The sequence below is a fragment of the Rhizobium sullae genome (assembly GCF_900169785.1).
Classification (GTDB): Bacteria; Pseudomonadota; Alphaproteobacteria; order Rhizobiales; family Rhizobiaceae; genus Rhizobium; species Rhizobium sullae.
Genome location: NZ_FWER01000017.1, coordinates 172,388 through 227,204 on the forward strand (window position 1 = coordinate 172,388; position 54,817 = coordinate 227,204).

The following is a 54,817-nucleotide window of genomic DNA, read 5'->3' on the forward strand; positions in this document are numbered from 1 at the left end:
GTTTTCCACCGCTACGAAAGGATAGTTCCTTTTCAAGTTTGTCACGCAAAAGCGTACGATTGGGCAAACCAGTCAACGGATCGTGACCAGCCATATGTTTTATCTGCTCTTCTGCACGCACGGGTTCGGTGACGTCTTCATGGGTCGCGACGTAGCCGCCGTTGTCCATTGGATTATGCGTGATCTTTATCACCCTGCCATCCATCAGGACTACATTTTCGCTGGCGGCGGAACCCTTTAGCGCGGCTTCGACGACGACATCGAAATATGCCTCCCGCTGAGCAGGCGCGTTTCCGGCCGTTTGCCGATAGTCGAGGATTTGCCAAAGAGGCGTCCCGGGCCGCGTCAACGATTCGGGCAGCTCGTACAAGCGGCAATAGGCTGCGTTGCAAAGTAATAGTTTTTTCTCGGCATCGAACATGCACAGTCCGTGCGGCATGTTTGCCAGCGCCGAATCGAAGCGCCGGTTCTGATCGGCCAGATCCTTTTTTATGCTGGCAAGCGCGGATATGTCATCACAGCCGATCAACCATCCCCCGTCATCCACTGGCGTGGAGGTCAGTGAAACGATCCGGCCACTGACTGAGATCTCCTGACGCAACAAAGTCGAACGCGTGAGGAGGTGCGTCAGCCAGCTCTCTTGATTGTTGTCGGCTTGCTGCGACTGACCTAGGATCGGAATCTGCGCAGCCATCCTTGTCGCACTGACACCGAATTCGATAGCGCCTTTGGGGGCCTGCAAGAGTTTCCCCATCTGATCGTTGAATATCACAACGCGCAAGTCTGCATCCAGCAGCATGACGCCCTGCTGCATGTTCTCCAGAATACGGAAGGAACTGAGCATATTCCACCTTTGCTAGGCGACGATACACGCAACTGTAGAGTGCGCTCGAGGCGATCACAATACTTTCATTCCAGGTTCCTCAACCAGATCACATCGCGGTCGCCTCTGCGCGGGAATGGCCGACGGCGAAACGGTGGGCGCGGGAGCGCCCGGACCGTTAGTGCCGTCTCGCCGGGTGCCGATCAGTGCGTCCGTTTCCAAGTCAGGCCTCGTTACGCAACAACTGACACAAGCGTTAGGCGAGGCCATCATCCGCACACCGCCACGGTTCCAAAGACAACGCTTGAAAGGCCGGCTATTGGCCGTCGATTGTCGCCAGGAGAATAATGATGGTCACCGGACATCGTTCGGGAGCGGCGTAGTGACGCTTGATCGACACTACCGCACTCCGTGCGGGGCAGGATGCGCGCAAAAACAGGGCGCCGCCGTTTGTGCTGGTGTCCGGCGTTGAACCCTGCGGTCTGATCTCGCTTCCGTAGGCATCAGCGCTCGGGGACGCGCCAAATGTTGTTTTTAATCATGCGCAGTGATAGTATTCGCCAGCGGTGCCGCACTTTTTCAGCGCGGGCTGCGTGATTTGTCTGTGAGTTGCTTCTGATCAAGCAGAAGAATCTCTCGCGCTTGAGGGACATACTCAGAAGCATATTTTCGTCCGACGCCAACTCAATGGCGCCTCCGCCGGTCTATCTTGAACGTGAACGGAAATACTTGGAGGAAAAAATGACCAAGTGCACGATAAGTCTTACTCTCTTAGGCTGCCTTGCGTTGTCTGGCTGCCAGTCTGCTGCAACGTCGCAAGGAGGACGCGGTAGCGAGTTCGGCTGCATCGCCGGTACGGTCGGCGGCGCGGTCGTCGGCGGTCTGCTCGGCGCGACCATTGGCTCGGGAACCGGGCAATTGTGGGCTGTTGGCGGCGGAGCCACGCTGGGCGCTGCGGGCGGCAGTGCCTTGACCTGCTATTGATGCGAAGGGCCGGGATGATGAAAAGAGTAGTCCTACTGACAGGATCCGTTTTTTTCACCGCCATTGCGGCGGTGGCGCAGAACCAGCCGACGGCCCTGAACCAGGGTCAAATGGATCGGCTGGATCGCGACAGGAACGGAGCGGTCGACCGATCCGAATATCAGGCCTTCATGACGACGGCTTTCGTGAGCCTCGACAAGAACAAGGACGGAAGCCTGAACTCCGACGAAGTTGCCCGAGTTCTGAATGTCCAGCAATTCGCCGCCATCGACGTCAACGGCGACGGCAAGGCCAGCCAGAACGAGTTCCTGAATAGGGTGATGGCGGACTTCAAGACCGCCGACCGCGGCGGTGACGGACGCCTGCAGTAGTGCAAGACGCAGCAGCGATCCGAGCCGCCTTGGCGGCGCGCTTCCGCTCGTCTCTTCTCTACTTGTTGGCGATGCCAGGTCAGTTCGTCCCGCTGAAGTGCCGGCAGGCTTCCCTCAGGGTAAGCAATGTTCTCAGGCCACGGTTACGGCGTCGCGCTTTGGCGCATAGGCCCACGGCAATAGGTCATCGATCTCGCTGTTCGGATGGCCGTTGACGATTCTGCTGAGGACGTCGGCCAGGTAGGCGAGTGGCTCGACGTCATTGAGCTTGGCGGTTTCGATCAGCGAAGCAATCGTCGCCCAGTGTTCTGCCCCGGCGTCCGAACCTGCAAAGAGGGCGTTCTTGCGATTGAGAGCAATTGGGCGGATCGACCGCTCAACGGTGTTGGAGTCGATCTCGATGCGACCATCATCGATGAACCGCGTCAATCCCTCCCAGCGTGAGAGCGTATATCGGATCGCTTCGGCGAGTTTGGTCTTCTGGCTGATGAGGCCGAGCTGTTCGGTGAGCCAGGGTGCAAGGCTGTCGATGATCGGGCGGCTCTTATTTTGTCGGAATGCTCGACGCTCGTCCTGCGACATTCCGCGTATTTCGTCTTCGTTTCTGTAAAGTTCGGCGATGCGTTTGAGTGCCTCGGTGGCGATGGGTGCGGGACCGGCTGCAGCCAGCTCGTAAAATCGGCGACGGACATGTGACCAGCAGAAGGCCAGCGACACTGCATTCTTGGCGGCAAGCGGGCGATAGCCGCTGTAACCGTCCACTTGTAGGACACCGACGAAGCCGTCGAGATGGGTCATCGGGCGTTCGCCTTTGCGATCCGGCGCATAGACATATGCGACACCAGGCGGATCGACCCCCTGCCACGGTCGATCATCCCGCGCATAGGCCCAAAGCTGCCCGGTCTTGGTTCGCCCGCGCCCCGGATCGAGCACCGGAGCGGTGGTCTCGTCGGCAAAGAGCTTCGATGACGTCTTCAGAACGTCGAGCAGCCGTTGATGAACGGGCCGCAGATGCCAGGCCGCGCGGCCGACCCAGTCGGCAAGTGTCGAGCGGTCGAGGTCAATGCCCTGGCGCTTGTAGATTTGTGCCTGCCGATAGAGCGGCAGGTGGTCGGCATATTTGGAGACCAGAATCTGAGCGACGGTTGCCTCGGTCGGAATGCCACCTTCGATCAGCCGCGCGGGAGCGGCGGCTTGGACGACGACGCCCTCGCAGCCTCGGCAGGCATACTTCGGGCGGCGAACAACCAGCACACGGAACTGGGCGGGAATGATATCGAGCTTCTCGCTGACGTCTTCGCCGATCCGGTGCAAATCATTCCGGCAGCATGGGCAGGCGTGATCATCGACATCGACGATCATCTCGATGCGTGGCAGGTGGGCTGGAAGCGAGCCTCGGTTCGTCCGCCGTTTGGCGACCCGCGATTGGCGCAGGGCGGCTGATGTCTCTTCCTTCGCTTCCAGACCATCCGCCTCGACCTGTTCGGCTTCTTCGAGCCCAAGGAGAAGCTGGTCCTCGGGAAGCGCTTCAGCGCGGCGACCAAATCGATGACGCTGCAATTCCTTGATGATCTGACGGAGGCGGGCATTCTCTGCCTCGCGCGAAAGCACCATCGCTTTCAGCGCGTTCAGGTCATCCGGAAGCTCGTCCGCCGTTATCATCATGGGGCAAGAACAGCATATTTTGCCTCCCAAAACGAGAGGTCGGATGGGGGCTGATTCAATTGGTCGCGGCCCGTCATCCGGCCTTTGCCGGCGTGCGCGTTTCGCTCGGCGCATGCACGCGTTTCCAGTCCAGCCCCTCGAACAAGGCCGAGAACTGGGCGGATGTCAGATGCATTGCGCCGTTCTGCATTCGGGGCCAATGGAACTCACCATCTTCCAGCCGCTTGGCGACCAGGCATACGCCGCTGCCGTCCCAGAAGATCAGCTTGATGCGGTCTGTGCGCTTGGCTCGGAACACATAGATTGTCCCGGAGAACGGGTCGGCTCCCATCTCTGCTTTCACAAGCGCAGTCAGCCCCTCTGCACCTTTGCGGAAGTCAACAGGCTTGGTAGCGATCATGACCTTTACCGCGCCGGATGGGCCAATCACCGTTGCACCCTCAATGCCTGAATGACGGCGGCAATTGTCGCTGCATCAGCGCCGGATGCTATCCGCACCGTCGCCCCGTCTATCTCCAGCACAATCGCCGCATCACCGGTGGCCATCCTCGGAGCACTCGATCCCTGCATCTTGCTCGCCCCTGCGTTCTTCGGCGGCACGACAACTGCAGGCGCGAACATCGGCAATTTGTCGAGCTCCGGCAATGTATCGAGCGTTTTGCGGGCAAGTCGACGCCAAGTGAACAACTGTTGCGACGTCAGGCCATGAAGTCGCGCAACCGCGGAAACCGTCACTCCTGGCTCATAGCTTTCCGCGACAATCTGAGCCTTTTGCTCGTCGCTCCAGTCACGCCGACGGCCACTGCCGGTAAAGACTTCGAACCGGCGCACAGGCTCATCGTCCTTGGATTTAAGCGTAAGCTCTGAAATCGACATATGTCCAAGCCCTCTTTCCAGGCCCTAACATCGTCAATCACACGCTGATCCGAAAGGTGGGGTCAAAACGCCGCTTACCCCTCAGGCGACCCTCACATAGCTTATTATGGTGGTCTCCTGAGGCTCAAGCATGTGGCAATGGGGCCGTCTAGTTGCCCGGATTGTCGGCGACGAAGGCGATGCAGGCGCTGGCGTTCGGGAACAGCATCGCCTCGCGCGCATCGATATGGCTCAGCGTGGACGTTCAGCGTCGCGTGAACTGCGGCTTGGCACCACCCCAATATGGCGAGATATAGGTTCATGAGCCGAGACACTCTTTGCAGATCGTCTCGACAAGCTGCTGCAGGTCCTTCACGCGCGCGACGAGCCATTGCAACTCCTCATCGCTGATTGCGTATTTCGACGAGCATCGCGCCTCGACATAAGTTCGCGACAACAGTTCGAAGCAGCGGCGGCCAAAGCGTGTGTCGCGTGGCCAGGTGGCGACCAGCCGCCCTCGGCACGTTCGGCTCGCCAGCGCAGCACCTTGGTACGGTGCGACTTCGGGGTCAAGTCGGCCGCATGAAAGTGCGGTCATTCGCTCTTGAGCAATTCACGTCCGACCAGGACGTGCCGGCAAAGATGCCTGGCAGCGACAGATTGTTAGGCGGCGCGGATCAAACCGGCTGGTTCATTGCGTCCCGCAGGGTATCGTTGATGCGATCCTGCCAACCCGGACCATCTGCCTGGAAATATGCCAGAACGTCACTATCGATCTTGATCGAAACCTGTTCTTTTGTGTTCGGGATCGCGGGCCGCTCGATTGCTGGCGCTGCTACCTTCTTGGCCGGCTTGAAAAGCGCTTCTGCCGCGTCAAGAGGATTGACGGATCGACGAGGTGGGCGGTTCATGTTCATCTCCATTGTTCGGACGAGGGGTATATCCTCCGCCGGTCTTCCGGTCTTCGTTGGTCGGGTTGCCGGTCGCACTCTCGTTCTCACCCGGTGATCTGTCTCGTTTGCCTCGAAGCAGGTGACATATCAAGCGGTTTGACCTTCGCCACTTGAAAGCGCCCCTCAAGCGCCACATTTGTCGTCCACTACCCCTATTAATGGAGCCTTGTTATTGGGGTTGAAAGGCCGCTCTCCGAAAAGATCAAGTGCGCTTTCAAATTTCGCGGCTATCGCCAATGCCGTGCTGCAATTGCAATTGCCCTATTGAATACCCATATTTTTGAAGTGTTCCCAATTTCAACCAAAAGCTTTGGTTTCGTCTGGCGTCTTTTTCAGCCGTGCGCGAGTTGGCGACCGCCTGCCCTCCGGGTATCCCGTGACGGGCAACCCCGCAACAACTGATGATGCCTACCCATTGGGTCGGCAAAGGAAATCTATTGGACAATACACATACCGCCGCCGCGCCCGTGGTGGTGAAGCTGCGTGAGCGTGGTGAGACCGTAGTGCGGCCCGACAAGAGCTGGAAGCCGTATCCCTGCCTCCTCACACGCCGTGAACTGCAGGAATTGATCGCCGATCAGCTCGGCTGAGCAGCAACGCCTCCAATAAAAGAACAAGGAGAACAGAATGCAGGTACTCGTCAGAGACAATAGTGTCGACCAGGCCCTAAGGGTTCTGAAGAAGAAAATGCAGCGCGAAGGTCTGTTTCGGGAAATGAAGGAGCGGCGCGCCTATGAGAAGCCATCCGAGCGCCGCGTTCGTGAAAAGGCGCAGGCCATCAGCCGCCATCGAAAGGCCGCTCGCAAGCAGCTTCAGCGTGAAGGATTGATCGCGGGGCCAAAGCGCACGGCCCCCGCTCGATAGCCCTGAATGCCGCCGGTACGCCGCGCGTGGCCGATCGGATTCCTACGAAAAGGATGGACGAATGGAAGAGCTAGACAGCATAACGATTTCCGAAGAGCGCCTCGAGGATTGCCGTGACGTCATAGAGCCGGAGTTGCAGGATCTGATTCAGAGCGCGCTTAAATCAGGCTTCTCGCGTGAAGAGATCCTGATCGCCGTTAGCGAACTGGTCGCCGAAGACTTCGCGACGGTGATGAAAACTCCCAGCGTCCATTGAGGCTATCGGAGGGGTCAATTCCTCGCCTCGCTTGACAGGCGACGACCGGCCGAGCTTTTCGATCCCTTCCGTCTACCACTCTCTGTAAGGGGATGACATTACAGGCACCGGTCAAGATCCAGCCAGTCTGGGAGGGTTGCTTTAACCCATGTAACCTCCTGCGCTTTCACGGCGCACTGTAGGAGCCGGCAAAGGATGACCCTGAGAACCTTGCCGGGCGCCTTCTTTCCGGACAGCCTGGTGGCACGGAACAGCTCGACCTCGAAAAACAGGATCTGCAGAACACGGGCAAGCTCTCGGCGCTTCTTGTCGGCAGATTGGTCGAGATGGTCTGTCGGGGTCACTGCCGCGTCAAAGCCTTCGGTGGGAATCGTATCCATCGTAGCGGCTCGTCGGTTGTTGCGCATATAAACTCATTACGCGCACATTTCTGGACTGCAACCAGTTTTAGCTGGACAGAAAGAGCGCCAAACGAAGGGAGGTCGAGCCAGCGGGCTGTTCTAAAATTGGAGTTCCGCTGGCGGATTCGTGTCCCCGAGCTAATGCAAAAGGCTGAATTGCAATCAGGTGCGATCGGTCGCCTCATTGAGATGGGGAATCTTGAACTTCATCGCCAAGGCGGGTCTGCTTACGGTCCGCTTCCGCGGCTTTGTGGCGGTTTCAGACATGCGCCTGATTGTTGTGAATGACGTTTCCGTTGTCCGGGGTGGTGCCACGAAAGTAGCGATCCAGTGTCTGCAGGCCTGTGTCCGGGCCGTCGTCGATTGCACTTTCTTCGTTGGCGATGACGGGGCCGGCCTGAAGGAGTACGGACTGCACATCCCCACTGTCGCGCTTGGCGAGAAGCCGCTTCGAGATGGGCCAGACATCACCAATATCTTCGACCGTCACTTTAACAAGAGGGCCTATGAGGCGCTGTCGAAGCTGCTGTGGGAATCGTCTGAGGAAACGGTCGTCCATGTGCACGGCTGGAATCAGATCCTCTCGCCATCCATCTTCCATGCGTTGGCACAGAGCCGGGCGCGGGTGATCATCACGGCCCACGACTTTTTTCTGAACTGCCCGAATGGCGGCCGGCTCAACTACAAGAGCGGCGAAATCTGCCCCGTAAAACCGATGTCATTCGAGTGCCTGGCAACCAACTGCGATAAGCGCAACTATCTGCACAAGCTCTGGCGCTTCCGGCGTATGCTCGGGCAGATCGGCGTGGGCAACGCCTTCTGGGAGCGCATCGAGGTGATCCTCGTGCATGAGAAAATGGAGGCCTATCTGACCCCGGGGCCAATCGGGAACTTCCAGACCTTGCGCACACCCACCGAGCCTCTTACGTGGCGGCCAACCGAACCTTGGCGGCGCGAGCGCATCATGTTCCTCGGCCGCATGACCTGGGAAAAGGGCGTGCGTACGCTGGGCGAAGCGCTACGCATGACCGGCGAGCCGGCAACCCTGATCGGCCGCGGGCCGCTTCTCGAAGAAATGCAGGTGACGCTTCCCCATTGCTGGGTACCCGGCTGGCTCGATGATGCAACCGTCTCCGAGCTTGCCGACCAGGCACGAATATTCGTGATGCCGTCTCGGATGCCCGAGCCTTACGGGCTGGTGGCCGCCGAGGCGATCATGAGCGGAATCCCGGTAATCATAAGCAGCAATGCCCTCATTGCTGAGGAGATTGAGGAAAACGGCGCAGGGCTCGTGTTCAAAAGCGGCGATGCCGCCTCACTGGCGGAAGCGCTATTGAAGGTCAAAAACGACGGGCTTGTGCAAAAGCTTGCCGAAGGCGCCCGCGCCTTCGCCGACAAGATTGCGCCCAGCCGCCCAGAATGGGAACGCCGGATGATCGCGATCTATGCAGGGAAGACTGCATTTCTCGCTGCTTAGGAGGGATCATGACCCGTGCACTCGTGACTGACGGATGCGGCTTTGTCGGCCGGCCACTCCGCGACCGGCTTTTGGCCGAGGGCTTCGATGTGGTCTGCGTCGATTTGATGAAACCGGGAACAGGTGCAAGGCCACCTGTTTCAAGCCAGCGCTTGCATCGGCAGTTCACCTTGAATCAGCAGGACTGTCGGGCTTTCTTTGAAAGCTCCATAGTGCACTTCACCTATATGTTTCACCTCACGGCGCGCTTCGGCGGGCGCATGACGCTCGAGAACCAGAGGCCGCTTGTTGCCGAAGATCTCGCCGTCGACGCAGCGCTCTGGCGATGGGCAGGCGAACGCAGCCCCGGAATCGTCGTCTATTTCAGCTCCAGCGCGGCCCATCGCGTGTCACTTCAAACTGAGGCGACGCAGACGAGGTTCTCCGAAGACGTGATTTCTTTCGAGCGCCCGATCGGCGTGCCCGACCTCGGTTACGGCTGGACCAAGCTCACCGGCGAATATCTGATGAAGGTCTACGTCGAGCGCTATGGCGGCCGGGCCGTTGCTACCGGCCGTTCAGCGGTACGGCGAGGACCAGGACCTGGCTTATCCCTTCCCGGCCATCTGCAGCAGACTTCTCAAGGAGCGCGGCGCGCCGGAAGTCTCCGTCTGGGGGTAGCGGACACCAATGCCGCGACTTCATTAACATTTCCGATTGCGTCGATTTCATCGCGGAAACGATCGACGCATTGCGCATCTTCGCGAGCCCCAACCTCTCGATGGGCAAGGCAACCGCTTTCATTGCGCTTGCCGAGCTTGTCAGGTGCGAGCTCGGCTGGACACCGCAGGTGCGAGGAACGGAAAGCCGTCCCGAGGGGGGTATCCTTCCGCTGCGGCGACGTCACGCTTCAAAAGGCGTTCAGGCTCACGCCGAAGATCAGCCTGCAGGACGGCGTGCGGCGTTCGCTGGAGTATCATTACCGGAGGTGCGATATCGATTACTACCAGTACCATCTATTTCAAGGTCGCGGCCATGGCGATAACCGGCTTCGGCGAAATCGTTCTTCCGGGCACGGTGGGTAAGCTGATGTCGGTCGTGACGGGATGATCGCAGGCATTTCTCTTTTCGTGCGGCTTGCCTAGATCGTCGTCCGTCCCGACAAAAATCACTTTTCCGCGTATGCAAGCGGGCTGCAGCGCCACGAGACCGACGTCATCGACTGCAGCTGGTTGCCCGCTTTCAACATGGAGTTCTTCTGCATGCTCAGCCGGCTAACCAGTCTCTTCGCCGCTGCTCCGCTTGTTGCGTTGCAAGCCCTCAGCAATCCCGCCGTCGCTCAAGAGCGGTGGTTGGCTGGTTTTTATCCGGGCTGGGAATATGAATTTTATCCACCAGAACTCATTGATTTTTCGTCCCTCACTCACGTGGTGATGTTCTCAGTGGTTCCGGAAAATGACGGATCGCTTGATACAAGTTTCTTCATGGACTCGATGACTGGTCCTCGGATCGCGCAGGAGGTTGCTATGCGGGCGCGCGCAGCGGGTCGAAAGGCGCTCCTCGCAGTTGGCGGGGGCGGACTGGTCGACCGAATGCGCCAAGCCTCAAACGACGCCAACAGGCAACGCTTCGTGGCCAATCTCGTGGATTTGGTGAGGCGGTGGAATTACGACGGTCTCGACATCGATTGGGAACCTATAGAGCCAACGGACCAGGCAAATCTGGCGGCCTTGGCCAAGGCGCTTCGCGACCAGATGCCCGACAAATTATTAACGATCGACCTGAGCTGGAAGAATTCGAATTCTTCCATTGAAAATCAGGAAGCTCGATTCTTGATGCAAATCGAGCCAATCTTCGATCGGCTGAACGTGATGACGTACGATATGGCTGATAACTGGGAGGATTGGCTGTCGTGGCACAATTCTCCGCTTTACGGTGACTCCAACAGCACTCCTGCTTCGGTCGCCAGCAGCATCAAGGCTTATATTGGAGTGGGCATCCCCGCCGGGAAGCTTGGTCTTGGCGTGGCATTCTACGGGAGCTGCTGGAACGCGCCGGTTTCGGCTCCGCGGCAGGCTGCTGGAACCGCCCAAGTGATCGCCGGCGATCAAGACATGAGCTATAGGAATATCATGACGTACTATTACGACCCTAGCTACGCCGAGTACGACACAACCGCTCAGGCGCCGTATCTGTCTCCATCGAAGGAGATCGGCCCGTTCGGATGTACGTTCGTTTCATACGAGGACGAGCGTTCTATCGCGGCCAAGGGGGAATTCGCCCGGCAGAATGGCCTGGGTGGGGCAATCATCTGGTCTCTGGGTGAGGGATACATGCCGACGGCGACAAACCCGAGCGGCCTTCTGCAGGCCGCTCGTAAGGCGATTCTCGATTGAGCTGAAGGACAATCGCGGTGCTGGCGGTTCCCCACTTGCGAGGAGTGAGACCGGTTGAGAAGACCGGGCGAAGCGCTCGGGGGTGCTTCGATCGCCTCAACAGGTTCTCAACCATTTCGGCAGGACGCGCCAGCGCGGCGGCAGCGCTTGCAGAGTGCTGGCGACAAGCCCGGGAAAGAACACGGCGACGATCCCGATGTACAGTGCAAGCGATGTCGCGAACGAGGTCACGCTGAACCAGTCGGAGACGAGCGCGCGCCGAAACAGAAAGAGCACTGCAAGCGACACTTCCACCATGGCCACAAGGGCGATCGCCTCGCGGATCAGCTGTGCGTCGACGCGAGCGGATCGGGCAAGAGAGCGCGACCAAAGCATGCCGGCCCCCAGGCATATAGAGAGCACGAAGCCGAAGGATGCCAGCGCGACATCCCACAATGCCCCGATTGCAACCAAGGCTATGCCCGCCAGCAACTGGACCGCAGAACACTGGAGCAGCGTTCCGGCTTGCTGGGTGGCGATCATGAAGGAAGGCACGGAAGCTACGAGGGCCAGGACGGGCAAGGCCAGCGCGAAAATCATCATGATGTCGGCCACCTGGATCCAAGCAGACCCCAACGCAATCCCGACGATCTGGGCTGAGAAAATGGAAAATCCGAACGCCGGGACGCAGAACAGCACGAGGCTTGCAAGCGAGATATTCAGTATAAAGCTCTCGAGCTTTTGGGGGTCGCCGGACATTCGGGCGAATATCGGAAGGAGGCCTGCCGAAATCGGATAGAACAGCACGCTCGTCACCAGATCGAGGAGCGCCTTCGCGGAGCGGAACATGCCCGCAGCAGCCGGTCCTGCAAGGAGCCCTAGCGTGACTTCCGGCAGGCGTTGGCCTGCCGCATCGAGCACGAGCCGACCCATCAGCTTGGCGACGCTTGAGGAAGCGCTCTGCCAGTCCGACTTGGAAAAGCGGGATCTCGGAAAGGCCGGCAGGGCGGCCAAGCACACGAGGGACCCCGTCGCCGCCGCGAGAATGGTCTGCGCAATGATGCTCCAGGCTCCGCCGCCGAAATAGGCAAGGGCGATCGACAGCGCACCTCCCGTGAGGATCGCCAAGGGACGCCGGATCGCCAGCACCGAAAAGGCGAATTTTCTAGCAAGCAGCCCTTCTGAGACCAGTCCGATCCCGGTCAGTGCTGGAGCGAGCGCCGAAGCCCGCATCAGATCGTCGATCAAGGGATCGCCGACGGCGGATGATAGGATCGGTGCGGCTGCGACGATGAGCATCGCCATCAGCAGGCTGCTACCGATCGCGCAGACAAAACACGCGCTCAGATAACCCGGCCCAGCATCCTCCCGCTGTATTACGGTCTGCGTGACCCCCTGCAATGCATGGTTCGCAATCAGCGCTGGAGCAACGGCCATGGCTGCCATGCCCAAGTCGGTCGGGCCGAGCAGTCTCGCCGTAATCAAGAAGACGCTGGCTTGAGTGGCCCGCTCAGCGCAGATTTGCACCAAAGACCACGCAGCACCCCGTATAGCGGTGGCGCGCATCTTATTGCTTGCAAGTTCTTGCGTGGCCGTTGATGCCTGCAGGTTTTGGATTTCGACGCCGGACTCGTTTCGGTTTTCGGGGCTCATTGGTAACCCGTTACCGCCGGGGCGCCGCTGAGGGTCCGGTCCGAAAGCGAGCCTGTCGTGTGGCGTGAGACCTTGATCACGTCTCCCGGTCTGACCGGGCTCGTTTCGGCCGTTACCTCCTCGACCAACTGTCCATCTCGCTCCCTGAGGATCGAATATGTAATCTCGATCTCTTCGTCGCGACCTGCAGCAGGCGCTCCGTCTATCTGCAATTGCTGGATCAAGTCCTCGGCGGTGCCAAGCTTGCCTGTCACGCTCTCGAGTTCGCCGTCCACGCCGTTGAGCTCGACAAGTAACTCACTGCCGTCCGCGTCCTGCAGTCGCCTTATTGAGGCCTCAGTGCTCGCGACGCGCTCGCTAACCTTGAGCATTTCGGTCTGCACCTCTTTGCGCTTGCTGTCGACGGCCAAGGCGGTCCGCTCAAGCGCATATACACGTGCCGAAGGAACCAAGCCCTGGGATTCGAGCTTCCGCACCTGGACAAGTTCGCGGTCTACGCTGCTGCTCTGCGCGTTCTGGGTCTCGATCTGGTTCTGCAAAGTACTCATCTGCCCGCGGAGCAGTGAAAGCTGCTCGTTATAGTTACCTAACTCGCGAGCGCGTGTCTTGCGCCGCTGATCAAAAACGAGCTGCTCTCGCGTAATCACATCTTGGACATTCGGCTCGCTTGCGCGCAGTCTCAGTCTCGCGGGAAATTCGATTTTATCTTTGCCTCCGACTGTCGCTTCCAGCCGGGCACGTCGAGCCTCAAGCCTGTTCCTTTGCGCCCTCAAGACGTTCAGTTCGCCATTGGCCTGAACCATATCGCGTTCGAAACGGGTTTCTCCTAACGCCGGGGCCCTTGCCATGCCACCTGCCACACTGAGCGCATGGATCACTCTCATGCCTGGCCTGAAGGGGTACTCTCCCGGTTTCTCGACCGCACCGATGATGTAGAATGGACGATGTTGCACTATTTCGACGGCAGTGACGGGAGGATTGACCAGCCGCACCTTCGCTTGAAACTGCGATGCGATCGAGGTCGCGAATTTGGAAGCGCTCATCCCGGCCGCCTTGATGTTGCCAAGCAGCGGTATCGCAACGTCGCCTGCCGCATCCACCGTGAATTCGCCATTCAACCGAGGTCGGATCTCGCCGCTCGCCGAAGAGATTTCCGTCACGCTGATCCTGAGTTTATCCTGGGAGCCTAGCATATATTCATCCGATGCTTTGCCGGCTGTTGCTCCCGCCGAGAACAGGAGCACCAGCGCCAGTGCGCCATTTTGCGCCGCGCCTGGCACGTTAAGACGAGCCATGATCACACTCCCTCCACCGCTTCTGCCGGACCGCCTGCCCGCGCTAGCTCTTGGAAAATGCTGAGCTTGCCAGCGTTTGAACCAGAGCCCAGGCCACGTCGTGCGCACAAATACACTCTTTTCCATCATTCCATCAGCGTCATCTTCCGCCGGGCAACCTTGTTCAGCACGACTCCGAGTACCTTCAGCCGCTGCGGCTCGAGCATCTTCAATGCTAGGCCGAGAGCAGACTTGTCAGTCTTGTTCCACTCCGCCAATATCACGAGATGATCCAAGAAACTGACCATCGCCAGGGCATCTCCGCATCTGGCCAATGCCGGCATGTCCACGCAAATCCAGTCGAAATCCTTACGATGAGTTGCGATTATGCGGCCGACCCAATCCGGTCGGTTCATGAGCTTCTCGTCCACAGCTGGCCCGAGCAGAGGAGCGAATTTCAGGGCAATGCCGGGAAGGCACCGGACTTCGGAGCTCTCGGCGTCAGCGTCCGACCCGTCTGACGACAAGTACGTCAGTGGGGCAAGCGTCTGGGTAAGCTGCCGGGTCTGAAAATCGGCATCGATGAGCAGGACCTTGTCACCCGCGCGAGCGAGAAGCTGAGCGAAATTGGCGATCAGCGTCGAACGACCTTCGGATCCACACGCAGACACAACGCCGACGACGATGGCCCGGTGGCCGCTGGCTGCGACCACCAACTGGGACCTGAGTAGGCGAAGCGCCTCGCAAAACAGGGAGGTCGGGAAGTCCGCCGCATAAGACAGTGCGGAAGACGATAAGGGCTTCCTGTAGGACCTTCGCAACCATCGAGGCAAGAGCCGCGAGAACGGATTGGGCCTCAACGCGCGCACCGATGGAACGAGTCCCAAGCATCGGATGGAAAGTTCGTCCTCGAGATCGCTCCTTTCCCCGACCGTACGCTTCATCACGACACGGGCGGCGGCGGTGCAGATTCCGAACCCCAATCCGGCAAAGAGGCCGAGCACCAGCAGCACCGGCGTCCTAACGCCGGTGCGCTCCACAAGCGGACTTGCCGGCGTCAAGATGCGGGCCAGGGGCGCGCTCTCCCGCTCGGTAGCCTCCATCCTGAATTTCCACTGATGATCCGCATAGGTTCTCGCAATGGCATTCGCGACGAGCGCTGACTTCTCAGAGCTGCTTGCTGTGACTTCGATTTCGGCGACGTACGATCGCGCGGCCCGGCTGGCCCGCATCGCTGACCAAAGTTGTCTGGCGGCGATCTGCCGAAGTTCGTCATCAGGTCTCGCCTCCGCGCTTAACGTCGCGTCCTGCGTCGGCATCCGTGCCTCGAAGATCATTCGTTCAAGGCTCGACCGCCAAGCAGCCAACTTGGAGGAGAGGCCGGATTTGACGGAAACGAATTCGGGATCTTTATGAAGTGCGAGCTCATCAACCACCTCAAGGAGCACGTCATTCGACTCGATAATCTTGATCTGTGTATCGATATAGGCGGAGTCCGCAGAGTCGCTGGGGACCTGCCCGTCAGACACCGGTAAGCGGTAATCGAGAATAATGACCGCCCGCGCCCGATACGTCGGCTCGGCACGCATGGCGTAGGTTCCCGTCAGTGACATACCTATGACGGCCCAAAGTGCGAGCCAAAGCCAGTTGGCCGATAAGAACGACAGAATAGGACCAAGGAGGAGCGGGCGCGGACCATCATCTGAGGTCAATGCCGAGACCTTCGACCAACGTGCTGCTTGGTGATGTTCATAACGCATAAACTTACCCATGATACAGATGAGGACGGCCGTTACTTCTTTCGTTCGCTATTTCCTCTGAAACTATCGTGCTCAAGATCTTTGCCCCATTGTCGATCGTATAGGGGGCGATGCTGGCTTCGCCCTTTTCGCGGAGGAATGCTATTTCGGCCTGGGACAGGGAAAGAAGCCTTCTCAGGCAGTCTTCTATGTCGCGAACTCGGGGCTCGAAGACGAGACGCGGATCGATCGATCGGGCTAATTCTGCGCTGCCGCACGCTGTGCTGACCGCACATAGGCATCCGCGTTGCAGGGCCTCGTTGACGACCAGTCCCCACGGGTCTGCCAATGACGGAAGGACCATCACGTCGATCGAGCGATAGAATTCCTCCCGCAGCTCACCGTCTACGTATCCCCACCATCGAATTCGTTCTGCCGTTCCGACGGACATCTGAGCCATTCCGGCCATGTGAAGCGACACGTCGGCTTCTCCCAGTGCCGCGAATGCCTCGATGAGGGCCGTCACGTTCTTTCGATTTGAGCCCGCTCCGATATAGCCGAACGATCTGATCGGGCCGCTCCGCCGAACCAAGGGGCCGCTGGCGTCGGGCACAACACAGATCATTCGCTTGGTGGGGATCTCGGTCGGCAAGCTGCGCAGGTATGCCTTGGTCATGTCGGAAAAAACGATCGCTGTGTCGCAAATTGCACACAATATCTTTGAACAAATTCGCTGATAGAGTTGTTTGACGCGTGGCTTGAAATGATCTGGAATGTGCTTTTCCCAAAGCAATAAACGCTTTCCTTCCAATTTTAGAACGAAGGCCCAAAAGAGCATGCAGAGGTTCGTTGGATTGTTGTCCAATAGGACGACGGTCTGCGGTTCCGGTCGAAGCCAGAAGAAAACAAGTGGACCGACGGCAAAACTGGGACACCTGACGACTGTGTACGTGGTCTTATGACAGGCGCCGCCCCATCTTCGCCCCTCGTCCTCCGGGCTCTGCAGATAAAAAACTATCAGGTCCGTGCCTGAACGCGCCATTTGCTCAAAGATGGCGTGCTGGTGTGGCGAATAGTAGTTCTGCACAAAGGCAATCGTCCCACTCGCCTTATCCGGCTGTTTGCTTGCTGCCCTCTTGAAGAGGACGTTCTGAGCGTCCGTCATGGTACACCTCTGCTAATGGTGGGTTGCCCGCCTAGCGAGGTCACTCGCCAGGATGGCGATGAAACGGGAATTGGTTGTAAGATTGCGCTTCCACAGCTTCCGCGGTTCCAAGCAAAGCCGCCAGGCCCATTCGAGCCCGGCATTCTGTAAGAGGACCGGGGCCCGGGGCAGAAACCCGGCGGCGACATCGAACGCTCCGCCCACGCCCAAGACAGCCGGGATCTGCAAGGCGGAGCGCTGTTGCTCACACCAGATCTCCTTAAACGGCGCGGGCATTGCCACCAAGAGCAGATCTGCGCCGCTGTTGTTGATCTCTGTTGTGATGTCAGCGTACTCGTTCTTCGAGAAGAAGCCGTTTCGCGCGCCGGCAATTCGTATGCCTGGATATCTCGACGCGACGACTTCCATGAACCGTTGCAGTCGCTGCTGGGTCGTCCCGAGCAAATACACGCTCAACCCTTCGGTCGACCCTCTCTCTAATAGTGCTTCCATTAGATCGATACCGGTCACTCGTTCGGGAACCGGGGTGCCGAGCAACCTACTGGCCCACACCAGGGGCATTCCATCGGTCACGACGAGATCTGCCTTCCCGACAGCCGCCGAAAGCGTCGAATCGGTCCGCATCGTCACAAGAAGAGAAACATTGGCAGTGATTATGATGTGTGTTTGCCGAACAGGTTCGGCCCGCCAATGCAAGACGAGACTTACAACATCGTCAGCAGGTATGGCGTGGAAACGGGTATTCAGAAATTCCACAACTGGAATTTTGTCAAAGCTGTTCATACAATGTGCCTCCCCCTGTTCCCGGCCTGATCGAGGCTGGCTGCATAGAGGCACCATCCCCACTCATAGGGCCGTATCTCGTGATTGATGCATAGTGCCATTGAAGGGGCTGCGCTTCCGCGGTGACGTCCGGCCAGCGCGAGCAGTTTGTTGCCCAAGGATGCGATCGGGGGCTCGCTCCGTTCGATATTCCTCCAGATTGCAGTCGCCTCCTCGTCGATGAGGCTGACACCCAGCTCGTTTTCGAGAACCCAGCGTTGGCTACGTTCGATTGCTTGCGAGTAATCCCCTCCACCCGCCGCCCGCAGGATCATCAAAGCCATCGGCGCCATTGCATGCTGATGAACCGAATAGACGGGATAGCCCTCCGCAACCCTTCCCGAGGACACGTCGTAGTGCCACCACCACTGGCCCTGGCTGCCTTGTAGCTCGGTCAGCCGCCCGGCTATCCGTTCCGCCAACCGAAGGGCTCGCTCGTCGTAGAGCACGATCGCGGCAAAGGCCAAGGCCTGGACGGCGTAAATTTGGTCGGCGAAGTTCGCAAGCTGTCGACGTAGTCGATGTCGGAGCGGGGCTGCGGCACTGGCGTGGCTGACCAAACGAGCGTTCTCGTCATAGCGTGACCACAATACCGAAACAGCCGAACGAGCCAGATCGAACATGCGGGCGTTGCGCCCCCGCCCCAGTTCATGGAGCAGGCCGCTGGCAAGCCACGCGACCTCCATCGTGGTCAGCCGGTCGGCCCATTCCCGCCGGTCATTCAATGACACGCCGATACGATCGAGGAGGTCTCCCAAGGCAAGGCCGTCGAGGACTGCGTTCGCCCAGATGGCAAGGCCGGTTGCACCAAGCGCTCGCTCTCGGCCCATACGGTCGAGGGCCGCAGATAACGCCTTCTGGGATGGTAGTCCAATCTGACTGGGAGCGATGCCGGCTCTGTCGAGACCTATCAGGCAGATGAGCGTGCTCGTAATATTCTCTGTCCCTCGGGTGGGCTGACCGGATTTGCGGTCCCTGATCTGTAGGTCGAAGAGGCCTGTCTCAGGATTGGCGGCCGCTCGCAAGCCGGAGGCGCAAAGCGGCAACAGACGTGCATATGCGTCAGGAACGGCGGGTGAGAATTTCGGGCCTGTTTCGAAATTTATAATAGTTGGCATCGGAGCCCCTCCAATCGTCCCGTGGTGTGTCTGACGCCCATAAAGTCAGCAGATAATCGCCTGCACCTTCGTCGTACCTGCAACCCTTTCGCGCAGCTTCTCAAGCATTCGAGCGCTGGCCAAGCCATCGCCGTAGGGGCTTTTGTGAATGGTCATCGTGGGAAGGCTGCTGGTGCTCAGTGCGCCGATAGCCTCCTCCACAATCCGGGTCCGGTCGGTGCCGATCAGCTTGGCAACCCCTGCTTCGATGCCCTCTGGACGCTCGGTATGCTGCCGGGTGATCAGCACTGGCACACCCAGCGAGGGAGCCTCCTCTTGAATGCCGCCCGAGTCGGTAATGATGAGATGAGCCCTAGCCATCAGATAGACGAAGGAGACATAGTCGACGGGCGCTATCAGATGTATTCGTTCAAGCAACTCCGGATGTGCGCACCCGAGAATGGCGTTGACAGGCTCCTGCACGTTTGGATTCAGATGAACTGGATACAGTATCTCGACATCCGACAATTCCCCAACCAAGTCGACGAGCGCTTCACACGTCCTGCGGATAGGGTTGCCAAAGCTTTCGCGGCGATGCCCTGTGACCAAAACTAGGCGTCTGTGCGGCTTCAAAAATGAGAATCGATCGTCCAGCTGTTCTCGCAATACACTGTTCGACTTTATAAGATTGATCACCCACACCAACGCATCGATGACGCTGTTCCCGGTCACGAATACCGAATTCTCTGGATGGCCTTCCTGCAGCAAGTTGCCGCTGGCCCAAGAGGTGGGCGCGAAATGGAGGTCCGCTATGGTGCTGATGAAGCGACGGTTGGCTTCTTCAGGATAAGGAGAGTACTTGTCGGATGTGCGAAGCCCGGCTTCCACGTGCGCAATTGAGACCTTTTCGTAAAATGCGGCCAAGCTCGACGCGAACGCCGTTGTCGTATCGCCTTGGACGATAACCCACTCCGGTCGCGCCTCCCGGATTACATTCGCGACCTCTACAACAATTCGTGACGTAACCTCGGCAAGGCTCTGCGCGGGTTTCATCAAGTTCAGATCGTAGTCAGGCTTGATGCCGAATACATCGAGCACCTGGTCCAACATGAAGCGGTGCTGTCCGGTTACGCAGACCCGAATATCGAATGCCGGATCAGCAGCTGCCGCCTTGACAAGAGGAGCAAGTTTTATTGCTTCTGGCCTGGTGCCCAAGACAGCTAATATCGTTGCTCCTGAGGAATTCATTGGCTAAAGACCGCCCATCTATAAATAGTGCAATAGAAATAATGTACGATGGCTATAATAAAACAAGAGATCAAAAGGGGTATAACTCGTTGGTATTAGCTAATAAGTCTGGCCAATGACAAACAACTTGCTTGGAAAAGTGCAAGATTTGATCTGGATATGAGAGTTTTTACGATCATGAGTTGTTCGAATGGCGGAGCCTGTGGAAGGATCACATGGCCCGTGCGGTCAGATCTGGGGCGATGGGCGTCTCCAGACGACCGGGTTCACGATCAACTGCGGATCCCAACCAGCTCACGGAAAGGGCAACGGCATTGCGATGATTCCGTTAGCAGGTCCTCCTCGCGGGCGATGCGGCAGCTGAAGTCGTGGATGATACGGCCCAGATAAATTTCGGATACCTGCTGCGCAGGGCGTGCGCATTGCGCGTCTGACGTCTGATCAGCGCCACTTGCCGAGGCGCTGCACGGTTTGGTGCAGTGACGCCCGTCTTTGTCGCAAGCTTCGCTTGCTGCTTCCTGGCCGACGGTGAGCTTCGCTTCGACCGGGAACGTCACGGTTTTTGCTGGAGGGCGGTGTCCGCCCTCACTTGGCGCGTATCCTGCGGCTTCATCGCCGCGGTCTTAACCGCAATTCTGACGCCTTGCTGCATGGAAGCTTGCGTTTGCCGATGGAACTACCTGTCGGGCGAAGGAAAGAGCTCGGTTCTCATTGCGAGGTGGTAAGCCACCAGTCCGATCCATTCATGAGCAGCCAGATCGGCGAGGTACAAACCCATAGAGACGGAACGTGTCGGGCGTCCCACATCGGAGGGCCGAGCCCGATAGCCTACGGGGTATGGGATGACCGGAAAATCGGCCGCGCGAAAGCAGGCGACGGCCCTCGGCATGTGAAAGGCAGATGTGACGAGCAGCCACGACTCCCCCGGCTTGGGACTTGCAACAGCCTTGCTCTCGACCGCATTCTCGCAGGTGTTTCGCGAGCGCCCTTCAAGTTCGATCCGTTTTTCCGGAACACCGATTTCGACAAGAAGGTCGCGCGCGACTGCCGCCTCCGACTTCTCCTCGGCAGACAGTAAATTTGCCGTCCCGCCTGAAAGGAGAATTCTCGCATTGGGGTAGAGCAGGCTGAGCGCGGCCGTCTTGGTGAGCCGCTCGCCTGCATCGGTCAAGGTGATGGTCTGGCGTTCGGTCGAGATATCAGTGTCAATTTCCCCGCCGAGGACAACAATACCCGTCACATTGTCCTGGATGGCAGGTTGCGGGAACCGGTCCTCCAGTACGAGAAGTCCTGCACTTCCAACGGGGAACCACCCGACGATCAGCAAAAGTACGGTTGACACGATGAGGAGAATGCGCGCTGCTCTGAACCGACGCATAGCAAGGGCCACGATCCCTACGAATGCCATCAATCCAATCAGATTCGACAGTACTAGAAATGCTGCCAAAAGCTTCGAAAGAACGAAGAACACTTGCGGCTCCTGAGATCGCTCTGAATATACGTGGAGCAAACCATACACTGCATTTGGAAAGAAGAAGAACCATCCAACGTAGTCCTTTTTGGTCAGCTGACGGGCGGCGAGTTCGACGGCGCACACGGCGCTCGAGGATCGGCGTTGCCTCGAGATGCCCCTTCACCTGCCCGCTTGCCGTTGGCGCTGCTGGCGCCGGCGGCACAATCACGTGAGGAGGGCAGGGGGCTCGTCTGGAAGCTTATCGAGACTCTATGCAGAGCTGACCGGGCGTTAAAGCTTGAGGAGCGGATCGCAATGGTGGTGTGCGAGCTCGCCGGGGTTTGGTACGAACTATGCGCGCGTGCTGGCGCTGAAGCTCAAGGGAATCTGCGACATCGAGGCCGAAGGCAAGGCAGCGCGGGAGCTGAAGCGCGGGTCCGGCCCCTGATCACGAGACGTACCGGTCGAAGCGTCGAAGCCGTCGTTCTTCCCGACGTGCCCGAGTTGATCGCGCTGATGATCGATTTGCTACCTGTCCGGCTGCTTGCCTGCTTCACGGCAGACTTTATGCGTGTTGATATCGATTTGGCGCGCAAATCTCGCGAAATCTGCGATGACGGCATGACGCAGCGCCGGCGGTTCCAGCAAATGTTGGATCAGTTGGCGAATGCCAGAGCAGCCAGTGCCGCGCCTAGTGCGCGGCTTGCGGATGCGCTGTTTGCCGACCCGCATCAACCGTCCTGCATCAGATTCATCTTGATCCATTCTGCGCCGGTATTGGCGTCGTCGTATTCCATGCCGATCACCACCGCGTCGTTGATCAATGTAGACAATGCAACAAAGCCCTTTGCAGTTAGCCATTGGCTGGCGTTCATCGCCTCATTGAGCAGGGACACCAATGCATTAAGCTTCCGCACATGTGTGACCCGCAACGGTGTCACGATTGAATATCGCGGGAAAATGATGGCGGTGATGGCGCCCGCCTGTTCGGATGATCGAACAGGCTGGATGTATTTCACAGTTCGTCCATCCGGACGCCGATACTTAGGAAGGCGGTCCAAGTTCGGAAACCGAGTCCGAAGGAGCTCCCAACTGCCGGGCTTGGCCGCAAAGGCGAAGGCCAGTCCGCGAAGGCCCGGGGGCTGCGCGGTGACAAGAGCAACGTCGTCAGCAATGGCAGACATGCCCGACGCGCTTAGCAGCGCCGCCAGTGTGGTTTTGCCTTGACCGGAAGAGCCGGCCAACGCTATTGCGCCCGACGCGGAGGAAAGGACCGCTGCGTGGAGGGCGATCCAGTCGGGCCTAGGCCCAAGCACGGCATGGAGGACAGCCTCTTTCAGGCCGACAGCGAGAGCCGCTGGATCGCAGAAGCTCGCCCGTTCTCCAGGCTGGTGGGCAATCCAGTAGCCGTCTTCGCATGCTCCCACCGTAATTTCGGTTTCGGCAACGCCGGTATGGTCATGGCGCAGATGACCGGCAAGGTCATTCCAAGCCCGTTTTGCGTTGGAATCTGGGAAAGAGATGGCAATCATTGCGCCAGCGACGCAGTAGATTTCTCTGGCTCCGGAAATTGACTCTGGGCTTTCGTCGCTTCTAGATTTCGGTCGAATGGGTTGGATCAGCTCTTGCTTGAGAAGGGCAAGTTTTTCCCATTCGGCCAGGCAAGACGCGATGTAGTCACTCGCCTCGTCCAGACGACATCCCGTCTCATTGGCGAGGAACCGCGCGATCCTGCTTGGTGGTTCGCCTGCAGCAACGCCAAGCCAAATTGAACCAGATATGGGGCTCAACTGATAGACGCGTTGCTGGGGTTCGGAGAAAAGAGCGTAATCGTCGTCAAGAGCGCAGAGCACAACACCATCGCCCGGCCATAGTTCCATTGGTCCGGTTCTCGCCGGGTTGTCCGGGTGCAGGCGCCGGGTCATCGTTGATTCGCCGCGACAATTTTAAACGGCTTCCAGATCGCGCGTAGCAAGGAAAGCCCGAAATCGTCCAAATGCTTGTAAGCGGCGTATTCCTGCCGTGCGATTTGACGGCTAAATAGGAGGTCCGGCAGCACCCCTGCGGGGCTGCCGCCGATCTTGACGCCGGCCAGGCGTTGCAGATTCAGGAAGAACAAATCCCGTGCCAGTGCCAGTCGACCTGACGGCAACCTGGCACGGACCGCATCCCAGTCGATGTCGTATCCCAAGTCGAAGATCTCGCGGCAGTCGAGAAGATGCCGCAGCTCGACATCGCCCGTGCGCAGCCGGCGGTCCAATATCATGTCGTGAACGATTAGGTGGACCACCCACTCCACTGGCGTGGGGATACTAATCCGAACCCCCATCACTTCGAGGGGTATGCTGTGGAGCGGTTCGCTCTCTGTGTATAAAATAGCTGGGCCGGGCGGCCTCAGATGCAAGTCCAGGGAACCAACATCGGCAGGCCGATAGAATTTCCCGTATGCGTGTGGACCAGGGTCTTCTGGAAGGGGTTGGTAGCCAATGCCGAGAAGTCGCCCCACGCTTCGCTCGACATTGTTCTCGTCGATCACCAGATCCAGGTCGCTGATCATCCGGCTGCCCAGACGATGTTCTGGCATAATCATCAGGAGGGCCGACCCTTTGATAAGCAACGGTTCGATCCCCGCTTCGTTCAATACACGCAGGGTCTCGACCGACTGTCGGCGCAGTCGTCGATTTCGCTCTTCATTCAAATCATACAAAAAGCGCAGATAGTTTTCGACTTCCCCAGGAATGCTGACAAGTAACCCCCGATGGCGAAGCCATGCATATAATGCGGGGCCAACTAGGTGCCGATTGGCCTCCTGTACGACTTTGTCCCAGTGATCCTCAGCGGTATTGATCCCGTTCAACAACGCAGCCAGCATTTGGAAGCCGGATTCAGAACCTCCCGATCTCATGCAACCCCTCCCGCAACATTGGTCCTTGCAGCTGACAACAAGAACGGCTTTCAAGCCGTCGTTCGAATGCTGAAGAGCTTGTCGTCTTGTGCAACTGATTGGGGATGCAGGGTGAATAACCTGATTGGACCATCACGACGCCAACAGCACTGCGGAACGGTTCACGATGACATTGGTCCAGGGAACTCAGTTCCATGACAGCTGACAACTCAATACCAACGAGCGCTGATGATGACCGATGGGCCCAGCCTCGGAGACCGTGGACATGATCTTCGACGGCACATCGGCTAGATTGTTTGCCGCGGTAACGGTTTGGTTCAATTCCACCACGTGCGAGGGCGGCGTCGAACAGGACCCGTATGCACATGGTTCTTATTGTTCTTATTGCCGTATCCCCAGCCGGGCCGACCGCCAGAGGCAGCGACAGCGGGCGAGTTCATGGAGAGATCAAGCAGCACCGTCACTGCGGGGGGCGTCAGGGCAGCGAATTTCCCAAGCCCCTTGATGAAATCACGCCGTTCCATTGTTGGACTTGCATCATTTTGTTCTTTGGTTTCACGCTCCGTTGCCATCGGGTTACCTCACGTGCTCGATTTTATAACTTTATAGCATTAACCTCATGGTGAAAAGTCAGGCATAAGTATTATGCGAGAACTCGAATAACCTGAACGAATACGCGAATCGAGTTTCCCCGGACCCTTTGAAAATCTCGAGAGCGTCGCAATCCTTTCCTAGACACGCCATGGCGCTCTGATGAAGCTGCTCCAGGCGTCGGCCGTGCACGAGCGCAAACCTTTTGAACAACGAAGCCCTCATAGCTCTATTTGATGACCTTCTAGTGAGATTATCGGTATGACACTCGGCCGGCTCCCTGGTGAATGATGTCTGGCTCTATGAGCCGGGCCTGGAGACGACACATGTGCAGAAGTGTGAGCACTGGCCCGAACCAGTGCCGCGGAGACGCTAAAGCATGTCATGGTTGTGATCGTTTCGGTTGTTGCCCGACGCCACCGCCTTCTGATTGATCTCTCGATACCGATAAACAGTTCGAGACTCGCAGATGAGCCGCTGCGCAACTCGTAGGCACTTGCGATAGAGTTACACGGCAAAGCCGCAGCATAAAACATATTAAAACGGAACAGTAACATTCAGATAACCCGACAATACCTAAATATCATTACTAATATATTCCTTTCAATTTAGTAACTTTGCATATATACATAGATATAGCGAAAGCAATAGCTCTGCGCCGGGGCGGCGGAAGAAATATACGCAATATATATCTTCGTGACGTTTTGAATGTTGGGGGGAGTTATGTCTATATGGTATGCGCACCGTCACATCTCGTCGCTGCACTTTCGCGAGAGCCCAAAATGCGAGCGACTGCCGCTGCACCTCGCCGATCCCGGCCATATAGATGCAGCAGTCGGCCGGTCAACGAGGTATCTTTTCGTCAGGCGCATGTTCGATATCGCGTTTGTCCTGGCGAGTGCGCCGGCTAGCGTCCTGCTGGTAGGCGTCGCCGCGGCGGCAGTGCTGGTAACGATGGGTCGTCCAGTCTTTCTCGCCCAAGAGCGCGTTGGTTACAGGGGACGGACATTCCGAGCACTGAAACTTCGGAGCATGCGCACATCCGATGGCACTCCCCGACCAACCAGTCTGGATGATGACAGAATTACACCTCTCGGTGCGTTCCTCCGACAATCGCATCTCGACGAACTGCCGCAGCTCTGGAATGTCCTCGTCGGCCAGATGAGCCTTATCGGCCCCAGGCCAGAGTGGGTCCCTCTGGCTCGCCGGTACGAATGCGCTTTCCCGGAGTATAAACTGCGCTACTGCGCACCTCCAGGTTTGACAGGCTTGGCCCAAGTCAAGCAAGGATATGTTTCGACAATGGAGGAAGTTAAAGCGAAAGTAGAGTACGATATATACTATATATTAAATATATCAGTCGCCATGGACTTCAAGATACTTCTTCTAACATCGAAGACAATATTTAACAGTGCGCTATCGCGATAAGAAGCAATTGCCGAGGTGCGTCGTACTACGCACTCGATTCTTTAGAAGGGGGATTTGCATTGAGCGATCAGAACAATGTCTTGGTCACAGGAGGTTGCGGTTTCTTGGGCCGCCACGTCGTATCGAGGCTTGCGGCCCAGGGGTCCCATGTAACAATTCTGGACGACTTGTCCGCCGGCGCCCCGCTAGACACGGCGGACGCGTCGATCAAATTCGTCAATGGAGACATCGCCGATCCAGGCACCATTCGGGCGGTCCTCGGCCAGCGGCCTTTCGACCATGTCATCCACCTTGCAGCCATACATTTCATTCCTCGCTGTGAAGCGGATCCGGGGGCCGCATTCATGGCGAATGTGGTCGGAACAAGGAATCTGGTTGAAGCGCTCGTGCCGTCCTCGTCGCTGAAGTCTCTGGTCTTCGCATCCAGCGTCGCAGTCTACGCGCCATCTGTAGAGGTCCTGTCTGAGGATGCCGATACGGTGCCGATGGATATCTACGGCTGGAGCAAACTTGTCTGCGAAGATCTTGTTCGGAGCGCTTCGGTTCGAGGGGGATGGCGAGCGGTCTGCTGCCGTCTTTCCAACTTGATCGGGCCGGGCGAGACGAATCCGCACCTTTTTCCTGAGATCGGCAGGCAGATTGCAAGAGGAGAAGCGCTGATAGAGGTTGGGAATACCACGCCGAGGAGAAACTATTTGCATGTTATGGACGCAGCCGACCTGTTCGTTCGATGCCTTGGACTGTCAGGAAGCGACGCCCACACGATAAACTTGGGCTCAGGTGAGGAGTATTCGGTCGCGGAGATTTTGAGCCTGTTCCAGAAGGCCGCGCAGAGACCAATCAAATTCGTTGAAACAGCAGCGCGCAAGCGCAAGGTCGATCGGCCTAGGCTTCAGCCAAACACCACCGTCATGCGGGGGCTAATCGGAGAGCCGCAGCGCTCGGCCGAGGATGCGATCAAAGCCGTTTTGATGGAATTTGCTCTCGAAACACAAACGAAATGGTCAATTACCGGGTAGGGTGGCATGCGCGTCATAATGGCAAATAGATATTTCCTCGGTTATCTCGGAGGGGTCGAGCGCTACATCGCGTCCCTTGCTGCCGAACTGGGGAGGCTGGGCGTAGACGTCGTGGTATGCGCGGCCGGCAGTGACGCGCTCGTCCAGTTCGAGGGGCTCGCAGTCAAGACGGTGCCGTCGCAGGCCCAACTGCGCGCCTTCGTTAACCGTGGAGCCGACGTCGTCCACGCGCACCTGCCGCGCAATCCCTTCTCTTTCGCGGCCATGCGGGCGGGCCACAAGGCTGGCATGCGCACCGTGTTCACGCCGCATGCCTTCTATCCCGATGGATCTGCCATCAAGAAGCTCGCGAAAGCGGTGACTGATCTCACCATGACGCGCCATACAATGAAGATCTGCGACACTGTCGTGAACTTGACCCCCCAGGATCAGGCAGACTCCATACGCAATGGATTGCACAGGGAAAAGTCGGTCATAATCCCGAACTCCGTATCAATCCGCGAGCTCATTGAACTCGAGGACAAATCGCGCGACATACTTCCTCCATTTGAGCAGCCGTATGTCCTGCACGTCGGGCGTTTTCACCGCGTGAAGAACATCCCATTTCTAGTCAGGGCGCATCGTAGGATCCCCGACCATCATCTGGTCCTCATCGGCCAGGACGACGGTGAGTTGCCCGCCGTCAGAGAACTCGTCTCGCAACTTCAGCTCGAAGGACGGGTCCATATCCTGGAACGTGCTGATCGGGCCCTGGTCATGGCTGCCTATATGAACGCCTCTGCGGTAGTGTTGAGTTCGCGCTGGGAGGGTCTCCCAACAGTTCTGCTCGAGGCGATGTTCTTCGGAAAGCCCTTTGTCGCCTCCGACGTGGGTGGAAACGGCTGGCTGGTAGAGCGCGGTGCTCCCGGGATGATATTCAAGCTGGACGATGAAGATGGTTATGTCTCGTCACTTGCTGCCGCCTGCAGGATTCCTGCAAGCGCACTTGCCGGCGGCAGAGCCCTCGTCGCCGATGAATTCTCATGGGAAGTTAATGCCCGGCGCCTCCTGAACATCTACGCTAAGAGTAACTAATCACCTGAATTCGACGTTTGTCATCGACCTCTGACAAAAGCGTTTGACGGATGCGCTGAATGTCATCTGCGGATTTTGGCCCGCTATAAGGCTTCGGGTTTTCGTTGTGGCGTTCGAATGTCGGCTTTGAACCGCATTGTCGAGGTATGGACGTCTCGACGGAGCTGCTTTCGGGTCAGTTCCGCAAACCAGCGTTCGACTTGATCGATCCATGACGCCGAGGTCGGGGTGATGGCACGCGGTAGCGTGGCTGGCGCATCAACGAGTTTTTGATCGACGCAGTTTTGTGGGTCGCATAGTTATCCATCACGATATGAACGTCCAAATCGGACGGTACGCTCGCATCGATTTGCTTCAGGAAGTCCAGGAACACGGTGGTCCGATGCGCTTGTCGCATTTGCCGATGACAAAGCGGGAGGCGACATCTAGAACAACGTGGTTGTGCCGTGTCGAACATAAGAATGGGCAGGCCGTTCAGGCACGCCGGGCATCATCGGCAGTGGTGCGCCGCCTGCCGACAAGCGCATGACCTTCACGCGGACGTCACGACCTGCGCCGAGGCAGAATCCTCCCGCGCATCGCCACGCAATGTTGAGCTATCCGGCAGGAGTCGAACGAGCGATCGCTTAGGTGCCGGGCCAGTTGCGCATGCGCACGCAGTCCTTCGAGCTCGTCGTCTGCAATCGGCGGGAAGAGCGTATTCATCCGGCCGGATGAGAACGACCATTGCGCCGTCACTCTAATCCATGCATCGTCCCGGACGCAGAATATGCACCTTAGCAATCAAGTGCGTGCGCCGTTCGACATGCGGCACGACAAGGCTCAGGTCATGGGAACGTACTGGCTCCTAATTGCGTCCTGCATTGGTGGGATTATCGCTGCGGTTCTTGGGCTCTCAGCGATGTCCTGCGTGAACATCGCTACGGTTTTGCTTCTGGGGAGTATAGCGCACTTGCTTTTCAGCGGTTATGGTCTCAACATCATCATCACATCCATTGGAGCACCTGCCGTTCTGCTTGTTTCGTTCTTTTTCAGCGGGTGGGCGCTCAGTGCAATTCGGAAGGCCGACAAGAACGATTAACCGTCGCGTGAGCCAATCTGGCTGTCACGGAGCTTTATACAATGAGTGGCATGCCGGCTGCTGATCGGAAAGGCACCTTGGCTCGGTGGGATGGCGATTTTCTTCCGCTCGCTCTCGTAGCCTTTTGTACCGTCATGAATTTCGGGCTAGCACTCGTCAATAATCTCGTCACAAATATTCAGGAGATTCATGTCGTTGCCGTGCAGCTCGTTGTGACCCTTTGTGCTGCCGCATTGGTCGTGTTGCGCCGACCTCGTTTGACGGCCGATCAAGTCATATTGTTGGTTATGCTAGTATCGTGCGTTGTAATATCGACAATATATCACGGTCAGACCGATGTAAAAATTCTGTATGACATGTCGGTGATTCCGCTTTTCGTTGTTTTAGGTTCGACCATCAAGCGAGTACCGAGATGGTGTATGCATATGCTATTTATTATAGTATTGATTACGGTGGCATTTGAGACTGTCATGCCTGATGCTTACGCCAAGATTGTCAATCCCCTGAGATACTATGCGAACACAAGAAGCTGGGTCGCGGACAAGATGGATGACCAGGCCGATGACTCAGGGTTCTATTTCGGTGCCCAGCGGGCCGGACAGGGCGACGCTACGCATCGCGCGAGCGGCCTCTTTCTCGAGCCTCTGTCCCTAGGTTACTTCGCTTGTATTGCCGCAATTTTCTATTTGAATGAATACAGATATCAAGCCGGCAGGAAAATACTTGCTGTCTCGGGCTGTTCCTTGCTCATAATATTGTCCGACGTTCGCGCCGCCTTGGGAGTGCTTTTCGTCATTGCGATAGGGGCGCCGCTCCTCGCGCGATTGCCGCGCTTGGCAGGTCTTGCGTTGCCATTTGTTGTGATCGCAGGTGGAGCGGTTTTGCATTATTCCACGGCTGGTGATCAGCACATCGCCGACTTGGCGGGACGGTTGTCCTGGACCTTTGAGGAACTCAGGGAAGCCGACTTGACGACACTGCTATTCGGAGGATTCGATCAAACCCATGCCAATGACAGCGCAATTCTCTACTTTGCAGAGGTTTCTGGAATATTGGGGTACGTCCTTCTATTGTACATATCCGCGGGCGTCTCGTCCTTGAATGAGCGCCCATTGATCACGAATGCCGCGTTGATATACTTGGCCAGTACGAGCCTGTTCGGGCACGCTTATGCTTCGATCAAGACCGGAGCACTTCTCGGCTTTGTCGTGGGCAGCCAAAAGCGCAATCAAGAGACACCAAACGTTAAGTATCTGCCCCAGAAAGCAGTTGAGTGATGTCATATCCTTGATTGTTCGGTGTTGAGAAGAATCGACAGAAACGCATCATTCCGATCAACGTTTCGAACACGACCAATCGGAGCTCACCCTGCGGTTGGAGCGCGCCGGCCGCGGCCATTAGGGCGACGATCTCGCCATCGTATAGATATGGCGCGTCAATGTCCGCCGCGACTTGTCGAATATCGCGTTTCCGGAGACTCTGTCGCCGGATCCAGCCGCGACATGTAGGCCGCAAACGGCTCCAGGACTACCAGCCGTCCAGCCCAGGTGAAGGGTGGACTGATGCGCGACCGGTCCGTTGCCGCCGACAATTAGCCTGGCTGCATTGCGGCGCGCGTGCTCCTGTCTGCACAAAGATAACTAGGATACCCAAACACCGCTCGGATCAATTCAAGCGAAGCGCTTCTTCAGGAAGTAGCGCGCAATCGCCCCCGGTCCGCTTTCCAGTTGCCCGAAGATTTCGTAACCGAGTTTCTCGTAGAACGGCCTTGCCTGAAATTCGAACGTATCGAGCCAGACGCCGATATATCCGCGCTCCTGGGCGATGGTTTCCGCCTCGACCATCAAGCGTGTGCCGAGGCCTGTGCCGCGGTAGGCTGAAGGAATCGCGAGATACTTAATGAAAGCCCAGCCGTAGCCGTCGACTGCATAGAGCCCGCCGAGAACATCCCGGGTGTGCGGATCGCGAACGAGAATCGCAAAATCGGGCTTGTCCTGGATGTCCCCGACGTTGGCATCATTGTATTCACGCAGCGTCCTGGTGATGGCGGCGCAATGTTCACTGCTGGGATGATCGGTGATGATCTCGACGATCGGAATATCGACAGGTTCCATGGGCGCGATGCTCGCACAACGGCCATTCGATTGAAAGCGAAACGGTTTGCTAGTAGGGAAGCCCCACATAGTTCTCCGCAAGCGCAGTCGCCGCTGCCCGGGAATGCGTCAGATAGTCGAGTTCAGCCTCCTGGATCTTCTGGTCGAAATCGCTGGTATCGGGGAACCGGTGCATCATCATCGTCATCCACCAGGAGAAGCGGACGGCTTTCCAGACTCGTGAGAGCGCGCGGTCGGAATAGGCATCGATGCCATTGTTCGAGCGATCCTGATAGTGCTCAATAAGGCCGCTGAAAAGGTAGTGCACGTCGCTGGCGGCGAGGTTGAGGCCCTTGGCGCCCGTCGGGGGCACGATATGGGCGGCGTCGCCGACGAGGAAGAGACGGCCGAAACGCATAGGCTCGGCAACGAAGGAGCGGAGAGGCGCGATGGATTTCTCGAAAGACGGCGCGGTGATCATCTTTTCGGCATGATGAGCTGGGAGGCGGCGGCGCAGCTCGTCCCAGAAACGGTCATCGCTCCAGTCCTCGATCTTCTCGTCAAAAGGACATTGGATGTAATAGCGGCTGCGGGTCTGCGAGCGCATCGAACAGAGCGCGAAGCCGCGCGGATGGTTGGCATAGATCAGCTCATGGCTGACGGGCGCAACATCGGCAAGGATGCCGAGCCAACCGAAGGGATAAACCTTCTCGAAAGTGCGGATTGATCGTTCCGGCACCGCCTTGCGGCTTGCACCGTGGAAGCCGTCACAGCCGGCGATGAAATCGCAATCGATGCGATGCGCGATGCCGCCCTTGTCATAGGTGACGTAAGGCAACTGGCCGTCGAATTCATGCGGCTGGACGTCGGCCGCATCGTAGATGGTCAAGGCGCCGCTTTTTTCACGATGATCCATCAGATCGTGCGTGAGTTCCGTCTGGCCGTAGACCATGACACGCTTGCCTCCGGTAAGCCCAAAGAGATCGATGCGGTGATCGCGGCCGTCGAAAGCAAGCGAGAAGCCGTCATGCGGCAACCCCTCGGCATGCATTCGAGCGCCGGATTTCGCCTGGTCCATAAGGCCAACCGTGCCTTCCTCTAAGACGCCGGCCCGGACGCGTCCAAGAATGTACTCCTTCCCGACACGATCCAAGATGACGTTTTCAATGCCGGCCTCTGTCAAAAGCTGGCCGAGCAGGAGCCCGGCTGGCCCGGAACCGACGATCGCGACCTGCGTGCGCATGTTTCCTCCCCGCACTGTCTATCGCCAAATTCTCCTCTTCGTGCGCGGCCGCGGCAATGGACATTTCACGCGAGAAATTGAACAAATCGAACATAGAGGGATTTGCGCGCGATGACGAAATTCGTTCCAACCTATGAGCTCTATGGCGAGAGTGCCGGCAAAAAGTCGGATTTCTGGCTGCATTGCGAGACAATTCCATCGCGCAGTAGCCTCCATCACTGGGAAATCCGGCTGCATCGGCATGAAAACTTCCTTCAGATCTTGTACATCGATGCCGGATCGGGAGATGCGATCTTCGGCCAGGAGCAGCACGTAATCCATCCGCGCACCGTGATCACCGTACCGCCGGGCCTGAAGCACGGCTTCCGCTTTTCGAAAGATATCGACGGCTTTGTTATCACGGTGCTCGCCTCTCATCTGAAAGCCACACCTGGCGATCGCAGTCGTCTCGGGGAATGGCTGGCCGAACCGCACCTGACTGAGCTCGATATGCAAAACGAGGATGCCGCTTACGTGGCGCAGACGCTGACGCAGTTGGGAGAAGAATTTTCATGCCGGCGAAGCGGCCGGAACGATCTGCTGGATGCCTATGTGACTTCGGCACTGCAACTGACGGCACGGATTTCAGAAGGTGCCGAAAGTGAAGCGGCCGATGAGAATAGCCGGCGCATGGAGGTCCTAAGCGGCCTGATTCAGCAGCACCTAAGGGGACATAGGCCGGCTGCCTTCTACGCTCGCGAGCTCGGCATCTCGCCGACGCATCTGAACCGCATCGTCAAGGCTTCAACGGGACATAGCATGCACGAACTCATCGCCCGCAAGCTGACGGACGAGGCAAAACGTGAACTGGTCTTCACCTTCGGCAGCGTACAGGAGATCGGCTACCGGTTGGGCTTTGGCGATCCAGCCTACTTCTCGCGCTTTTTTCTGAAGCAAACGGGCGAGACGCCGCGCGCATGGCGCATGGCCGAACGAACAAGGCTCGGCGTATGATTCCGCTTCTGCTTGCGGGGGAGGGATCACCGCACCGCTATCGCAAAACCAGCCGCAAGGCCCTTTGCGTCTCCCGCAAAAGCGGCAGATAGCGCTCGGCCATTTCCGATGCAGGGGCGTGGACTGCCGGCGCCCCGATGTTGATGGCTGCAACCGTCTGGCCTCGATCGTTTTCGACCGGAACGGCGATGGAGCAAAGGCCGATTTCAAGCTCCTGATCGATAATGGCATAGCCTTGCGAGCGGACGCGGCGGAATTCGGCAATCAGTTCTTCCGGTTCCGTCTTGGTTTTCGGCGTGTTCTGCCTCAACACCGTCCGGCCAAGGATAGCACGGGCTTCGCTTTCCGGTAGCGCCGCGAGCAGCACGCGGCCCATCGAGGCGCAATAGGCGGGCAGGCGGCTGCCGGGCATCAGATTGATCGACATGACGCGGCGCTGCGAGGCGCGGGCGATATAGACGATCTCGGTGCCGTCGAGAACCGAGGCAGAGGCGCTCTGCCCGGCCTTGTCGGACAATTGGTCGAGATGCGGCTGGATCTGCACGGGCAGCGGTGTTGCCGAGAGATAGGCATGGCCGAGGCGCAGGATCTTCGGCGTCAATGTGAAGAACTTGCCGTCGTAATCCGCATAGCCGAGTTCTGCGAGCGTCAGCAGCGAGCGGCGGACAGTGGCGCGGTCAAGACCGGCGAGCTTTGAAACCTCTGCGATCGACAGGCGCTGGTGCATCTCGCCGAAGACCTCGATGACTTTCAAGCCGCGGGCAAAGCCGCTGACGAAATCAGTTTCCCGCATTCCGACCTCCAATCAAGGTGTCACAATGTGCGCTATACGAACAAATGTCAAATATCGCACAAAATGCCTTGCCGCCGATTTTGTCTAGCCCTATTCGTGTTCATGAGGCGTGGAGGAACGTACCCCCACCACATCCGGCAAGGAGAGATCCCGCATGGACAAGGCAATCAGGAACGCGGCGGAAGCCGTCTCCGAAATCAGTCACGGCGCCACCGTCATGATCGGCGGTTTCGGCGGATCAGGTGCGCCGATCGAGCTTATCCACGCCTTGATCGACAAGGGGCCGAAGGACCTTACCGTCATCAACAATAACGCCGGCAACGGCCGGATCGGCATCGCTGCGATGATCGACGCCGGCATGGTGCGGAAGATGATCTGCTCTTTTCCGCGTTCCTCGGATCCGCGCGCCTTCACGGAAAGATATCTTGCCGGGGAGATCGAGCTGGAACTCGTGCCGCAGGGAACACTTGCCGAACGCATCCGCGCCGGCGGGGCCGGTATTCCTGCATTCTACACGCCGACGGGCTATGGCACCGAGCTTGGCGAAGGCAAGGTGATCGCCGAGTTCGATGGCAGGCACTATGTCCAGGAGCGCTGGCTGAAGGCCGATTTCGCGATCGTGAAGGCGCATGTCGGCGACGCGCACGGAAACCTCACCTATAACAAGGCCGGCCGCAACTTTAACCCGCTGATGTGCATGGCGGCTGCAAAGACGATCGTGCAGGTCTCGAAGATCGTGCCGGCGGGCGGCATCGATCCCGAACATGTCGTTACGCCTGGCATCTTCATCGACCGCGTCGTCGAGATATCCAATCCGCAGCAGGAAGAAGAGCTCGTTCGAGCCGGAGTGGCCTACGCATGACCATCGATACCCGCCCCCGCGACACGCGCGAAGATGTTAAGCTTTCCAATGCCCAGATCGCCTGGCGCGCGGCTCAGGACATCGCCGACGGCGCCTATGTGAACCTCGGCATCGGCTTTCCCGAAATGGTCGCCCGCTACCAGCCGCCGGGCCGGCAGGCGATCTTCCATACGGAAAACGGCATCCTGAATTTCGGCGAGGCGCCGCCGGCCGGCGAAGAGGACTGGGACCTGATCAACGCCGGCAAGAGGCCTGTCACGCTGAAGCCCGGCGCTTCCTTCTTCCACCACGCCGACAGTTTTGCCATGGTGCGCGGCGGCCATCTCGACGTCGCCATCCTCGGCGCCTACCAGGTTGCGCAGAACGGCGATCTGGCCAACTGGCGCGTGGGCAACAAGGGTGTGCCGGCGGTCGGCGGCGCCATGGATCTCGTACACGGCGCCAAGCAGGTCTTTGTCATTACCGAACACGTCACCAAGAACGGTGAGCCGAAACTGGTCGAAAGATGCACTTTCCCGCTGACCGGCGTCGGTTGCATCACGCGCGTCTATACGAGCCATGCCGTCGTTGACATTGTGAAGAGCCGCTTCGTGCTGCGCGAGAAGCTGGCGGCTATCTCAATGGAGGAACTGCAGGCTATGACCGGCGCGCCGCTCGATACGGACGGCCCCGTTGCCGACCTTCTCGTGCCGGAGCTTTGAGGAAGAGACCATGACCGAAGCCTATATCTGCGACTACATCCGCACACCGATCGGGCGCTTCGGCGGCTCGTTGTCGTCGGTGCGCGCGGACGATCTCGGAACGGTACCCCTGAAAGCACTGATGGAGCGCAACGCTTCGGTCGATTGGGAAGCCGTCGACGACGTCATCTTCGGCTGTGCCAACCAGGCGGGCGAGGACAACCGCAATGTGGCACGCATGTCGCTACTGCTTGCCGGCCTGCCGGTGTCAGTCCCGGGTACGACGATCAACCGGCTTTGCGGCTCGGGTATGGATGCGGTGATCACCGCCGCGCGCGCCATTCGCGCCGGCGAGGCGGAACTGATGATCGCCGGCGGCGTGGAGAGCATGTCGCGTGCGCCCTTCGTGATGCCGAAGGCGGACACGGCCTTTTCGCGCAATGCCGAAATCTACGATACCACGATCGGGTGGCGCTTCATCAATCCCGTGATGAAGAAGCAATACGGCGTCGACTCCATGCCGGAGACCGGCGAGAACGTTGCGGAAGATTACACGGTCAACCGCGAGGACCAGGATGCCTTCGCGCTGCGCTCGCAGGTGAAGGCCGCTGCCGCTCAGGCAAACGGCCGGCTGACAAAGGAAATTATCCCAGTCGTGATCCCGCAGCGCAAGGGCGATCCCGTGGTAGTCGAGAAGGACGAGCATCCGCGCGCAACGACGATGGAAGCGCTGGCGAAGCTCGGAACGCCCTTCAAGAAGGAAGGCGGCACGGTCACAGCCGGCAATGCCTCGGGCGTCAACGATGGCGCTGCGGCATTGATCATTGCTTCGGAGGCGGCGGCGAGGAAATATAGTCTGAGGCCGATCGCCCGTATCCTGGGCGGTGCGGCCGCCGGCGTGCCGCCGCGCGTGATGGGTATCGGACCAGTTCCGGCGTCGCGCAAGCTGATGGCACGGCTCGGCATGACCAAGGATCAATTCGATGTCATCGAACTGAACGAAGCTTTCGCTTCGCAGGGGCTGGCAGTGCTGCGCGAACTCGCGATTGCCGATGACGATCCGCGCGTCAACCGCAATGGCGGCGCCATCGCGCTTGGCCATCCGCTTGGCATGTCGGGCGCGCGCATTACCGGAACGGCTGCGCTGGAACTTATCGAAACGGGCGGGCGCTATTCGCTCTCGATGATGTGCATCGGCGTCGGCCAGGGGGTTGCAATAGCCCTCGCAAGAGCCTGACGGCGCCAGGCACCCGCCGGCTCTCTCTTTCGTGCATTGTCCATTCTACATTCCGCCTGATAAGACTCTCGTCAAATCCATTTCACTATCTATTTCATTGGTTTTCGGAGGCTGTTTCTGGCATGACGGATCTTGCTCAATCACTCGCGTCCATCAAAATACCTGACCTAAACGGCAAGGCGGTGCTGATTACCGGCGCATCGACCGGCATCGGTGCGGCTCTCGCGCGTGCATTCGCAGCGCAGGGCATGAAAGTTGGCGTCCACTATAATGCGAGCCGCGAGCCGGCAGAATTGCTCGCCGATGAGATCAAGGCGACCGGTGCCACCGTGCATCTGGTGCAGGGCGATGTCTCACGGGAAGGCGAGACTGAACGCGTTGTCGAGGAAACCGCTAAGACCTTCGGCCATCTCGACGGCCTGATCAACAATGCCGGCGGCATGCTTGGCCGCAGGCCGACCGCTGAATATACTGACGAGCATTATGCCAAGGTTATGGACCTGAACGCCCGCTCAGTCCTCGCTGCAACGCGTGCCGCGCATCCGTGGCTGAAGAAGCAGGGCGGCTTCATCATCAATACGACCTCGATCGCCGCGCGAAACGGCGGCGGCAACGGTGCGATCCTTTATGCCGCCTCCAAGGGCTTCGTCTCGACGATCACGCGGGGCCATGCCAAGGAGTTCGTGGCCGACCGTATCCGCGTCAATGCCGTGGCGCCGGGCGTCATCGCGACGCCGTTTCACGAGCGCTATACCAATGACGAACAGATGGAGATGCAGCGCAGGACCATTCCGATGGGTTTCGTCGGCACACCGGAAGACTGCGTCGGGGCCTATCTGTTCCTCGCTTCGCCGACGCTTTCAGGCTACATCACCGGCCAGATCATCGAGGTGAACGGTGGCCAGTTGATGCCGTAGCGCCCTTAGAGCCGATCCAGGGAACTTTCGCACTGCGGTAACGTTTCCCGCTTGGCCATCCACCAAGCGGAGACACTATGAGTTTTTCCTTTTCCGAACTCGATTTCATGAAGCCGGAACTCGGCGCTGAATATACCGGGACTGGTACGCATTTCGCTGTCTATTCCGCTCACGCCGAGCAGGTCGACCTATGTCTCTTTTCCGACGACGGCATTACGGAAATGGCACGCATGCCGTTGCCTAAGCGCGAGGGCGATATCTGGTCAGGCTATATTGGCGGGCTGAAGCCGGGCGCCGTCTACGGCTATCGCGCAAGCGGACCCTATGATCCAAAAAACGGGCATCGCTTCAATCCCAACAAGCTTCTACTCGATCCCTATGCCAAGCAGGTTGTTGGCGATCTCAAATGGAACGATGCGCTCTACGGCTACACGATTGGCAAGGACGATCTCTCCTTCGACGAGCGTGACAGCGCGCCTTTCACGGTGAAAGGCATGGTGCAGGATCCGGATTTCGACTGGGACGGCGATGAGGCGATCCGCCGCCCGTGGACGGAAACGGTCATCTATGAGACGCATGTGCGCGGCATGACGATGACGCATCCGAAGGTGCCAAATAAATTACGCGGCACGTTTCTCGGCATGTGCAGCGATCCGATTATCGACCATCTGACGAAGCTTGGCATTTCGGCCGTCGAATTGCTGCCGATCCAGTATTTTCCGAACGACCGGTATCTGGAGGAAAAACACCTCACCAATTACTGGGGCTACCAGACGCTCGGCTTCTTCGCACCGCAATCGCGCTATATGTCGACCGACAAGATCACCGAATTCAAGACCATGGTGAAGAAGTTCCATGCCTCCGGCATCGAGGTGATCATGGATGTGGTCTATAACCACACGGCTGAAGGCAGCGAAAAGGGTCCGACGCTTTCCTTTCGTGGCCTCGACAATGCGAGCTACTACATCCTCTCGCCGGACGATCCTCGTCACACTTTCGACACGACAGGTACCGGCAACACGCTGAATGTCGCCAATCCGATGGTCATGCGTATGGTGCTGGACAGCCTGCGCTACTGGGTCGGCGCGATGCATATCGACGGCTTCCGCTTCGATCTCGCGAGCACGCTCGGACGTCAGGATATGGAATTCGACCGCCAGGGTATCTTTTTCAGCGCGATCCGGCAGGATCCGATGCTTGCTGGTGTGAAACTGATCGCCGAGCCGTGGGACGTCGGCGAAGGCGGTTATCAAGTCGGCGGATTTCCGCACCCCTTTCGTGAATGGAACGACAAGTTCCGTGACGATGTTCGCCGCTTTTGGAAAGGCGATGGCGGACTGGTGTCGGAGATGGCGGAGCGCGTCACCGGTTCGGCGCGGCAGTTCAACCATTCTGACCGCGGCTCGACATCATCCATTAATCTTCTTGCGGCTCATGACGGCTTCACATTGATGGACACGGTCTCCTTTGACGGCAAGCACAATGAAGCGAACGGCGAGGACAATCGGGACGGCCACTCCGACAATCACTCGGACAATATGGGTGCGGAGGGCGCAACCGACGACGCCGGTATCAATGACGCGCGCCGTAGACGGCGGCGCAACATGATGGCCACGCTGCTGCTCAGCCAGGGCGTGCCCATGATCCTTGCGGGCGACGAGGTGGGCAACAGCCAGGGCGGCAACAACAATGCCTATTGCCAGGACAACGAGATTGGCTGGATCGACTGGAACGGGCTAGACGATCCGTTTCTAACCTTCTGCCAGAAGATGATCGCTTTCCGCAAGGCGCAGCCGGAGCTTCGGCAGGAGCGGTTCCTGACAGGCGAAACCGCAGAGGACGGACGGATTGAAGTCGCCTGGTACAAGCCGGATGGCCATTTCATGGACGACGGCGCGTGGAATGACAACGAATTGCGGGTGCTCAGTGTTTACGTGTCCCGGAGTGTTCACACATCGGACGCGGAAAAGATGGACGGCCTCTTCATGGTGTTCAATGCTGGTGGGGATTGTGAGGTGACGCTTCCGGGGGTCAACGGCATCAAGTCCTGGCAACGAGTCGTCGAGACTGGAGCCGACGACCCCTTTACGGCATTCGATCCGGAAAACCCGGTGATGGTCTACCGCGAAAGTATTGCCGTTTTCGCGCCGAAAGGTGCCACAGAACCGCCGAAGAAGGCCACGAAGACCGAAGGTCCGCGATGGTTCCACTTCGGTCGCAAGAACCGATAACAATCGAAACAAAGCGATGAATGCGGAAGACCTACGTGAAGTTGGCCTGGTCTATGTAAGCGATACCGAACCCGGTATCCGCAGGCAGAAAAAGGGCAGGGGCTTCTGTTACCGGCTGCCAGACGGTTCGCTGGTCAGGGAGCCGCAGCAGAAGCACCGTATCGCCGCGCTTGGATTGCCTCCCGCATACGAAAACGTCTGGATATGTCTGAAGGAAAACGGCCACCTGCAGGCGACTGGTTTTGACGCGCGCGGACGAAAGCAATATCGCTATCACAATGATTGGCAGTCCTTTCGCAGCATCGCAAAATTCGATCAGCTGATCGCTTTTGCCCAGGCTTTGCCTAGGATACGGCGGCAGGTGCAGCGCGATCTTGAGACCGGCGCTGAAGATGTCCGTGGCGTTCTTGCGGCTCTGACGACATTGCTCGACCAAGCACATCTTCGCGTCGGTAACCAAGCCTATCTTAAGGAAAATGGCACTTATGGCGCAACGACGCTTTTGAAGCGGCACATCGCGCTAATGGAGGGCCGGATCGAGTTGAAGTTTCGTTCCAAGGGCGGAAAGCGTGTTCGGCGCAGCCTCCGGCATCCCCGGCTGCAAAAGATGCTGGAAGAGATCGCCGACCTCCCCGGCCGCCAGCTTTTCGTTTGGAAGGATGAGACCGGTACGTTGAAGCCGATCGAATCCGGACGATTGAACAGTTATCTGGCGGAAATTTCCGGTACTGCGATCACCGCGAAAACCTTTCGGACGTGGGCCGGTTCGCTCGCGGCCTTCGCCGTTGCGCGGAGCGCATTCGAAGGCGGAAAGCGCCCGACCGTGAAGGATATGGCGGAGGCGTCAGCTGCCGTGTTGCATAACACGCCCGCCATCTCGCGCTCAAGCTACATTCACCCTTCGATCATTGCTCTTGCCGACAAGGACTATGTTTGTCCGGAGGGGACGTTCCCGCTGGTTGTGCCGCTGTGGGGGTTGCGGGCGGAAGAAAACCGGCTGCTCGATTTCCTTTCCCGCGATCGGCGGGCAGCAGAGGCGGCTGTACGCAAAGCCTCATAAAGAAACGCCCGCACAGGGGGCGCGCGGGCTCAAGAGAACAGGAGGTCCTATCAAGCGGCTCGCTTCTCGTGGCGGCCTTCCTCGATCTCTTCGACGACCTTCGTGACGAATGCGTCCAGATCGTCTGGCGAACGGGAGGTAATGATGCCCTGGTCGGTTACTACCTTTTCATCTTTCCAGGTGGCGCCGGCGTTCTTTACGTCGGTCTTGATTGAGCGGTATGAGGTTGCCTGTCGGCCGCGCAACGCATCGGCTTCGATAAGCAGCCATGGTGCATGGCATATGGCGGCCACAACCTTGCCGGATTTCACGAACTCGCGAACGACGCGCATGGCGTTCTCGTCGGCGCGCAGCTTGTCAGGATTGATCTGGCCGCCGGGCAGGACGATGGCATCGAAATCGTCGACCTTCACGTCCTTCGCCTGCAGGTCGACGCCGATGCTGTCGCCCCAATCGCCCTTGTGCCAGCTCTTAATGCTGCCCTCCTTGATGGAGGCAATCTTGACCGTGGCCCCGCGCTTTTTTAGCTCCTCGTGCGGTACCCGCAGCTCAGAGCGCTCGTAGCCGTCAGTCGCTAGGATAAGTACTTTTGCAGAGTTGATGGAAGGCATGGACATGTCCTTTCCTTCTTCTGTTGAACTCGGGATGCCTATGCAGAACTACGCCAAGCGCCGTTGGTTCCGAGATAGCAAGCGGAACCGCTAAAGGCCGAAGCGGTTATCGTTGTAGCGGATGAGGAGGCGAACAGATGGAACCCGAAGCAATCCGGCTTGAGCCTAGCGAATTCGTTCCGAACAATCCGGCGTTTCCGCTGTTGTTTTATCGAGGCGTGCTGAAGGATGGGAATCTCGCGGAGGGTTTTGAAGGCCTGTTCATACGAAACGGCTGGGGCAATATGTGGCGGAACGGCGTCTATCCATTTCATCACTATCATTCGAAAACCCATGAGGCCTTGGGTTTTGCCGCTGGCAGCGCGACGTTGATGCTTGGTGGACCGACAGGCCCCAAGATCGAAGTTCATGCTGGCGATGCAGCGATATTGCCCGCGGGAACCGGCCATTGTCGTCTTTCCGCAAGCAGCGATTTCCTGGTGATCGGCGCCTATCCGCCCGGGAGCGACTACGATCTCTGTCGTGAAGCGGCAACGCCGGAACAATTGAGGCGTATCCGAGACCTCTCCGCGCCACGAACCGATCCGGTTACCGGCGGAAATGGCGGACTTATTGCACTTTGGCGCTGAAATGCTGGACATGGCAAGCTGGTGATGTTCAAGCCACCTGATTCCCTGATGAGTGTCGTGTGATCGGGCTTGAAACCTGGAACTGAAGCCTCAAGGCCCGCACAATGATGTAGTTAAACTTGACGCTAATTCCCCGTGGGTTTGCGAGGGTAGGTGCGGTTCCGGTCGCTTGCGAAATAGTCAAATAAATCGTATAAGTCGATTTATCTGAAGGAGGCTGTCCGATGCAGAAATTTACCACCGTCGATTTGCTGCGCGACATCAAGACCGTCACTATGGCGGCCGATCGTCAGCCGGTTGCGATTACCCAGCACCGCAAACCGAGATACGTCCTCATGACCTACGACGAGTTCGAGGCCATGAAAAGCAAGGGCGACCCTCGAAGGGTCTATGGCGCCAACGAAGCTCCGCAGGACCTGGTGGACATTATTTTGCCCGAACTGGACCGTTTGATCGAAGAAGGCCGGGAAGCCGATGGCTGATATTCCGGCCAACGGTTCGGTTCTTCGATATCCGTACCTCTGGGCGTGGCAGCGTGACAAGGGCGAAACAGAAGGTCGCAAGTCTCGCCCTGTCTGCATGGTGCTGGCCATCCCGAAGGGCACGCAGACCCATCTCGTCATCCTGGCAATTTCCGGCACGCCGCCGCGGTCTGACCAGATTGCGCTCGAAATCCCGCAGCTTGAATGCCGGCGCGCTGGAATCCGCGACTGGAAAGACGCCTGGATCACCGTTTCGGAGTTCAACCACGATATCGCTGAAGCGTCGTTCTATTATGACCCGAACGCTGAGATATCAGGCGCCTTCAGCAAGGGCTTTCTGGCCAAGGTTGCCGCTGCCTTCAAACCGTTCCTTGCCGTGCCGGATGCGCGGGTGAGCAGGACGGAATAGGCGGACGCGAACTTGCTCCGACTGGAGATCGTCACCTTTGATGAGCTTTACGAGCGCGCGCGATTGATTGTCGAGACGGGAGACAGGGCAGCTTAATTATAATGTTCCGGCAGAAACATTATAACGCCCTACTCTATGTCAAGGCCGATCAGCCGCAACTCCCTGCAAGCACGCGCTTTCATTTACGATTGTTTCACTTTGAATCAACGTCGAGTTGCTCTGTTAAGGACGCAATAACCGAGTTCGGGCTCAAGTTGTCCCTTGGCACTTAAATGGGGTCTTCCTGCGCGGCGACAATCAAGGCGAGCGTCTCATCCTGCTCATCGCGCTATTCCTTCGAGTGCCCGACATGCCTGAGGATGTCCAACAAGCTCCCTCCGTTAATCGAAGACCTGATCCTCCACCGCCAAATCCGCAGCATTGAAGACGGCGTCCCTGCTGCCAAACCTACCAGGCAGGCCGGACGATCCCACCTTTCCGCCATGAAGCTCCTGTCCGACCGTAGATTTGATGGGTGCCAAACTACAGTTTCCAGTAGTGGACGGCGAATCGTCTTTGGCCTATCGATGAACCCATGCGATCGTCCCTGGAACATCTGCCGGAAGAAAAGCAGCGCGAGCTTGCCCGCGTTGTTGCGATCATCCATGAGGAGTTCGCCGATGCGCTGTCAGGGACGTCGGCCGCCTTCAAGAAGCGCGGCCGGATCTTAAAGATCATTTTGTTTGGTTCTTTTGCGCGTGGCACCTGGGTCGACGANCCTTCAAGAAGCGCGGCCGGATCTTAAAGATCATTTTGTTTGGTTCTTTTGCGCGTGGCACCTGGGTCGACGAGCCGCACACGATGAAGGGCTACCGCTCCGACTACGACATCCTGGTGCTCGTCAATTCCAAGCAGCTGGCGGAGCTACAATACTGGGAGAAAGCGACCGACCGGCTGCTCTGGGACAGAGATGTCAAGACGCCGGTCGGGCTGATCGTCCATGGCGCCAGGGAGGTGAACAACTTCCTCGCCGACGGCCAGTATTTCTTCGTCGACATCCTGCGCGAGGGCATCGTGCTCTACGAGCTCGACGACCGGCCGCTGGCCGAACCAAAGCCGCAAACGCCGGCAGATGTTTATCGGATTGCCAAAGAATTTTTCGAGGATCGAATACCGCACGCTAAGGTATTTCTTAAGACAGCAGCTTTTTGCATAAGAGAGCAGGATTTCAAGGAAGCCGCATTTCTGCTGCATCAGTCAATCGAGCAGGCCTATGCAGCATTGCTGCTTGTCCTGACTAACTACAGCCCAGCGTCACACAGCCTTAAGTTTCTCCGGAGTCTGGCCGAAGATCAGGACCGCCGGCTGATCGACGCCTGGCCGCGTGATCAGCACCGCTATACCGCCTGGTACAGCATCCTCAACGAAGCCTATGTCAAGGCGCGATACTCGAAGCACTTCGAGATCACAGAGGAAGCGCTAGCCTGGCTGCTTGAACGGACGGAACATCTCCATCAGATCGTTGCAACCATCTGCAAGGAGCGCCTGGTCGAACTGCAGCGGGCAACCGGTGGCAGTTGAAGGCTCTCCAAGCCGCGTCCTGTAGGAGAACACATAACCATGCAGAGAATCGGTGAGTCTGGGTGCTTACCTCCCGACTTCAATTGAAGCTCTAACCTGAAATTTCGTCGCTCGTTTTCGACCTAACGGCGCAAGCAGTCTCCTTTGTAAGTGCAGGGGGCTCCCACATTTGCGCCCCGATTTGTGATCGAGTTATATACCGCGACGACAGGCTCGTGAGCGGGAGGACGGGAATGGCGGTGGACTTCAGCGAGCTTCTGAATGCATTCGAATTCGTGAGCTCCATGGGAACCGGCGAAAACACGGCTTATCTGTGCAAGGAGACGGGCAAGATCTACTTGCATTCGGACTGGGCGGACGATGTCGAAGAACTGCCTGACGTCGAGGACAGCGAGAAGTACATCCCCATTCCGGAGAAGAGAGAACTCGATCTCGGCAAGCGGCTGGTGCTGAAGTTCGCGCGGCACCACTTGCCCGACGATTACAATAAGGTTCGGGAGATCTTCAGCCGGGCGGGTGCCTATGCCCGCTTCAAGGACCTGTTGGAGCACAGGCACGCCATCGATCGGTGGTACGCCTTCGAACAAGAAGCCACGGAAGACGCTTTGAGGACTTGGTGCGAGGATAACGACATCGAAGTCAGCGGCTGACGTTGAAGTATCAAATGTCTGGCGTCAGGATCGTTCTGATGACAGGCTCCCAAGGAACAGTAGCCTCAGCAACCTTTTTGATGTCAGATGCTCAGGCATCGAGCCCAACTTCGACATCGACCACGACCCCGAAGTGATCGCTGGCCCAGACGCCGTCAATCGGCTTGTTGAACGCAAGCGCTGCGGATGACGGCATGTGCTTTAGGATGAGCATCCCAAGAGCCTACGAAAACGTAGTCAATGCGTCGCCGGTAACCAGGCTGCCTGCGCCGGCAAGCGCATTTGAGTTGTCGACCGTCCAAGTGTCGCCCGAACCTTCTCCAGCCACGGTCCAGGCATCGTGGTAAAGGACGCTGCGGCCGCCCAGCGAATGCCGGCCCGTCAGATGGCGTACGCTCGCGGCATCCGGCGCAGCGTTTTAGTCGCCGGCGATGATGGTCGGCAAGTCTCTGCGATGGCGCATGTCGAGATCGGCGATCGCCATAGCCTGCCGTTCGCGCGCTGCCTCAGCGCCAAGCCGCCACGCGGTGGTTGCTCCAATGAAAAGCAATTCGCCTAACCGGGACAATTCCGCGACAACGGCCAGTGTCGCCCAAGGGACGTCGATGACACCCACCACGCGCAAGTCGAGCGCCTCAACCGGACGATGTGGCCATCGGGTTACAGCGGCACTGCCGCCGTAGCGGTCGGAAAATGGAGGGCTGAACTCTTGCAGGTCGGCTTGGTGCCTCCAGTGAAGGCTCAGACCTTCGAGGAGGCGTTCAAGCATTCTGACATCCCCGCGTCTGGACCACCTCCTGGAATGCAATCAGATCGGGATCAAGCTGGTGCAGTTCCCGGTTGACAATCTCCGGCAGCGGGGAATCGCCTTCGGTATTCCAAACGTTGAGCGCCACGACCCTCATATGCATCGCAAGCTTCCTCCTTGTTACGCGCGGCAGCGCTGGAGCATGGCTTCCGCCATAGCGCTGGTCCGTTTTCTCTAACGTGAATTCATACAATAGGCTCCGCACCATGGCCCCGCTCAGGCGCCTCGCGGGTCTTCTTGCCTGAGTTCGATGGGCGGTCGATGATCAAACGAGCGGCGGCGGTTGCTTCGCCAAGCGTGGATCACCACACCAGCTCTGCATCATCGGCAACATAACGAACATAGCGATAATCGCGGATAAAGCTGATGCGCTCGCTACGCCACTCCAGCCACATGATGTGGTCCGGATTCGGGTCACCTCGGTCGTTGAAAACAGCAATCACCTCCCGACCCTCGAGCCACGCCGGGGCAAGCCAAATCCCATCGCACTTGGCGTAGATCGTGAAGAACCGGCCGACGTCTGCAGCGCCAGAGCGCAGCGGGTGCGAGGACTGCTGAAGTTTCACGTCCTCGGCGAGGAGCGCGCGCAGACTCTCCCAGTCCCGCTGATTGAAGAGCGCTACATAGCGCGTCACGGCTGTTGACGGGGCCTTCCGGCTGGGAGGCGGAAAGCTCTGTGCATTGTCTCACGGAGCCGCGCACGGCCGCGCGCTAGATGCCCCTTCACGGCATCGATTGTGATATCGAGCAACCTGGCAATCTCCGTCAAAGGTTCGTCGAGCACGTCCTTCAAAACGACGACGCTGCGCTGCATGACAGGGAGTTCATTGAACCGCGACACTGCCGTACGCACCGCTTCATCTTGCATCAGGGTCTCCAAGGGGTCCGGGCTTGCTTCATCGATCACGTTTTCGGCAGCCTCGACGGGCTCCGCCGCACGTATTTCCCGGCCGCGCAACAGATCTAACGCGCGGTTGTGGGCGATCTTGAATAGCCAGGCGCGCAGGTGCGGCGCCTCATGCAGTTCTTCAAGGGCGACAAGTGCTTTGGCGAAGGTGTCCTGTACGACATCCTCGCCGTCGATGACCGATCCCATGAGGCGTGCGCAATAGCGGTGTAGCTCGGGCCGCAATGCACCAGCCAGAGCGGTTAGCTCGGCTCGGGCGTCGCGGTCCGGTGTTGGCAATCCAGCGCTCAATCCGCAAACCCTTCCATTACGTCCACGCCCTTGTCGCCAGATAATCCGAAGGCAAACCCGTCGGAAAATATGGCATCGTCAAGGACGGCCACTACGTTGTCACCGAATAGCCTTGGCGGCATTGGCGCGCCAAATCGAGCGACGAACGTCGCCGGCTCGATGCCCAGGGCCGCCGCATAGGCGCCGGCGGCCGCGTCGCCGATACCGGTGCCCAAAATCATCTGCCGCGGGGGGATAGCCTGAAAGCGGATGCCAAGCTGCCTCTCTCCGGAGACGCGGTTGGCATACTTGGCCATAAACCAGAGCATGCGCTTGGCACCACCATAGCCGCCCGACATCGGCGATCCGTCGACGGCCGCGCCGCTGGATACAACCAACACGCGGCTTCCAGGATTGAGCGGCAGGTTCAGCGCGCCTTGCAGCCAGTGGAGCCCAGCTTTGACGTCGTGCTCCCACGGCGCTGTGAAATCTTCCCAGCGGATCTGGTCCAGCCGCCCCATCGGCGGCTTCGCCCCGGCGTTGAGCGCGAGAATGTCTGGCCGGACCTCGGAAAGAATGCGGTGAGCGGCCGTCTCGTCCCTCACATCTGCGGCGATTGTCGAAACGCCCAGCCGCCTTCGGACGGTCTCGAGCGCATGGGATTGGCGCGCCACCACCGTGACTCTGGCCTCCTGATCCACAAGCGCCTCGACGAGGCCGAGGCCAAGGCCACGACTTCCACCAGTAACGACGATATTCTTATCCTTGAGGCTCATTCGTTTTGCTCCTTCACGACGATATAGCAAAGACGATCGAGACCCTGGAAAAGAGTCAGCCCGCGAGACGCCTTTCAACAGCGGCAGGACATGCTCTTTGACCTTGCGCGAATGTGAAGTGATAGGCGAGGAATTGCGGGCCTGCGTTGCAGGCCCGCGGTGCTTTCAAGTTATTGGACGACCTCGATCACCGCGCGGGTCTTCGGATTGACGAGCACGCGCTTTTTGTTGACGACCACATAGCCGTAATCGGACTGATCGGGGATAGTTTGGATCTCGAGCGTGTCAGGAAGCACCGTGCCGACTGCAACATCACCTTCAAACGTGACCGATGGTGATTGCTGCTCAAGAACATAGGTTCTGACCTCGCCGGGAACGGTGACCGTTGCTGTCTGCGCGACGGCCGCTCCGCCGACCGACAGGAACAGCGACACGGCGGAGATGACCAGTTTTTTCATGTTATCCTCCAGGATTTTCGGTGTCTGGTAAACGCTGCCGGCAGGGATACGGTTCCTCCGCCGCGCGGAATCGGGCTGCTATGGCTTGAGGGGAGTAGGGGGGAACGGCGGCCGCAATAGCGTCGTTTCCGCGGCGATTTTCGTTGCCGTGTTTACTGCCATTCCTGANAGGGGGGAACGGCGGCCGCAATAGCGTCGTTTCCGCGGCGATTTTCGTTGCCGTGTTTACTGCCATTCCTGATTATCTTTCACTCCCGTCTGGCCGCGCGCTCTCATCTCCAAACTTGCAGATTCGATCTGCGTCCCAATCGGCGGACAATGTAAAGCCGTTTCAAAGCGCGAGTGGGTCCTGGCGTAGAATAGCGTGCACAGAGGCGGGTGTGGCACACGCGGCTCTGGCGATTCCCCATTTGCGGTCGTTCGTCAGCTGCTGGTGATGACAGCTGTGGTGATGGGTTTCGGATCGTCCGCTCATCGGATGCGGTGGTAACAAGCGGCCGTCGTGACGGGCTAAAAGCCGCTCACATTACGCAAGCACATCAGGAGCCGCCCGCTCTACGATCGGGCGACGGCGCAGTGACGCGAATGAGGAGGACGGCAACGGGGACCACACCGAGCGCGCACAGCGCGCGGTTTTCTCTTGAAAATCAAAAGCGCACGTTTTTCACGGCCTGGGCGCCAGATTTTTGGGCACCTTCTGGAAAAGTCTATAGTTATTTCAAATCCTTAAATGCTGCTGAAACAATCGAGTGGGAACAGCGCGGTCCCGCTCTCTGGATACCGACGGCGTTCGCATCAGTGCATGGCCTCGATAAAGGCGCGGCGATAGAATGCGGCGAGGTCGATCCGTTCTGCAGCGACCGCCGCAAGCTTCTTTTGGAGACGGTGCTCGCATTCTCGCGATCGCGCTGCCGGCGGCCTGCCATGTGGCGTTGTGGGCTTTAGCCTGATCCGTGGGCCGAGGTCGTCGCAATATTGGGCAAGCGTCATTCCAGCTTTGATCAGAGGAGCCCTGATATGCGGACGGTGCTCGGCGGCAATGACGAGGCCGAACGACTTGATCAGAACAGGCTTCGGGACTGGCAGCTCGATTTCGTCGACTAAGTCGTTACCCACTTGTTCTTCCTCGGAGAACACAAGGTACTGGTCCACCAGATTATGAGCGGCCTCGAGAATCTCGGTGTCCGGGCTGTACCGGCACCAGGTTTCAGCAAAAGTACTCAGCGATCCGTATGACATCGAGAGCTCCTTCGCCCCTGTAAAGGAACGCGTGAACTGGCCGGTTGTTCACAAGGAAGTACATTGTGGCTCGGCGAGGCACTGCATTATGCGGGCTGTGGGCGCCGCTTCCGTTGCCCGATCCTGGCGCGGCTCTTTCTGTGCGCAAGCACGTCAGCACTTTTGAAATGCAGCTAGTTCACGTTGGCACGCGCAATGGGGCTGTGCACTCTCCTCAGGATGGTCTCCGGAAGCCTAGGAAGCCGATGCCGCCACCTCACGTTCTACATCTGAGCAAGCACCAGAACCAATTGAGCAACGACCCGAGACCTCCGTCCGAAGAATACGCCGCCAAGCCCGGCGCGGAGATCAACATTCCCTACGATCGGATGATCGTAGACGAGTTCCGCAGGCGGTTCCCGCGAGCGCGCTGGAGCGATGCCCGCAAGGCGTGGTTCGTCCCCGGCAGGACTGCAGCCCTTGGGCGGTGGATGGCCGAGAACGAAGCTGAGGCCGACGCGCATGCGATGCCAAGGGCTGTGACGCCTTCGACTTCGATCCTATCGACAGCCTTTACCTCGAGCGCGGCAAGGCCGCTTTCCGTATCCATACGCCTTATTCGAGGCCGTGGTCGACGAGCTTCAGGCTCCCTACGCTCGATGGGAAGGCGCCGTCCGGATATGGCACGTCACGTACCGCTCATACGAAGAACCCCCGCGCCGGTGGCCAGACATTGAAGCCGCCGCTCGCAGGAACGGGCCGGAGGAGAGGCGCAACACCCTGCGGTCGGCCGAGCGAAGCGCCGCCGCTATCCGCTTAGATGCAATGACCTGTCGCCGCTGGGGCGCCGGGTCGGTACCTCCTATGGGATTGTCGTCTTCACGGAAACAACTGGCGAACTCGTCGATCGAGAACCTTGGAGGAACTGGTTCGCGCCTGGCCGATGAAAGAGGCTAAGACGGAAGGCCGCGAATGGTGGCTTCCGATGATCGAGGAGCTGAGGCTGGCCAGACGAGCAGCGAGATCGCGTGAAGCGCGAAAGGGCGCGCGACGACGACACGATTTCCGCTGGGTGGCTGATCTTGAACGGTTGGCGACCGCCCACAATATCATCCGTCAGGATCATTGGTGGCATGGAAAGGAGGACGAGATGCCGCTGAACGATGTTCCATGGACAAGGCCGGTGAGGATCCGGCTTCAGTGCGGATTGGACCGTACTTTCACAGGTGTCTACGACGCCCTGGATTTTCTCGAAAACGAATGGCCGCTGCGTCACGGTGAGCGCCATCAACGAGCGGTGAAGACGTGCCGCAGCGCTCTCAGCGGGACCATTCCCGCCGTGATCGCGCGCGAGGCATTCGTCGCGGCTTGTCTCGAAGCTGGCATGCCTGCCGTCATGGCGCCGTGCAGGAGAAAGCCCACCGTCCATCCGCGCCGGCCAGCACGCGCAGCGGTCATCTAGCTGTGCATCAACGACGGTCTCGCCTCCAAGGAGGCGAGGCTTGCATGAGCTTCGTTGTTTCCGAAGGGCGTTTGGAGGAGCGCCATCATGGAACTTCCAGCTGCAAGCCAGCATTCCGATATGGATGCTACTTCCGGGAACGACCATGGCCAGTGACAAACTATCAACCTATCGATCGAAGCGCGATTTCCAAAAAACGGCTGAGCCGGCTGGTGAAAGGCCCATTGCGCGCAGCAATCGCCCTCGTTTCGTCATCCAAAAACATGACGCGACACGGCTTCACTACGATCTGCGGCTCGAGCTCGATGGCGTTTTCAAATCCTGGGCTGTCACGAAGGGCCCGTCCCTCGACCCGCATGACAAGCGGTTGGCGATCGAGGTGGAGGACCATCCGTTGGATTATGGCGATTTCGAAGGGACGATCCCGAAGGGCCAGTATGGCGGCGGTACTGTGATGATATGGGACCGCGGCTATTGGAAACCGGAAGGAAAAAAGAACCCAACGCAAGCTCTGGCAAAGGGCGATTTCAAGTTCACCCTGGAAGGCAGACGGCTGAACGGCGGTTTCGTGCTGGTGCGCATGGGCGATGATCGCAACCGTGGCAAGCGAAACAACTGGCTGCTGATCAAGCACCATGACGCGTTTTCGGTCGAGGAGGACGGCGCGGCGATCCTGGCGAAGAATGACACATCGGTCGCCTCCGGCCGAACAATGGAGATGATCGCCGCTGGCAAAGGGCGCGAGCCCAAACCATTCATCGTCGCGGGAGGCAATGTTCAGGCTGACGCGGTCTGGGACAGCCATCAAGGTCTGGCGGCCGAAGAGCGAAAATCTGATGTGCGAGCCGGCAAGACGTCGGTCACTCCTGTCGACTTGCCTGACTTCATCGCGCCGCAGCTCTGCCAGACCCTGGAGCGTCCTCCGGCAGGCGCTGGTTGGATTCACGAGATAAAGTTCGATGGCTACAGGATCCAGATGCGAGTGCTGAATGGCGACGCGACACTTAAGACCCGCAAGGGCCTCGACTGGACCGCGAGATATCGCGAAATCGCCGAGGCGGCATCTGCGCTGCCGGACTCGATTATCGATGGTGAGATCTGCGCCCTCGACGAAAATGGTGCGCCCGATTTTGCTGCCCTGCAGGCGGCGCTGTCGGAGGGCAAGACCGGCAATCTCGTCTACTTTGCATTCGATCTTCTTTACGATGGCGGCGAGGATTTGCGATCCCTGCCACTCGTCGATCGCAAGGTGCGGCTCCAGAACCTGTTGTCCGATGCCGGCAACGATCCGCGCATCCGTTTCGTCGAGTACTTCGAGACCGGAGGCGACGCGGTCCTTCGATCCGCCTGCAAGCTGTCGCTGGAAGGCATCATCTCGAAGCAGGTGGACGCGCCGTACCAATCCGGCCGAAGGGGAACATGGGCCAAGTCCAAATGCCGGGTCGGCCACGAGGTGGTGATCGGTGCTTATGCCAAGACCAATGGCAGGTTCAGGTCCCTGTTGGTCGGTGTCTACCACGACGGCCACTTTGTCTATGTCGGTCGCGTCGGCACCGGGTTTGGGGCGAAGAAAGTGGAAACGCTGCTTCCGAGTTTGAAGGCGCTCGAGAGGACGAAATCGCCCTTCGCCGGCATCGGCGCGCCGAAGAAGGAAGCGGAGGTCACGTGGCTGAAGCCCGAGCTCGTGGCGGAAATCGAATTCGCAGGCTGGACCGCCGACGGCCTTGTGCGGCAGGCCGCCTTCAAGGGACTGCGGGCGGACAAGCCAGCTAGGGAGGTCGAGGCCGAACGGCCGGCGAAGCCCTCGAAGGCAGACCTTCCTGAGCCAGCGCCGACAACTACCGCGGAGAGGACAGCGCGGCGGAAGGGTGTTAAACCGAACGTGATGGGGGTGCTGATCTCCAACCCGGACAAGCCGCTTTGGCCGGATGCCAATGACGGGGAACCCGTCACCAAGGAAAAGCTTGCCCGCTACTATGAAGCCGTCGGCTCCTGGATGATAGAGCATATCAGGGGACGGCCCTGCTCCATTATCCGCGCACCCGACGGGATCGGTGGCGAGCAGTTCTTCCAGCGCCACGCGATGCCCGGCACGTCGAACCTTCTCGAACTGGTGAAGGTGTTCGGCGACAAGAAGCCCTACCTGCAGATCGACCGCGTCGAGGGCCTCGCAGCCGTCGCGCAGGCCGGCGCCGTCGAGCTGCATCCCTGGAACTGCGAACCGGATCACCCGGAAGTGCCGGGACGGCTCGTCTTCGACCTCGATCCTGGTCCGGACGTAGCCTTCTCCGCAGTCGTTGCAGCGGCCCGCGAGATGCGGGACAGGCTTGCGGAATTCGGCCTAATCAGTTTCTGCAAGACCACTGGCGGCAAGGGACTGCACGTTGTCACTCCGCTGGCGGTCAGCAAGCGCAAGCCGCTCTCCTGGGCGGAGGCGAAAAGGTTTGCGCAAGCCGTCTGCCAGCAGATGGCCTCCGACAATCCCGAGCTCTATCTGATCAAGATGACGAAGAGCCTGAGGAACGGCCGCATCTTCCTCGATTATTTGCGCAATGACCGCATGGCGACAGCGGTCGCACCCTTGTCACCGCGTGCCCGGCCGGGCGCCACCATCTCGATGCCGCTGACCTGGACGCAGGTCAAATCCGGCCTCGACCCGAAGCGCTTCACCATTCGCACCGTGCCGGCGCTGCTATTGAAGTCTTCCGCCTGGGAAGACTACTGCAATGGCCAGCGGCCGCTGGAGCAGGCGATCAAACGTCTCGGCAAGGCAAGGGTCGCCGCATGAGGGCGGAAGAACCATGGACGCCGGATTGGCAGTTGGCGGTTCGCGTCGCCATCCCATCCCAATATGGCGCGATTTACCTGCAGGTCCTTGCGCCGCTGCGCGACATGACGGAGCAGCGAACGCGGAAT

Annotated in this window: 57 protein-coding genes and 4 pseudogenes (1 of these 61 only partly in view); 30 read left to right on the plus strand and 31 right to left on the minus strand. The window is 58.6% G+C overall.

Going from position 1 to position 54,817, the window contains the following annotated elements; all coding sequences use genetic code 11:
* Nucleotides 1–814, minus strand: partial view of a putative bifunctional diguanylate cyclase/phosphodiesterase gene (locus BN1800_RS17575; protein ID WP_179213812.1) — the 5' end (the start) only. 1,220 nt of this gene lie to the left of the window's left edge; only the first 814 of its 2,034 coding nucleotides appear in the window; its start codon is at nucleotides 812–814; its stop codon lies beyond the left edge, outside the window.
* A gap of 750 nt (nucleotides 815–1,564) precedes the next feature.
* Between BN1800_RS17575 and BN1800_RS17580 the strand changes: the two genes are divergently transcribed.
* Nucleotides 1,565–1,807: a glycine zipper 2TM domain-containing protein gene (locus BN1800_RS17580; RefSeq protein ID WP_086999850.1), complete on the plus strand. Its 243-nt coding sequence runs from the start codon at nucleotides 1,565–1,567 to the stop codon at nucleotides 1,805–1,807.
* Between the two features lie 17 nt (nucleotides 1,808–1,824).
* Complete coding sequence (locus BN1800_RS17585) at nucleotides 1,825–2,178, plus strand: EF-hand domain-containing protein (RefSeq protein ID WP_086999852.1); 354 nt, start codon at nucleotides 1,825–1,827, stop codon at nucleotides 2,176–2,178.
* A gap of 132 nt (nucleotides 2,179–2,310) precedes the next feature.
* Here the strand turns inward: BN1800_RS17585 and tnpC are convergent, their stop codons facing one another.
* The 5 genes from tnpC to BN1800_RS17610 form a co-directional block, all read right to left on the minus strand.
* A complete protein-coding gene (tnpC, locus tag BN1800_RS17590) occupies nucleotides 2,311–3,843 on the minus strand; it encodes an IS66 family transposase (RefSeq protein ID WP_086999739.1) in 1,533 nt (510 codons plus the stop codon).
* A gap of 73 nt (nucleotides 3,844–3,916) precedes the next feature.
* Nucleotides 3,917–4,273: an IS66 family insertion sequence element accessory protein TnpB gene (tnpB, locus tag BN1800_RS17595; RefSeq protein WP_086999741.1), complete on the minus strand. Its 357-nt coding sequence runs from the start codon at nucleotides 4,271–4,273 to the stop codon at nucleotides 3,917–3,919.
* Entirely contained in the window at nucleotides 4,270–4,719 is a 450-nt protein-coding gene (tnpA, locus tag BN1800_RS17600; protein ID WP_086999742.1) for an IS66-like element accessory protein TnpA, read from the minus strand. Before tnpA ends, tnpB begins: the two co-directional genes overlap by 4 nt.
* Nucleotides 4,720–5,017: 298 nt before the next feature.
* Nucleotides 5,018–5,296 (minus strand): hypothetical protein, encoded by a 279-nt coding sequence (locus BN1800_RS17605; RefSeq protein WP_244564541.1) that lies wholly within the window; start codon nucleotides 5,294–5,296, stop codon nucleotides 5,018–5,020.
* Between the two features lie 79 nt (nucleotides 5,297–5,375).
* A complete protein-coding gene (locus tag BN1800_RS17610; RefSeq protein WP_086999857.1) occupies nucleotides 5,376–5,609 on the minus strand; it encodes a BrnA antitoxin family protein in 234 nt (77 codons plus the stop codon).
* A gap of 479 nt (nucleotides 5,610–6,088) precedes the next feature.
* Here BN1800_RS17610 and BN1800_RS41430 point away from each other — a divergent pair, with 479 nt between their 5' ends.
* The 3 genes from BN1800_RS41430 to BN1800_RS17620 all read left to right on the plus strand — a co-directional run bounded on the left by BN1800_RS41430 (nucleotide 6,089) and on the right by BN1800_RS17620 (nucleotide 6,771).
* Nucleotides 6,089–6,241: a hypothetical protein gene (locus BN1800_RS41430; protein WP_179213813.1), complete on the plus strand. Its 153-nt coding sequence runs from the start codon at nucleotides 6,089–6,091 to the stop codon at nucleotides 6,239–6,241.
* A 37-nt stretch (nucleotides 6,242–6,278) separates the two neighbouring features.
* Nucleotides 6,279–6,515: a 30S ribosomal protein S21 gene (gene rpsU / locus BN1800_RS17615; RefSeq protein WP_086999744.1), complete on the plus strand. Its 237-nt coding sequence runs from the start codon at nucleotides 6,279–6,281 to the stop codon at nucleotides 6,513–6,515.
* A 61-nt stretch (nucleotides 6,516–6,576) separates the two neighbouring features.
* On the plus strand, nucleotides 6,577–6,771 hold the full coding sequence (locus BN1800_RS17620) for a hypothetical protein (RefSeq protein ID WP_027511162.1): 195 nt from the start codon (nucleotides 6,577–6,579) through the stop codon (nucleotides 6,769–6,771).
* A gap of 98 nt (nucleotides 6,772–6,869) precedes the next feature.
* Here BN1800_RS17620 and BN1800_RS17625 read toward each other — a convergent pair whose 3' ends face one another.
* A complete protein-coding gene (locus BN1800_RS17625; protein WP_086999746.1) occupies nucleotides 6,870–7,151 on the minus strand; it encodes a hypothetical protein in 282 nt (93 codons plus the stop codon).
* A gap of 220 nt (nucleotides 7,152–7,371) precedes the next feature.
* Here BN1800_RS17625 and BN1800_RS17630 point away from each other — a divergent pair, with 220 nt between their 5' ends.
* From BN1800_RS17630 to BN1800_RS17640, 4 genes and pseudogenes are all read left to right on the plus strand, one after another.
* The gene (locus BN1800_RS17630; protein ID WP_244564542.1) at nucleotides 7,372–8,649 is read left to right on the plus strand and encodes a glycosyltransferase family 4 protein; all 1,278 of its coding nucleotides are present in this window, start codon (nucleotides 7,372–7,374) and stop codon (nucleotides 8,647–8,649) included.
* A gap of 8 nt (nucleotides 8,650–8,657) precedes the next feature.
* Nucleotides 8,658–9,713: an NAD-dependent epimerase/dehydratase family protein gene (locus BN1800_RS17635; protein WP_244564543.1), complete on the plus strand. Its 1,056-nt coding sequence runs from the start codon at nucleotides 8,658–8,660 to the stop codon at nucleotides 9,711–9,713.
* Nucleotides 9,643–9,854 (plus strand): annotated as a pseudogene (locus BN1800_RS42460) (ion transporter); the annotation flags it as partial. The gene BN1800_RS17635 and the pseudogene BN1800_RS42460, both read left to right, overlap by 71 nt.
* Nucleotides 9,855–9,890: 36 nt before the next feature.
* Entirely contained in the window at nucleotides 9,891–11,024 is a 1,134-nt protein-coding gene (locus tag BN1800_RS17640) for a glycoside hydrolase family 18 protein (RefSeq protein WP_051336635.1), read from the plus strand.
* 96 nt (nucleotides 11,025–11,120) lie between these two features.
* On the opposite strand, the gene BN1800_RS17645 is transcribed toward BN1800_RS17640, so the two are convergent.
* The 8 genes from BN1800_RS17645 to BN1800_RS17685 all read right to left on the minus strand — a co-directional run bounded on the left by BN1800_RS17645 (nucleotide 11,121) and on the right by BN1800_RS17685 (nucleotide 21,598).
* Complete coding sequence (locus tag BN1800_RS17645; protein ID WP_086999748.1) at nucleotides 11,121–12,656, minus strand: oligosaccharide flippase family protein; 1,536 nt, start codon at nucleotides 12,654–12,656, stop codon at nucleotides 11,121–11,123.
* On the minus strand, nucleotides 12,653–13,951 hold the full coding sequence (locus BN1800_RS17650) for a polysaccharide biosynthesis/export family protein (protein ID WP_179213814.1): 1,299 nt from the start codon (nucleotides 13,949–13,951) through the stop codon (nucleotides 12,653–12,655). The genes BN1800_RS17645 and BN1800_RS17650 overlap by 4 nt, the downstream gene beginning before the upstream one ends.
* Nucleotides 13,952–14,076: 125 nt before the next feature.
* Nucleotides 14,077–15,690: a tyrosine-protein kinase domain-containing protein gene (locus BN1800_RS17655; RefSeq protein ID WP_179213815.1), complete on the minus strand. Its 1,614-nt coding sequence runs from the start codon at nucleotides 15,688–15,690 to the stop codon at nucleotides 14,077–14,079.
* A 4-nt stretch (nucleotides 15,691–15,694) separates the two neighbouring features.
* Complete coding sequence (locus BN1800_RS17660) at nucleotides 15,695–16,834, minus strand: glycosyltransferase family 4 protein (protein ID WP_086999755.1); 1,140 nt, start codon at nucleotides 16,832–16,834, stop codon at nucleotides 15,695–15,697.
* 12 nt (nucleotides 16,835–16,846) lie between these two features.
* Nucleotides 16,847–17,617, minus strand: a complete 771-nt coding sequence (locus tag BN1800_RS17665; protein ID WP_051336636.1) for a WecB/TagA/CpsF family glycosyltransferase — start codon at nucleotides 17,615–17,617, stop codon at nucleotides 16,847–16,849.
* Nucleotides 17,614–18,774, minus strand: coding sequence for a hypothetical protein (locus tag BN1800_RS17670; RefSeq protein ID WP_086999757.1), 1,161 nt, complete (start codon nucleotides 18,772–18,774; stop codon nucleotides 17,614–17,616). The genes BN1800_RS17665 and BN1800_RS17670 overlap by 4 nt, the downstream gene beginning before the upstream one ends.
* A gap of 45 nt (nucleotides 18,775–18,819) precedes the next feature.
* Nucleotides 18,820–19,968, minus strand: a complete 1,149-nt coding sequence (wecB, locus tag BN1800_RS17675; protein WP_280173957.1) for a non-hydrolyzing UDP-N-acetylglucosamine 2-epimerase — start codon at nucleotides 19,966–19,968, stop codon at nucleotides 18,820–18,822.
* A gap of 709 nt (nucleotides 19,969–20,677) precedes the next feature.
* Complete coding sequence (locus tag BN1800_RS17685; RefSeq protein WP_086999763.1) at nucleotides 20,678–21,598, minus strand: YdcF family protein; 921 nt, start codon at nucleotides 21,596–21,598, stop codon at nucleotides 20,678–20,680.
* A 154-nt stretch (nucleotides 21,599–21,752) separates the two neighbouring features.
* On the opposite strand from BN1800_RS17685, the gene BN1800_RS41435 reads away from it, so the two are divergent.
* Nucleotides 21,753–21,902: a hypothetical protein gene (locus BN1800_RS41435; RefSeq protein ID WP_179213816.1), complete on the plus strand. Its 150-nt coding sequence runs from the start codon at nucleotides 21,753–21,755 to the stop codon at nucleotides 21,900–21,902.
* 283 nt (nucleotides 21,903–22,185) lie between these two features.
* Here BN1800_RS41435 and BN1800_RS17695 read toward each other — a convergent pair whose 3' ends face one another.
* The 3 genes from BN1800_RS17695 to BN1800_RS40390 all read right to left on the minus strand — a co-directional run bounded on the left by BN1800_RS17695 (nucleotide 22,186) and on the right by BN1800_RS40390 (nucleotide 24,931).
* Entirely contained in the window at nucleotides 22,186–23,379 is a 1,194-nt protein-coding gene (locus BN1800_RS17695; RefSeq protein WP_143534003.1) for a hypothetical protein, read from the minus strand.
* On the minus strand, nucleotides 23,376–24,359 hold the full coding sequence (locus tag BN1800_RS17700; protein WP_086999769.1) for a nucleotidyltransferase family protein: 984 nt from the start codon (nucleotides 24,357–24,359) through the stop codon (nucleotides 23,376–23,378). Before BN1800_RS17700 ends, BN1800_RS17695 begins: the two co-directional genes overlap by 4 nt.
* Before the next feature lie 317 nt (nucleotides 24,360–24,676).
* Nucleotides 24,677–24,931, minus strand: a complete 255-nt coding sequence (locus BN1800_RS40390; protein WP_143534005.1) for a hypothetical protein — start codon at nucleotides 24,929–24,931, stop codon at nucleotides 24,677–24,679.
* Between the two features lie 889 nt (nucleotides 24,932–25,820).
* Between BN1800_RS40390 and BN1800_RS43925 the strand changes: the two genes are divergently transcribed.
* The 3 genes from BN1800_RS43925 (at nucleotide 25,821) to BN1800_RS17720 (ending at nucleotide 28,471) form a co-directional block, all read left to right on the plus strand.
* Nucleotides 25,821–26,378: a sugar transferase gene (locus tag BN1800_RS43925; protein WP_179213817.1), complete on the plus strand. Its 558-nt coding sequence runs from the start codon at nucleotides 25,821–25,823 to the stop codon at nucleotides 26,376–26,378.
* 80 nt (nucleotides 26,379–26,458) lie between these two features.
* Nucleotides 26,459–27,397, plus strand: a complete 939-nt coding sequence (locus BN1800_RS17715) for an NAD-dependent epimerase/dehydratase family protein (RefSeq protein WP_280173960.1) — start codon at nucleotides 26,459–26,461, stop codon at nucleotides 27,395–27,397.
* Between the two features lie 18 nt (nucleotides 27,398–27,415).
* On the plus strand, nucleotides 27,416–28,471 hold the full coding sequence (locus BN1800_RS17720; RefSeq protein WP_179213819.1) for a glycosyltransferase family 4 protein: 1,056 nt from the start codon (nucleotides 27,416–27,418) through the stop codon (nucleotides 28,469–28,471).
* Here the strand turns inward: BN1800_RS17720 and BN1800_RS17725 are convergent.
* Nucleotides 28,472–28,974, minus strand: a pseudogene (locus BN1800_RS17725) (transposase); the annotation flags it as partial. It abuts the gene before it with no gap.
* Between the two features lie 266 nt (nucleotides 28,975–29,240).
* On the opposite strand from BN1800_RS17725, the gene BN1800_RS17730 reads away from it, so the two are divergent.
* Together BN1800_RS17730 and BN1800_RS17735 are read left to right on the plus strand one after the other, a co-directional pair.
* Complete coding sequence (locus tag BN1800_RS17730) at nucleotides 29,241–29,552, plus strand: hypothetical protein (protein WP_027511181.1); 312 nt, start codon at nucleotides 29,241–29,243, stop codon at nucleotides 29,550–29,552.
* Nucleotides 29,553–29,593: 41 nt separating this feature from the next.
* A complete protein-coding gene (locus tag BN1800_RS17735) occupies nucleotides 29,594–30,829 on the plus strand; it encodes a hypothetical protein (protein WP_086999780.1) in 1,236 nt (411 codons plus the stop codon).
* A 393-nt stretch (nucleotides 30,830–31,222) separates the two neighbouring features.
* Here BN1800_RS17735 and BN1800_RS17740 read toward each other — a convergent pair whose 3' ends face one another.
* Together BN1800_RS17740 and pobA are read right to left on the minus strand one after the other, a co-directional pair.
* Nucleotides 31,223–31,666: a GNAT family N-acetyltransferase gene (locus tag BN1800_RS17740; protein ID WP_086999782.1), complete on the minus strand. Its 444-nt coding sequence runs from the start codon at nucleotides 31,664–31,666 to the stop codon at nucleotides 31,223–31,225.
* Between the two features lie 49 nt (nucleotides 31,667–31,715).
* Entirely contained in the window at nucleotides 31,716–32,888 is a 1,173-nt protein-coding gene (pobA, locus tag BN1800_RS17745) for a 4-hydroxybenzoate 3-monooxygenase (protein ID WP_086999784.1), read from the minus strand.
* 111 nt (nucleotides 32,889–32,999) lie between these two features.
* On the opposite strand from pobA, the gene BN1800_RS17750 reads away from it, so the two are divergent.
* A complete protein-coding gene (locus BN1800_RS17750; protein ID WP_086999786.1) occupies nucleotides 33,000–33,881 on the plus strand; it encodes a helix-turn-helix domain-containing protein in 882 nt (293 codons plus the stop codon).
* A 37-nt stretch (nucleotides 33,882–33,918) separates the two neighbouring features.
* Here the strand turns inward: BN1800_RS17750 and BN1800_RS17755 are convergent, their stop codons facing one another.
* Entirely contained in the window at nucleotides 33,919–34,674 is a 756-nt protein-coding gene (locus BN1800_RS17755) for an IclR family transcriptional regulator (RefSeq protein WP_027511186.1), read from the minus strand.
* Between the two features lie 154 nt (nucleotides 34,675–34,828).
* Here BN1800_RS17755 and BN1800_RS17760 point away from each other — a divergent pair, with 154 nt between their 5' ends.
* The 6 genes from BN1800_RS17760 (at nucleotide 34,829) to BN1800_RS17785 (ending at nucleotide 41,661) form a co-directional block, all read left to right on the plus strand.
* Entirely contained in the window at nucleotides 34,829–35,536 is a 708-nt protein-coding gene (locus BN1800_RS17760) for a 3-oxoacid CoA-transferase subunit A (RefSeq protein ID WP_027511187.1), read from the plus strand.
* Nucleotides 35,533–36,237 carry a CoA transferase subunit B gene (locus BN1800_RS17765; protein WP_027511188.1) on the plus strand — a complete coding sequence of 235 codons (705 nt, stop codon included), beginning with the start codon at nucleotides 35,533–35,535 and terminating at the stop codon, nucleotides 36,235–36,237. The genes BN1800_RS17760 and BN1800_RS17765 overlap by 4 nt, the downstream gene beginning before the upstream one ends.
* Before the next feature lie 10 nt (nucleotides 36,238–36,247).
* Nucleotides 36,248–37,453, plus strand: coding sequence for a 3-oxoadipyl-CoA thiolase (gene pcaF, locus BN1800_RS17770; RefSeq protein ID WP_086999788.1), 1,206 nt, complete (start codon nucleotides 36,248–36,250; stop codon nucleotides 37,451–37,453).
* Nucleotides 37,454–37,575: 122 nt separating this feature from the next.
* The gene (locus BN1800_RS17775; RefSeq protein ID WP_027511190.1) at nucleotides 37,576–38,370 is read left to right on the plus strand and encodes an SDR family NAD(P)-dependent oxidoreductase; all 795 of its coding nucleotides are present in this window, start codon (nucleotides 37,576–37,578) and stop codon (nucleotides 38,368–38,370) included.
* A 77-nt stretch (nucleotides 38,371–38,447) separates the two neighbouring features.
* Nucleotides 38,448–40,601, plus strand: a complete 2,154-nt coding sequence (gene glgX / locus BN1800_RS17780; RefSeq protein WP_086999790.1) for a glycogen debranching protein GlgX — start codon at nucleotides 38,448–38,450, stop codon at nucleotides 40,599–40,601.
* A 16-nt stretch (nucleotides 40,602–40,617) separates the two neighbouring features.
* Nucleotides 40,618–41,661, plus strand: coding sequence for a DNA topoisomerase IB (locus BN1800_RS17785; RefSeq protein ID WP_086999792.1), 1,044 nt, complete (start codon nucleotides 40,618–40,620; stop codon nucleotides 41,659–41,661).
* A gap of 50 nt (nucleotides 41,662–41,711) precedes the next feature.
* Here BN1800_RS17785 and BN1800_RS17790 read toward each other — a convergent pair whose 3' ends face one another.
* Nucleotides 41,712–42,272, minus strand: coding sequence for a DJ-1/PfpI/YhbO family deglycase/protease (locus tag BN1800_RS17790; RefSeq protein ID WP_027511193.1), 561 nt, complete (start codon nucleotides 42,270–42,272; stop codon nucleotides 41,712–41,714).
* Nucleotides 42,273–42,409: 137 nt separating this feature from the next.
* On the opposite strand from BN1800_RS17790, the gene BN1800_RS17795 reads away from it, so the two are divergent.
* The 5 genes and pseudogenes from BN1800_RS17795 to BN1800_RS17815 all read left to right on the plus strand — a co-directional run bounded on the left by BN1800_RS17795 (nucleotide 42,410) and on the right by BN1800_RS17815 (nucleotide 46,002).
* Nucleotides 42,410–42,901, plus strand: coding sequence for a cupin (locus BN1800_RS17795; protein WP_086999794.1), 492 nt, complete (start codon nucleotides 42,410–42,412; stop codon nucleotides 42,899–42,901).
* 224 nt (nucleotides 42,902–43,125) lie between these two features.
* Complete coding sequence (locus BN1800_RS17800; RefSeq protein WP_027511194.1) at nucleotides 43,126–43,383, plus strand: type II toxin-antitoxin system Phd/YefM family antitoxin; 258 nt, start codon at nucleotides 43,126–43,128, stop codon at nucleotides 43,381–43,383.
* Nucleotides 43,376–43,792, plus strand: coding sequence for a hypothetical protein (locus BN1800_RS17805; RefSeq protein ID WP_086999796.1), 417 nt, complete (start codon nucleotides 43,376–43,378; stop codon nucleotides 43,790–43,792). Before BN1800_RS17800 ends, BN1800_RS17805 begins: the two co-directional genes overlap by 8 nt.
* Before the next feature lie 574 nt (nucleotides 43,793–44,366).
* Nucleotides 44,367–45,352, plus strand: a pseudogene (locus tag BN1800_RS17810) (nucleotidyltransferase and HEPN domain-containing protein).
* Nucleotides 45,353–45,585: 233 nt separating this feature from the next.
* Nucleotides 45,586–46,002 (plus strand): UPF0158 family protein, encoded by a 417-nt coding sequence (locus BN1800_RS17815; RefSeq protein WP_086999798.1) that lies wholly within the window; start codon nucleotides 45,586–45,588, stop codon nucleotides 46,000–46,002.
* Nucleotides 46,003–46,093: 91 nt separating this feature from the next.
* Here the strand turns inward: BN1800_RS17815 and BN1800_RS43435 are convergent, their stop codons facing one another.
* From BN1800_RS43435 to BN1800_RS17840, 8 genes are all read right to left on the minus strand, one after another.
* The gene (locus BN1800_RS43435) at nucleotides 46,094–46,216 is read right to left on the minus strand and encodes a hypothetical protein (protein WP_280173958.1); all 123 of its coding nucleotides are present in this window, start codon (nucleotides 46,214–46,216) and stop codon (nucleotides 46,094–46,096) included.
* A gap of 204 nt (nucleotides 46,217–46,420) precedes the next feature.
* The gene (locus BN1800_RS42465) at nucleotides 46,421–46,771 is read right to left on the minus strand and encodes an endonuclease/exonuclease/phosphatase family protein (RefSeq protein WP_244564544.1); all 351 of its coding nucleotides are present in this window, start codon (nucleotides 46,769–46,771) and stop codon (nucleotides 46,421–46,423) included.
* Complete coding sequence (locus BN1800_RS42470) at nucleotides 46,764–46,913, minus strand: endonuclease/exonuclease/phosphatase family protein (RefSeq protein ID WP_244564545.1); 150 nt, start codon at nucleotides 46,911–46,913, stop codon at nucleotides 46,764–46,766. Before BN1800_RS42470 ends, BN1800_RS42465 begins: the two co-directional genes overlap by 8 nt.
* A 199-nt stretch (nucleotides 46,914–47,112) precedes the next feature.
* Nucleotides 47,113–47,445: a nuclear transport factor 2 family protein gene (locus BN1800_RS43635; protein WP_342210306.1), complete on the minus strand. Its 333-nt coding sequence runs from the start codon at nucleotides 47,443–47,445 to the stop codon at nucleotides 47,113–47,115.
* Nucleotides 47,442–48,008, minus strand: coding sequence for an RNA polymerase sigma factor (locus tag BN1800_RS43640; protein WP_342210307.1), 567 nt, complete (start codon nucleotides 48,006–48,008; stop codon nucleotides 47,442–47,444). Before BN1800_RS43640 ends, BN1800_RS43635 begins: the two co-directional genes overlap by 4 nt.
* Nucleotides 48,005–48,763, minus strand: a complete 759-nt coding sequence (locus tag BN1800_RS17830; RefSeq protein ID WP_086999800.1) for an SDR family NAD(P)-dependent oxidoreductase — start codon at nucleotides 48,761–48,763, stop codon at nucleotides 48,005–48,007. Before BN1800_RS17830 ends, BN1800_RS43640 begins: the two co-directional genes overlap by 4 nt.
* Before the next feature lie 170 nt (nucleotides 48,764–48,933).
* A complete protein-coding gene (locus BN1800_RS17835) occupies nucleotides 48,934–49,221 on the minus strand; it encodes a DUF1236 domain-containing protein (RefSeq protein ID WP_086999802.1) in 288 nt (95 codons plus the stop codon).
* 795 nt (nucleotides 49,222–50,016) lie between these two features.
* The gene (locus BN1800_RS17840) at nucleotides 50,017–50,460 is read right to left on the minus strand and encodes a hypothetical protein (protein ID WP_086999804.1); all 444 of its coding nucleotides are present in this window, start codon (nucleotides 50,458–50,460) and stop codon (nucleotides 50,017–50,019) included.
* Between the two features lie 269 nt (nucleotides 50,461–50,729).
* Here BN1800_RS17840 and BN1800_RS17845 point away from each other — a divergent pair.
* The 3 genes and pseudogenes from BN1800_RS17845 to ligD form a co-directional block, all read left to right on the plus strand.
* Nucleotides 50,730–51,490: pseudogene (locus tag BN1800_RS17845) on the plus strand (hypothetical protein); the annotation flags it as partial.
* A 99-nt stretch (nucleotides 51,491–51,589) separates the two neighbouring features.
* Nucleotides 51,590–51,901, plus strand: coding sequence for a DUF982 domain-containing protein (locus BN1800_RS17850; RefSeq protein WP_086999861.1), 312 nt, complete (start codon nucleotides 51,590–51,592; stop codon nucleotides 51,899–51,901).
* 145 nt (nucleotides 51,902–52,046) lie between these two features.
* Nucleotides 52,047–54,689, plus strand: coding sequence for a DNA ligase D (gene ligD, locus BN1800_RS17855; protein WP_086999806.1), 2,643 nt, complete (start codon nucleotides 52,047–52,049; stop codon nucleotides 54,687–54,689).
* Nucleotides 54,690–54,817: the final 128 nt, after the last annotated feature.

Bases quoted from the DNA above. Each gene is read 5' to 3' on its own strand.
- BN1800_RS17580 (WP_086999850.1), top strand. From the start codon at position 1,565: ATGACCAAGTGCACGATAAGTCTTACTCTCTTAGGCTGCCTTGCGTTG.
- BN1800_RS17585 (WP_086999852.1), top strand. From the start codon at position 1,825: ATGAAAAGAGTAGTCCTACTGACAGGATCCGTTTTTTTCACCGCCATT.
- tnpC (WP_086999739.1), bottom strand. From the start codon at position 3,843: ATGATGATAACGGCGGACGAGCTTCCGGATGACCTGAACGCGCTGAAA.
- tnpA (WP_086999742.1), bottom strand. From the start codon at position 4,719: ATGTCGATTTCAGAGCTTACGCTTAAATCCAAGGACGATGAGCCTGTG.
- BN1800_RS17605 (WP_244564541.1), bottom strand. From the start codon at position 5,296: ATGACCGCACTTTCATGCGGCCGACTTGACCCCGAAGTCGCACCGTAC.
- BN1800_RS17610 (WP_086999857.1), bottom strand. From the start codon at position 5,609: ATGAACCGCCCACCTCGTCGATCCGTCAATCCTCTTGACGCGGCAGAA.
- rpsU (WP_086999744.1), top strand. From the start codon at position 6,279: ATGCAGGTACTCGTCAGAGACAATAGTGTCGACCAGGCCCTAAGGGTT.
- BN1800_RS17620 (WP_027511162.1), top strand. From the start codon at position 6,577: ATGGAAGAGCTAGACAGCATAACGATTTCCGAAGAGCGCCTCGAGGAT.
- BN1800_RS17625 (WP_086999746.1), bottom strand. From the start codon at position 7,151: ATGGATACGATTCCCACCGAAGGCTTTGACGCGGCAGTGACCCCGACA.
- BN1800_RS17635 (WP_244564543.1), top strand. From the start codon at position 8,658: ATGACCCGTGCACTCGTGACTGACGGATGCGGCTTTGTCGGCCGGCCA.
- BN1800_RS17640 (WP_051336635.1), top strand. From the start codon at position 9,891: ATGCTCAGCCGGCTAACCAGTCTCTTCGCCGCTGCTCCGCTTGTTGCG.
- BN1800_RS17645 (WP_086999748.1), bottom strand. From the start codon at position 12,656: ATGAGCCCCGAAAACCGAAACGAGTCCGGCGTCGAAATCCAAAACCTG.
- BN1800_RS17650 (WP_179213814.1), bottom strand. From the start codon at position 13,951: ATGGCTCGTCTTAACGTGCCAGGCGCGGCGCAAAATGGCGCACTGGCG.
- BN1800_RS17655 (WP_179213815.1), bottom strand. From the start codon at position 15,690: ATGCGTTATGAACATCACCAAGCAGCACGTTGGTCGAAGGTCTCGGCA.
- BN1800_RS17660 (WP_086999755.1), bottom strand. From the start codon at position 16,834: ATGACGGACGCTCAGAACGTCCTCTTCAAGAGGGCAGCAAGCAAACAG.
- BN1800_RS17665 (WP_051336636.1), bottom strand. From the start codon at position 17,617: ATGAACAGCTTTGACAAAATTCCAGTTGTGGAATTTCTGAATACCCGT.
- BN1800_RS17670 (WP_086999757.1), bottom strand. From the start codon at position 18,774: ATGCCAACTATTATAAATTTCGAAACAGGCCCGAAATTCTCACCCGCC.
- BN1800_RS17695 (WP_143534003.1), bottom strand. From the start codon at position 23,379: ATGACCCGGCGCCTGCACCCGGACAACCCGGCGAGAACCGGACCAATG.
- BN1800_RS17700 (WP_086999769.1), bottom strand. From the start codon at position 24,359: ATGAGATCGGGAGGTTCTGAATCCGGCTTCCAAATGCTGGCTGCGTTG.
- BN1800_RS40390 (WP_143534005.1), bottom strand. From the start codon at position 24,931: ATGGCAACGGAGCGTGAAACCAAAGAACAAAATGATGCAAGTCCAACA.
- BN1800_RS43925 (WP_179213817.1), top strand. From the start codon at position 25,821: ATGTTCGATATCGCGTTTGTCCTGGCGAGTGCGCCGGCTAGCGTCCTG.
- BN1800_RS17720 (WP_179213819.1), top strand. From the start codon at position 27,416: ATGGCAAATAGATATTTCCTCGGTTATCTCGGAGGGGTCGAGCGCTAC.
- BN1800_RS17730 (WP_027511181.1), top strand. From the start codon at position 29,241: ATGCACCTTAGCAATCAAGTGCGTGCGCCGTTCGACATGCGGCACGAC.
- BN1800_RS17735 (WP_086999780.1), top strand. From the start codon at position 29,594: ATGAGTGGCATGCCGGCTGCTGATCGGAAAGGCACCTTGGCTCGGTGG.
- BN1800_RS17740 (WP_086999782.1), bottom strand. From the start codon at position 31,666: ATGGAACCTGTCGATATTCCGATCGTCGAGATCATCACCGATCATCCC.
- pobA (WP_086999784.1), bottom strand. From the start codon at position 32,888: ATGCGCACGCAGGTCGCGATCGTCGGTTCCGGGCCAGCCGGGCTCCTG.
- BN1800_RS17750 (WP_086999786.1), top strand. From the start codon at position 33,000: ATGACGAAATTCGTTCCAACCTATGAGCTCTATGGCGAGAGTGCCGGC.
- BN1800_RS17755 (WP_027511186.1), bottom strand. From the start codon at position 34,674: ATGCGGGAAACTGATTTCGTCAGCGGCTTTGCCCGCGGCTTGAAAGTC.
- BN1800_RS17760 (WP_027511187.1), top strand. From the start codon at position 34,829: ATGGACAAGGCAATCAGGAACGCGGCGGAAGCCGTCTCCGAAATCAGT.
- BN1800_RS17765 (WP_027511188.1), top strand. From the start codon at position 35,533: ATGACCATCGATACCCGCCCCCGCGACACGCGCGAAGATGTTAAGCTT.
- pcaF (WP_086999788.1), top strand. From the start codon at position 36,248: ATGACCGAAGCCTATATCTGCGACTACATCCGCACACCGATCGGGCGC.
- BN1800_RS17775 (WP_027511190.1), top strand. From the start codon at position 37,576: ATGACGGATCTTGCTCAATCACTCGCGTCCATCAAAATACCTGACCTA.
- glgX (WP_086999790.1), top strand. From the start codon at position 38,448: ATGAGTTTTTCCTTTTCCGAACTCGATTTCATGAAGCCGGAACTCGGC.
- BN1800_RS17785 (WP_086999792.1), top strand. From the start codon at position 40,618: ATGAATGCGGAAGACCTACGTGAAGTTGGCCTGGTCTATGTAAGCGAT.
- BN1800_RS17790 (WP_027511193.1), bottom strand. From the start codon at position 42,272: ATGCCTTCCATCAACTCTGCAAAAGTACTTATCCTAGCGACTGACGGC.
- BN1800_RS17795 (WP_086999794.1), top strand. From the start codon at position 42,410: ATGGAACCCGAAGCAATCCGGCTTGAGCCTAGCGAATTCGTTCCGAAC.
- BN1800_RS17800 (WP_027511194.1), top strand. From the start codon at position 43,126: ATGCAGAAATTTACCACCGTCGATTTGCTGCGCGACATCAAGACCGTC.
- BN1800_RS17805 (WP_086999796.1), top strand. From the start codon at position 43,376: ATGGCTGATATTCCGGCCAACGGTTCGGTTCTTCGATATCCGTACCTC.
- BN1800_RS17815 (WP_086999798.1), top strand. From the start codon at position 45,586: ATGGCGGTGGACTTCAGCGAGCTTCTGAATGCATTCGAATTCGTGAGC.
- BN1800_RS43435 (WP_280173958.1), bottom strand. From the start codon at position 46,216: ATGCTCATCCTAAAGCACATGCCGTCATCCGCAGCGCTTGCGTTCAAC.
- BN1800_RS42465 (WP_244564544.1), bottom strand. From the start codon at position 46,771: ATGCTTGAACGCCTCCTCGAAGGTCTGAGCCTTCACTGGAGGCACCAA.
- BN1800_RS42470 (WP_244564545.1), bottom strand. From the start codon at position 46,913: ATGCATATGAGGGTCGTGGCGCTCAACGTTTGGAATACCGAAGGCGAT.
- BN1800_RS17830 (WP_086999800.1), bottom strand. From the start codon at position 48,763: ATGAGCCTCAAGGATAAGAATATCGTCGTTACTGGTGGAAGTCGTGGC.
- BN1800_RS17835 (WP_086999802.1), bottom strand. From the start codon at position 49,221: ATGAAAAAACTGGTCATCTCCGCCGTGTCGCTGTTCCTGTCGGTCGGC.
- BN1800_RS17840 (WP_086999804.1), bottom strand. From the start codon at position 50,460: ATGTCATACGGATCGCTGAGTACTTTTGCTGAAACCTGGTGCCGGTAC.
- BN1800_RS17850 (WP_086999861.1), top strand. From the start codon at position 51,590: ATGCCGCTGAACGATGTTCCATGGACAAGGCCGGTGAGGATCCGGCTT.
- ligD (WP_086999806.1), top strand. From the start codon at position 52,047: ATGGCCAGTGACAAACTATCAACCTATCGATCGAAGCGCGATTTCCAA.